The sequence below is a fragment of the Phycicoccus ginsengisoli genome (assembly GCF_054779295.1).
The window spans coordinates 1-57,671 of the sequence record NZ_BAAGYN010000012.1; the positions used below are offsets into that span (position 1 = coordinate 1).

Sequence of the window (57,671 nt, forward strand, 5' to 3'; positions counted from 1 at the left end):
CCTGCTCGATCGTGTCGCCATCCTGCAGGTGCCGCGCCGGGCTACCCGCCTGCGGCGACACCAGGTCGACGTACCGCTCCCCGAACAACGTCTTCGGCAGCAACCGCGCCGACACGTTCGCCGGGATGAGCCCGACCGTCGAGGGGTCGAGCGCCAGCACCAGCCGCGCGCCCTTGCCGGTCGTCTCGACCCTGCGCACCTCCCCCACGATCAACCCCCGCAGCTTGACGTCCGAGGACGTCTGGAGCTGCGAACCCACCCGGTCGGTGAGCAGGGTGACGGTCACGACGGGGGTGAAGCGCTTCTGGAAGGAGGCCACGGACAGGCCGACGAGCAGGAGCAGGACGACCACGAAGCCGACGCCGTACGCGCGGTTGCCCAGGCGCGACATCCAGCCGCGCGCGGGTCCCACGCCGTCCTCGGTGTGCTGGGACATCCGCTACCCCGCGATCCGGACGGTCGTGGTGGCGCCCCACACGGCGAGCGAGAAGAAGAAGTCCACGATGTTGATCGCCACGATGGAGGTGCGCACGGCCTTGCCCACGGCCACCCCGACCCCTGCCGGGCCGCCGGACGCGGTGTAGCCGTAGTAGCAGTGGATCAGGATGATCACGACTGCGAAGACCATCACCTTGAGGAAGGAGTACAGGACGTCGATCGGCGGCAGGAACAGGTGGAAGTAGTGGTCGTAGGTGCCCGCCGACTGGCCGAAGTAGTGGACGACGATGAAGCGGGTCGCGCCGTACGAGGAGAGCAGGCCCAGGACGTACAGCGGCACGACCGACACGAACCCGGCGATCATGCGGGTGGTCACCAGGAACGGCAGCGAGGGGATGCCCATGACCTCCAGCGCGTCGACCTCCTCGGAGATGCGCATGGCGCCGAGCTGGGCGGTGAAGCCGCAGCCGACCGTGGCGGCGAGGGCCAGCCCGGCCACGAGCGGGGCGATCTCACGGGTGTTGAGGTAGGCCGACACGAAGCCGGTGAACGCCCCCGTGCCGAGCTGGTTGAGCGAGGAGTACCCCTGCAGGCCGACCTGGCTGCCGGTGAAGAAGGCGAGGAAGGCGATGACGCCGACGGTGCCGCCGATGACGGAGAGCGCACCGGAGCCGAGGGAGACCTCGGCGAGCAGGCGGACGACCTCCTTCTTGTAGCGGCGCAGCGTCCGCGGGCTCCAGGCGAGGGAGCGCACGTAGAAGCGCATCTGCTCGCCCAGGCTGTCGAGCGCCCGCCCCGGGCGGCCCGCGATGTCCATGACCTTGCTCATCCGCGCACCTCCTTCAGATCTTCTGGGGGACGACTTGGAAGTAGACGGCGCTGGCGACGAAGTTCACGACGAACAGGAACATGAAGGTGATGACCACGCTCTGGTTCACCGCGTCGCCGACTCCCTTGGGGCCGCCGCCCGCCGTCAGCCCCTTGTAGGAGGCCACGACCGCGGCGATGAAGCCGAAGATGAGCGCCTTGATCTCCGACGTCCACAGGTCGGCGAGCTGGGCCAGCGCCGTGAACGAGGCGATGTAGGCGCCCGGCGTGCCGCCCTGGATGATCACGTTGAAGAAGTAGCCGCCCGCGACGCCGACGACCGACACCAGCCCGTTGAGCAGCAGGGCCACGAGCATCGCGGCGAGCACCCGTGGGACGACGAGCCGCTGGATGGGGCTGATGCCCAGCACCTCCATGGCGTCGATCTCCTCGCGGATCTTGCGCGAGCCGAGGTCGGCGCAGATGGCGGAGCCGCCGGCGCCGGCGATGAGCAGGGCCGTGACGATGGGCGACGCCTCACGGATGACGGCGAGGACCGAGGCCGCGCCGGTGAAGGACTGGGCACCGAGCTGGCGGGTGAGGGTGCCGAGCTGCAGGGCGATGACCGCGCCGAACGGGATGGACACCAGCGCCGTGGGGACGATGGTCACCGAGGCGATGAACCAGCACTGCTGGATGAACTCCTTGGTCTGGAACGGCCGCCGCGGCAGTGCCCGGACGACGTCGAGGACCAGCGCGAAGAGCGACCCGCTCTGGCGCAGCGCTCCGGTCACCGGGTTGCTCATGCGACCGGCTCCTCCGCGACGGGGTGGGCCGCCGCGTGCCGGCCCGTGTTCCCTTCGTCCGTCACGTCGTGGGCCCGGCTGGTCGTCGCACCGGCCGGGGACAGGCCTGCGTGGTGGGACTCGAACGACCCGGGCGGGGGCGTGATGCCGTTGGCGCGGCACCACTCGCCCGCGGGACGCTCACCGCGGCGCGGCGAGCCGTCGCTAGTGCGCAGCTGCAGCGGGATCGGCGGCAGGGGCGGCAGCTCCCGGCCCGACTCGGCGGCCAGCTCGTCGGCATCCTTCTCCTCGGACATGCCGATGGGCCCGATCGTCTGGGCGTTGAGGAACTGGCGCACGACCGGCTCCTCCGAGCTGAGCAGCATCTCCCGCGGCCCGAACATCGCCAGGTGCTTGTGGTAGAGCAGGCCGATGTTGTCCGGCACCGTCCGCGTGGAGTTGATGTCGTGCGTGACGATGAGGAAGGTCGCATCGATCTGGGCGTTGAGGTCGATGAAGAGCTGGTTGATGTAGCTCGTGCGCACCGGGTCCAGGCCCGAGTCGGGCTCGTCGATGAGCAGGATCTCCGGGTCGAGCACCAGGGCCCGCGCCAGACCGGCGCGCTTGCGCATACCGCCGGAGATCTCACCCGGCAGCTTGTCCTCGGCGCCCTGGAGGCCGACCAGCTCCATCTTCTCCAGGACGATGTTCCGGATCTCGGACTCGGACTTCTTCGTGTGCTCGCGCAGCGGGAACGCCACGTTGTCGAAGAGGTTCATCGAGCCGAAGAGGGCGCCGTCCTGGAACAGCACGCCGAACAGCTTGCGCACCTCGTACAGGTCGTGCTCGCGCAGACGGGTCAGGTCCTGGCCCTGGATCCAGATCGAGCCGGCGTCCGGCTTGAGCAGGCCGACGAGGGTCTTGAGGAACACCGACTTGCCGGTGCCGGAGGGCCCGAGCATGACCGAGATCTCGCCGGCGGGGAGGGTGAGGCTGACGTCGTTCCAGATCAGCTGCGACCCGAAACGCTTCGTCAGGCCCTCGACCTTGATCTCTGTGCCCACGTCCCACCTCGTCGTGAAAGTGCATGCCCCGATGAGGGCCCCGGTTCGCAGGGCTCAACGAGACGCGGGCGCGGAGGTTACGGGGCCGGTATGCCGCGGCGGCGCGCGCCGACGGGGGACGGCATCGGGGCGGCGTGGGGACGGGACGTGGACGGCGGCCGGGACGACGAAAGGCGGGCCCGACCGTGTGGTCGGACCCGCCTTCGCGGAGTTCGTGCTCCCCGGAGGGAGCACGAGGTCACTTGAGGGTGACGGTGGCCCCGGCGCCCTCGAGGGCCTCCTTGGCCTTCTCGGCAGCAGCCTTGTCGACCTTCTCCAGGACGGGCTTGGGGGCGCCGTCCACGAGGTCCTTGGCCTCCTTCAGGCCGAGGGAGGTCAGCGCGCGGACCTCCTTGATGACCTGGATCTTCTTGTCGCCAGCAGCCTCGAGGACGACGTCGAACTCGTCCTGCTCCTCGGCGGCAGCGGCCTCGCCGCCACCGGCGGGGGCGCCGGCGGCCGCGACGGCAACCGGGGCCGCAGCGGTGACGTTGAAGGTGTCCTCGAACTGCTTCACGAACTCGGAGAGCTCGATGAGGGTCATCTCCTTGAAGGCCTCAAGGAGCTCGTCGGTGGAGAGCTTCGCCATGGTGGGCGTCCTTTCTTCTCTTACTTCGTATGCCGTGAGTGGCGGTTTGGTTGGTGAGCCGGCCCCGGGGGGTCAGCTCTCGTCGCCACCCTCGGCGACGTCTGCGGTGGCCTCGGCCGCGGGGGCCTCGGCGGGGGTCTCCGGAGCCTCGGCCGCGGGGGCCTCGGCAGCCTCGGTGCCAGCGGCGGCCACGGGGCCCTCCGCCTCGACCTTGGCCCGCAGCGCGTCGACGACCCGAGCGGTCTGCGACAGCGGCGCGGCGAAGAGGTAGACGGCCTGGCTGAGCGACGCCTGCAGGGCACCGGCCAGCTTGGCCAGGAGAACCTCGCGGGACTCGAGGTCCGCGAGCTTCGTGATCTCCTCGGGAGACAGGGCCTTGCCGTCGAGGACGCCGCCCTTGATCACGAGGAGGGGGTTCGCCTTGGCGAAGTCACGCAGGCCCTTGGCGGCCTCGACGGGGTCGCCATCGACGAACGCGATGGCGGACGGGCCGACGAGCTGGCCGTCGAAGGCCGTGACTCCGGCCTCCTTCGCGGCGAGCTCGGTGAGCGTGTTCTTCACGACGGCGAAGGTGGCGTTCCCGCGCAGCGAGTTCCGCAGGTCGGTGATCTGCTTCACCGACAGCCCGCGGTACTCGGTCAGCACGGCCGCGCCGGAGTTGCGGAACCTGTCCGACAGCTCGGCGATGGCGGCAGCCTTGTCAGCCTTTGCCATGGGGCCTCCCTTCCGTGGTGTGCGACCGCCCGGGGGCCTGCTCCCCCATGAAGAAAGCCCCGGCACAGGGCACGGGGCTCACGGCATACCGACGGATCGGCACTTCGGTGGTTCCGGCCTGCGCTGGCGCCCACCTCACGTGGGACCTTCGGTCTCCGTGCCGGGCACGGGGACAACCAAGCGGTCTCTGGTCAGGGCCCAGCGTACGCGGCGGGGGCGGCAGCGACCAAATCGCTGCCGCCCCCGCCGCCCGACAGGGCTGGCGCTCAGCCCGTGGGGAGCTTGAAGGTCCCCACCTGGTCGGCCGGCGGCGCGGTGATGGTGGACTTCTTCCCCCAGTCGGAGAAGGTGATCTTCAGCGTCTGGCCCTGCACCTGGGTGGTCATGAGGGTGGGGCGGTCCTGCTTGTCCAGCGTGTAGTGCGCGGTCACCGGCGCGACCGACGGGGCCGCGGTGGAGCCGCCCGTACCGCCCAGCAGCGTGGTGGGGTCGATGGTGACCTCGTACTCGGTCGTGTCGCCGGACGTGCCGACGACCTTGGCCTTGGTCCCCTGCAGCGCCTTGGCGAACTGTCGCGGGTCGTTGTCCTGCCCCGCGAGGCCGGCGAACATCTTGCTCACCGGGTCGTCCGCCTTGGGGTCGATCTTGACCCACGGCTTCTGCGAGCCGGGCAGCCCCTTCATGTAGATGACGCCGCCGAGCGAGACGACCTCGAGCTTCTCCCCCTGCAGCTCCATGGTCATCTGCTGCTCCATCGAGCTGTCCTTCATGACGAAGCTGCCGCTGGCCTTGCCCTGGCCACCGAAGTCCATCGCCATCGAACCGGATCCGGCCGCGACCATGGCGTCGGTCATCCGCTTGGCGAGCGCGGCGCCGTCGACGGTGTCGCCGGACTTCACCCCGGCCGGCGCCGAGCTCTTCGCCGCGCTCGAGGTGCCGGTCCCGGCGTCCGAGGCGCTGCCGCAGCCCGCGAGCCCCAGGGCGGCCGCCAGCACGGCAGCAGCGATGGTGGTCGTCTTCATGGAGGTCCCCCTCGGTCGGCCGCGTCGCGCGGCGCGGCTGGTTTCCGGGGGTTCGTCCCCCTGCCGGACCCACCCTACGGCGTCCGGCCCTGCCGCTCGGCCCAGGATGCCGCGAGCCCGCCACCTCGGCGGAGGTGGCGGGCTCGTGGTCGGCGTGGCGCGGGGCTCAGGCCTCCGCGGTCTCCTCGCTGAGCAGGTTGCGGGTGCGGGTGTAGTCCAGCGGGATGCCCGGGCCCATCGTGGTGCTCATCGTGGCCTTGAGGATGTAGCGGCCCTTGGAGGCGGACGGCTTGAGCCGCAGGACCTCCTCGAGTGCGGTCGCGTAGTTCTCGACCAGCGACTTCTCGTCGAACGAGGCCTTGCCGATGATGAAGTGGAGGTTCGCGTGCTTGTCGACGCGGAACTCGATCTTGCCGCCCTTGATGTCGGAGACGGCCTTGGCGGTGTCCATGGTGACGGTGCCGGTCTTCGGGTTCGGCATGAGGCCGCGCGGGCCGAGGACCTTTCCGAGGCGACCGACCTTGCCCATCATGTCCGGGGTCGCGACGACGGCGTCGAAGTCGAGCCAGCCGCCCGACACCTTCTCGATCATGTCGTCGGAACCGACGTAGTCGGCGCCGGCCTCACGGGCGGCCTCGGCCTTGTCGCCGTTGGCGAAGACCAGGACGCGGGCGGTCTTGCCCGTGCCGTGCGGCAGGTTGACGGTGCCACGGACCATCTGGTCGGCCTTGCGCGGGTCGACACCGAGGCGCATCGCGACCTCGACGGTCTCGTCGTACTTGGCCTTGGCGGCACCCTTGGCGAGACGGACGGCCTCGAGCGGGGCGTAGGACTTGGCGGCGTCGATGGTCTCTGCGGCCGCGCGGTAGGCCTTGCTGCGCTTCATGTTCTGCTCCTGTTGTCGGTACTGCGGTTGGAGTTGTGGTCAGCGGACCAGCGCTGGTCCTGCCACGGCCCCGGGATGCCCCTCATGCGGCACACCCGAGGGTGCCTCGTCAGAGGCTGGTGTCGATGCCCATGGAGCGGGCGGTGCCGGCGATGATCTTCATGGCCTGCTCGACGTCGTTGGCGTTGAGGTCTTCCATCTTCTGCTCGGCGATGGCGCGGACCTGGTCGGCGGACAGCGACGCGACCTTGGTCTTGTGCGGCTCGCCGGAGCCCTTCTGCACGCCCGCGGCCTTCTTGATCAGCTCAGCGGCCGGCGGCGTCTTGGTGACGAAGGTGAAGGAGCGGTCCTCGTAGACCGTGATCTCCACCGGGATGACGTTGCCGCGCTGGGACTCCGTCGCAGCGTTGTACGCCTTGACGAACTCCATGATGTTGACGCCGTGCTGACCGAGCGCCGGGCCGACCGGGGGAGCCGGGGTGGCCGCGCCGGCCTGGATCTGCAGCTTGATGAAGCCGGAGACCTTCTTCTTGGGAGGCATGTGTTTCCTTCTGGTGTGGTGGGCCGACGCCGTGGGCGATGACCCGGTTGCAGGCCCCGGGGTGCCGTGTGGTCACCCGGGGTGGTTGCCGTCCGGTCAGATCTTGGCGACCTGGTTGAACGACAGCTCGACCGGGGTCTCCCGGCCGAAGATGGAGACGAGCACCTTGAGCTTCTGGGTGTCGGGGTTGATCTCGGAGATCGTGGCCGGGAGGGTCTCGAACGGGCCCTCCATGACGGTGACGGACTCGCCGACCTCGAAGTCGACGACCGCGACCTCGCGGGGCTTGCCGGCGCCGGCACCCGTGCCCGTGCCGCCCGCGGCGGCCTGCTCGGCGCCGAGGTCGGACGGGGCCAGCATGGTGAAGACCTCGTCGAGGCTCAGCGGCACCGGCTGGTGGGCGTTGCCGACGAAGCCGGTGACGCCGGGGGTGTGGCGGACGGCGCCCCACGACTCGTCGGTGAGGTCCATCCGGACCAGGACGTACCCGGGCATCCGGACGCGGCGGACCAGCTTCTTCTGGCCGTTCTTGATCTCGGTGACCTCCTCCATCGGCACCTCGGCCTGGAAGATGTAGTCCTCCATGTTGAGGGAGGTCGTGCGGTTCTCGAGGTTGGCCTTCACGCGGTTCTCGTAGCCGGCGTAGGAGTGCACGACGTACCACTCGCCGTACTGGCTCGCGAGCATGTCCTTGAACTCCTGGACCGGGTCGCCGATCGGGGCGTCGACCGCCTCGGCGGCCTCGGGCTCCTCGGCCGGCTCGGCCGACTGCTCCTCGAGCGCGGCGTCGTCGGCGGGGGCCGCCTCGTCCTGCTCGTCGGTGGTCACGGGGGCGTCGTCAGCGGCCTCGGGCGCGGCAGCCTCGCCGGCGAGGCCCTCCTCGAGCTCGGCGGAGGCGTCGAGCGACGTCGGCTCCGTCTCGGGCTCGGCGTTCTCGGTGGTCCACTGGTCGGACACGCTGATGACCTACTTCCTTCTGGTGAACCCGGGCCGGGCCCGGGCGAGTGCGGCAGGGCGGGGACTAGCCGCCGAAGACCCACAGGACGAGCTTGGTGAAGCCGAAGTCGATCGACGCCACGAGTGCCATGATCACGGTCACGAACACGATCACGACGATCGTGTAGTTGACCAGCTCGGAGCGCGTCGGCCGGACGACCTTGCGCAGCTCGTCGAGGATCTGGCTGACGAACAGCGACACCGCCCGGAAGAACCGCGAGACGGGGTTGCCGCCGCCCTTGCCGCCCTGGCGGCTGGTACGACCAGAGCCGCGGGTGCCCGCGCTCACATCCGTCACGACGACTGCTCTCCCTGGGGTGTGCCGCGCCGCCGGGTGACGTCACGGGTCCTGCTGTGCGCAGGGCAGGAGGGACTCGAACCCCCAACCGCCGGTTTTGGAGACCGGTGCTCTACCAATTGAGCCACTGCCCTACGGGAGCCCCGGTGGGGCGGTGCTCCCGGTGGCCGACCACGACCGCATTCCGGGCACGCCGGAAGCATGGTCGAAGTCAACCGAGGAGCAAGCATACGTGAGGCTCGGGGCCGAACGCGAACTCGCCGGGTCGGGCCCCAGCGACAGGACGCAAGCGCCCAGCCGGCCCGGACCGGGCCCGGCGGTGACCGGCGTCCGGACGCCCCCGCGCGGCGTACGAGGGCTCTGGGACCATGGGGCACGTGACCGAGCAGAGCACCCCCACCGCCACCCCCCTCGCCGAGCTCCCCCAGGCCGAGCTCGAGGCGTTCGCGCAGGAGCAGCAGGCCGCCTACGACGCGCTCGTGGAGCGTGGCCTGAGCCTGGACCTCACGCGCGGCAAGCCGGCCAGCGCCCAGCTCGACCTCGCCGACGGGCTGCTGGCCCTCCCCCACGGGACGACCGACGCCGCAGGCGTCGACACCCGGAACTACGGGGGCCTTGAGGGCATCCGCGAGCTGCGCGAGATCTTCGCCGAGCTGCTGTGGGTCTCCCCCGAGCAGGTCGTGGCGGGCGGCAACTCGTCGCTGACGATGATGCGCGAGGTGCTCGTCGACCTGTGGCTGCACGGCGCAGTCGACGGCGAGCGCCCGTGGGGCCGGGAGGAGAAGGTCCGCTTCATCTGTCCCGTCCCCGGGTACGACCGGCACTTCACGCTGCTCGACTGGTTCGGGATCGAGATGCTGACGGTCGCCATGCACGAGGACGGACCGGACGCCGAGGCGATCGCCGAGCTCGCGGCCAAGGACCCCAGCATCAAGGGCATGTGGGTGGTCCCGACCTACGCCAACCCCACCGGCTCGGTCGTCACGCAGGAGGTCGCGGCCCGGCTGGCGTCGATGGAGACGGCCGCCCCGGACTTCAAGATCTTCTGGGACAACGCCTACGCCCTCCACCACCTCACCCGGGACGAGGCCAAGAGCGCCGACATCCTCAGCCTCGCGGCGGCCGCGGGGCACCCACACCGCCCGGTCATGTTCGCCTCGACCTCCAAGATCACGTATGCCGGCGCCGGCGTCGCCTTCCTCGCCGGGTCGGTGGAGACGGTGAAGTGGTACACGGGCCACCTCGGCAAGGGCGCGATCGGCCCCGACAAGGTGAACCAGCTTCGGCACGCCCAGTTCTTCGGCTCCCCCCAGGGCGTGCGCGACCACATGGTGAAGCACCGCGAGATCATCGCCCCCAAGTTCGCCGAGGTCGACCGGATCCTCACCGAGCGGCTCGGCGGACTCGGGGTGGCCGAGTGGACGCACCCCACGGGGGGCTACTTCGTCAGCCTCGACGTGCTCGACGGCACCGCCGCTCGGGTGGTGGAGCTGGCCAAGGCCGCGGGCATCGCGCTGACGCCGGCCGGGTCCTCCTTCCCCCACGGCGACGACCCGCGCGACCGGAACATCCGGCTCGCCCCGACCTTCCCGCCCCTGGAGCAGGTCACGGCTGCCATGGAGGCCGTCACCACCTGCGTGCTGCTCGCCAGCGCGGAGCGGCTGCGCGCGCAGGCCTGACCCGGGTCGCCACCGCCGAGGGGGTGGCGAACGGCTCCTCACCCGGTGGCGAAGGACCCTTCGCCACCCCTTGGGCGCGTGTCACGCGAGGGGACCTCTGCCGGTTGCGCGGTGGGGCCGGCTGGCGTTGGCTGGTCCCATGAGCGACCAGCCAGGCGTGGAGAGCATCGAGGACGACGCGACGGGCAGCTACAGCGTCGACGACGCGGTGGACTCGGGGTTCGGGCAGGACGAGCTGCTCGACACGAGCGAGGGCGACAACGAGCCCTGGTCGCCCCCGGACATGCAGCCGCGGGGCACGGAGTGGGGCACCACCGCCTCCGAGCAGGAGCAGGGCGAGTCGCTCGACCAGCGGATCATGCAGGAGGAGCCCGACCCGGCGAGCGCGTACGGCGCCCCGGACAACGAGTCCGGGCTCGACGAGGACCCGCGGGACCGCGTCGGTGGCGACGACCCCGACTCGATCGCGGCCGAGGACGACTTCATCGGAGACTCCGAGGTCGGTGACCTGGCCGCCGGCGAACTCGTGGCCCCGGACGAGGGCGTGCGCGAGGACACCGAGAAGGACCTCGACGCCTCCGAGGCGGGCCTGGCCGAGGGCCCGGAGGAGTCGGCGGTCCACGTCGTCGAGGACTGACGGGCACGAGGGCTGACGGGCGCCGGGCCCGGCGCCCCGGCGGGGCCGGGCCGGACGGTACCCCACCGCGCCGATCCTGTGAATCCGCGCGAGGACGATCTGTGCCGGTCCCTGCGTTCCTAGACTTCCTGCCACGCCGGCCGCTCCGGGCGCGGCGGCGACGCGCGGAGGGGGATCGGGTGTACCTCAGCGAGCGCCCGCGCCCCGCGCCGGACGACCCCGAGGCCGACGGGTCCCCGGAGCCCCGGAGCCGGCATGCCGAATCGGCGACGGCCGCCGAGACGGCCCCCGACACGGCCGGCGCGACCGGTCCCGCCCCTCCCGGCCGTCGGCGAGGGGTCGGCGGCACCGTCGTGCTGCTCGGCTTCGTCAGCCTGCTCACGGACATCTCGTCGGAGTCGGTGTCGGCGGTCCTGCCGCTCTACCTCACGGCGGTGCTCGGGCTGTCGCCGCTGGCCTACGGCTTCGTCGACGGGCTGTACCAAGGCGTCAGCGCGCTCGTGCGCATCCTCGGTGGCTGGCTCTCGGACCGGGCCGACCGGCCCAAGTGGGTCGCCTTCGCCGGCTACGGCCTGTCCGCAGCGACGAAGGGCCTCCTGCTCCTCGCCCAGGGCCTGGGGGCGGTGACCACGGTGATCACCCTCGACCGGCTGGGCAAGGGGCTGCGCACCGCACCCCGGGACGCGATCATCGCGGCCTCGACCCCGGAGCACTCCCTGGGCCGCGCCTTCGGGGTGCACCGGGCCCTGGACACGACCGGGGCCGTGATCGGGCCGCTGCTGGCGTTCTCGATCCTGTGGCTCGTGCCCGGCGACTACCGCGGGGTCTTCCTCGCCTCGCTCGCGGCGGCCGTCCTGGGCCTGGCCCTGCTCGGCCTCATGGTGCCCGACCTGCGACCGCGACGGGGTGTCGCCGGCGTCGGCCGGGGCCCGGGGACCGCCGTGCCGTCGTGGCGCACGCTGCGGGACCCCCGGTTCGGCCGCGTCGTCCTCGTCTCGGCGCTGCTGGGGGTGCTCACCATCAGCGACGGCTTCCTCTACCTGTCGCTGCAGCACCGTGACCACTTCGCCGCCACGTGGTTCCCCCTGCTGTTCGTCGGCACGAACGTCGCCTACCTCGCCCTGGCGGTGCCGTTCGGGCGCCTGTCCGACCGGTTCGGCCGGGCCCGGGTCCTCGTGGCGGGCCACCTGCTCCTCGTGGGCGCCTACCTGTGCGCCGCGGCACCGGCCGGCGGGCTCGGGCTGACCCTCGCCTGCCTGCTCCTGCTCGGGTCGTTCTACGCAGCCACGGACGGCGTCCTCGCCGCCCTGACCTCCCAGCTCGTGCCCGCCGGTGCCCGGGCCCGCGGGATCGCCACCGCCCAGACCGTGCAGGCCCTCGCCCGGCTCTCGTCCTCCCTGGTCTTCGGCGCGCTCTGGACCGGGCTGGGCCGCGGCCCCGCCGTCGTGACAGTGGCCGTCGCGCTGGTGGTCGCCGTCGGCGCGTGCGGCTGGCTGCTGCGCGGGCTGCGTCCCGGCACCGCCCCGCCCGGGGCCGCGGCGTGAGCACCCGGGGCCGGCTCGCCACCCTCGTGGCGCTCGCGCTCGTCCTCGTCGGGGGCACGGCGGCATACCTCGTGCGCTCGCACGACGCCCGGCAGGAGGCGGTGCGCACCGCGCCCGCCCAGGCCACCGTCGCGGTGGCGACGGTGCAGTCCGGGCCGCGGATCGTCTTCCGCAACACCGCGATCGGCCCTGACTACGGACGGGTCGCCATGGTGCCGCTCGCCGCACCGGGTGGCGCCCGCGCGTTCACCGGCGCGAGCTGCGACCGGGTGTTCGCCGCCTCGGGACACACCCTGTGCCTGGCGTCCGACCCCGGCGTCGTCACCACGTACACCGCCCGGGCGTGGGCCGACGCCGGCGGCCCGAAGGTCGACCTGCCGCTGACCGGCACGCCCAGCCGGGCGCGGCTGTCGGACGACGCGAAGCTCGCCGCCACCACGAGCTTCGTCTCCGGCGACTCCTACGCAGCCAAGGCGTTCTCCACCCGGACGGTCGTCACGACCCTCGCGACGGGGGCGTCGGTCGACCTGGAGACGTTCCGGCTCGTCCACCGGGGCCGGACGGTCACGCCGTCGGACCGCAACTACTGGGGCGTGACGTTCGCCCCCGACGACGACCACTTCTACGTGACGGTGCAGTTCGGCGGGAAGACCTGGCTCGCGTCCGGGCGGCTCTCGACCCGGACCGTCACGACACTGCGCCAGGACGCCGAGTGCCCCTCCCTCTCGCCCGACGGCACGAAGGTCGCCTACAAGAAGCGGGGGGACCGCGGCCCCGGCGACTGGCGGCTCGCGGTGATGGACCTCGCGACGGGGCGCGAGACCGCCCTCGCGGAGCAGCACTCCGTCGACGACCAGGTGGAGTGGCTCGACGACGCGACCATCCTCTACGGGCTGCCGGGCGAGGGGACGGCCGCTGCCGAGAGCAACGTGTGGGCGGTGCCGGCCGACGGCACCGGCGCGCCCCGGCTGCTCATCGCGAAGGCGTGGTCCCCCGCCGTCGTGCGGTGAGGGAGTGCAAGACTGCACGGCATGTCGCGCCCGGTCCTCGAGCTGCCCAAGGCGCACCTCCACCTGCACTTCACCGGGTCGATGCGGGTGCAGACCGTCCACGCGCTGGCCGCCAAGCACGGCATCCGGCTGCCCGACGCGCTGACGACGGACTACCCGCCGCGGCTGAGCGCCCGCGACGAACGGGGCTGGTTCCGGTTCCAGCGGCTCTACGACGCGGCGCGCGCCTGCGTCCGTGACGAGTCGGACCTGCGCCGGATCGTCCGCGAGGCGGCCGAGGACGACGCCGCCGAGGGGTCGCGCTGGCTGGAGATCCAGGTGGACCCCACGTCGTACGCACCGTTCGTCGGGGGGATCACGCCGGCGCTGGAGATCGTGCTCGACGAGGCCCGGCTGGCGTCCACGGCCGGTCCCACCGGGGTGGCCGTGATCGTGGCGGCCAGCCGCATCCGCCACCCCCTCGACGCCCGCACGCTGGCCCGCCTGGCCGCCCGGTATGCCGGGGAGGGCCCGGGCGAGGTCGTGGGCTTCGGCCTCAGCAACGACGAGCGACGGGGGGTCACGCAGGAGTTCGCGCCGGCCTTCGCCATCGCCCGCCGCGCGGGGCTGGCGCTGGTGCCGCACGCCGGCGAGCTGCTCGGCCCCACGGCGGTCGAGACGACCCTCGAGTCCATCCGGCCGGACCGGATCGGTCACGGCGTGCGGTCGGTGGAGGACCCCCGGGTGCTGGACCTCGTGGCCGACTCCGGCGTCGCGCTCGAGGTGTGCCCCCGCAGCAACGTCGCGCTGGGCGTCTACGGCCGGGACCGGGACGTGCCGCTGCGCACGATCGTCGAGCGCGGCATCCCGGTGGCCCTGGGGGCGGACGACCCGCTGCTGTTCGGCTCGCGGCTGGCCGCGCAGTACGACACCGCCCGCGAGGCGCTGGGGTTCTCCGACGAGGAGCTCGCCGAGCTGGCCCGCGGCTCGCTGCGGGCGTCGAGGGCGCCGGAGGACGTCCGCAAGCAGGCGTTCGAGGCGGTCGACGCCTGGCTGGCGGGCTGACCCGCTGACCGGTCGCCGGTGCGGTGACCGCGGCTTCCGCCCGCCGGCGCCGGCCCCGTGTCAGAGGTCGTGGCCGACGAAGACCGGCTCGTTGACGAGCGTGACGCCGAACGCCGCCTGCACGCCGTCACGCAGCTCCCGGGCCAGCGCCGCCACCTCCCGAGCGGTGGCGCCGCCACGGTTGGTGATCGCGAGCGTGTGCTTGGTGGACAGGGCCGCGGGGCCCGGCAGGCGGTAGCCCTTGCCGAAGCCGGCGTGCTCGATCAGCCAGGCGGCAGACGTCTTGACGTGGCCGTCGGCGTCGGGGAAGCGGGGCGGCGTCGGGCCGTCGGGGCCCAGCCGCTCGGCCGCCCGTCGCTCGAGGTCCGCGAACCGCTGCGCGGACAGGATCGGGTTCGTGAAGAACGAGCCGCACGACCACGTGTCGTGGTCGTCGGCGTCGAGGACCATCCCTCGGCGCCGGCGCTGGGCGAGGACCGCCTCGCGGACGTCGGGGAGCGGCACCCGGTCGCCCACCTCGACGTCGAGCTGGCGCGCGAGGTCGGCGTATGCCACGGGGCGGCTCAGCTCGCCTGGCACCAGCTGGAACAGGACGTCGAGGACGACGTAGCGGTCGGTCGCCTTGAAGAGGGAGTGCCGGTAGGTGAACCCGCAGTCGGCGTTGGCGACGGTGCGGACCGCCTGCTCGCGGCGGTCCCAGACCCGGACCGAGGCGATCGTCTGGGCGACCTCCTGCCCGTAGGCGCCGACGTTCTGCACCGGGGTCGCGCCCGTGCCACCGGGGATGCCGGAGAGCGCCTCGATGCCGGCCCACCCCTCGGCGACGGCTCGGGCGACGAGGTCGTCCCAGGGCACGCCGGCCGCAACCCGCACCATGACCCCGCCGCACAGGTCGGCCGACTCGACGGTGATCCCGTCCGTGGCGACCCGCAGCACGGTGCCGGGGAAGCCCTCGTCGGCGACGACGACGTTGGAGCCGCCGGTGAGGACGAGCAGCGGCTCGTCGGCGTCGTCGACCTCGCGCGCGGTGTCGACGACCTCGTCGATGGTCTCGGCGGTGACCAGCCGCGCGGCCGGACCGCCGACGCGCATCGTGGTCAGGGGCGCGATGGGGGCGTCGTGCTCCTCGCGCATCAGGCGAGCGCCACCACCGCGAGGCACCGGCCCAGCGCCTTGGTGCCCTCGGCGGTGACCGTCAGCTCGACCGTGGCGCGACGGGTCTCCTCGTCGAGGGACTTCACCGTGCCCGCCACGACGAGGTCGGCGCCGTCGCGCGGGACGACCACCATGGAGGTGAACCGGGTGCCGAACTCGACCACCCGGCCGCCGTCGCCCACCCAGTCCTCGAGCACGGCGCCGGCGGCGCCCATGGTCCACATGCCGTGGGCGATGACGTCGGGCAGGCCGACGGAGCGGGCGAAGTCCTCGTCCTGGTGGATCGGGTTCTGGTCGCCGGAGGCGTTGGCGTAGGCCACGAGCGTGTCGCGGCCGACGTGCACCGTGGTGGGGCCGAAGGTCTCACCGGCGCTGACCTCCTCGAAGCTGCGGACGGCCACGGTCACTCCCCTCCCCGGACGACGATGGTCGAGGTCGACGTGCACAGCGCCTCGCCGTCCTGCGTCGAGAGCTCGGTGCGGGTCGTCACCATCGAGTGGCCGCCGGCCTGGCGGATCGAGTCGACCGTCAGCGTCCCCAGGACCTGGTCGCCCGCGGTGATGGGGCGGTGGTGGACGAACTTCTGCTCGCCGTGGACGACGCGGCTGTAGTCGATGCCAGCCTCGGGGTCCGCGACGTACTGCCGGTCGACCTGCTGGGCGATGCTCACCGCGAAGGTGGGCGGCGCGATGACGTCGCGGTAGCCCGCGGCGCGCGCGGCCTCGGCCGAGGAGTGCACCGGGTCGTGCGACCCGACCGCCTCGGCGAAGGCCGTGAGCATCGCCGCGTCGACGGCATACGGGCCACTGGGCGGGTACGTGCGCCCCACGAAGTCTGCGTTCACGGCCATGGCGCCCACTCTAGGGGCGGGGCGTCGCCGGGACCGACCCAGCCCACAGGCGCGGGCGTACTGCTGCGGGACCGGGCGCCGCCGCCCCGGGGACGAGGAAGCCGCCCTGCGGACGGGTAGGTCCGGGGCGGCTTCTCGGGGTGCGCCTGTCGGCGCGCTGCTCAGCGGGTCTCGCGGTGCAGGGTGTGCTTGCCGTCGCGCGGGCAGAACTTCTTCATCTCCAGGCGGTCGGGGTTGTTCCGACGGTTCTTCTTGGTGATGTAGTTGCGCTCCTTGCAGTCCACGCACGCCAGGGTGATCTTGGGGCGGACGTCTGCGCTCTTGCTAGCCACGGGGCAACCTGCTCTCGAAACTGACGGTGGAAAGAACTCGCGGGCCGCGCACACGGTCACGCGGCGACACATCAAGATACGCGACCTCGGGCCGAAACCTGAAATCGCCGTTGTAGCGGGAGCGGGGCTCGATCCCGCGACCTCACGATTATGAGTCGTGCGCTCTAACCAGCTGAGCTACCCCGCCTCGGGGTTCGACGCCCTGCGGCGCCGGACCAGAGCCCCCTGTCGGAATCGAACCGACGACCTTTTCCTTACCATGGAAACGCTCTGCCGACTGAGCTAAGGGGGCCTGCCCGTCCTGCGCAGGAGGTCTGCGCGGAAGTGCGACGGTGAGACTACAGGGTCAGCCCACCGGGAGTGAAATCGACTGCGACCGCCCCCTGCTCGTCCCGCGCGGTCCCTCCGGTGCGGCGGCGCGACCCTGTTGCCACCGGCTCCGGAGACGTCACCGGAAGGCCGAGACCCCGGTCAGCGCCTCACCCACGACGAGCGTGTGCATCTCGACGGTACCCTCGTAGGTCAGCACGGACTCGAGGTTGTTCATGTGCCGGATGACGGGGTACTCGAGGCTGATGCCGTTCGCCCCAAGGATGGTCCGGGCCGTGCGGCAGATCTCGAGGGACTCGCGGATGTTGTTGAGCTTGCCGAGGCTGACCTGGGTCGGGGTGATGGTGCCGGCGTCCTTGCGGCGGCCGAGGTGGAGCGCGAGCAGCTGCCCCTTGACCAGCTCCAGCGCCATGTCGGCGAGCTTCTGCTGGGTCAGCTGGAAGCCGGCGATGGGCCGGCCGAACTGCTCACGCTCGATGGCGTAGCGGCGGGCCGCGTCGAGGGAGGAGCGGGCCGCGCCGAGGGCACCCCAGACGATGCCGTAGCGCGCCTCGTTGAGACAGGACAGCGGCCCCTTGAGCCCGCGCACCTCGGGCAGCACCGCGTCGGCAGGGAGCCGAACGCCGTCGAGCACCAGCTCGGAGGTGACCGAGGCACGCAGCGACATCTTGTGCTTGATCAGCGGGGCGGAGAAGCCGGGGGTGTCGGTCGGCACGACGAAGCCGCGGATGCCCTCGTCGGTCTGGGCCCACACCACCGCGACGTCGGCGATGGAGCCGTTCGTGATCCACATCTTGGAGCCGTCGAGCACCCAGTCGTCGCCGTCGCGCCGCGCGCGGGTGCGCATCGAGCCGGGGTCGGAGCCGTGGTCGGGCTCGGTGAGCCCGAAGCAGCCGATCGCCTCGCCTGCGGCCATGCGCGGCAGCCACTGCTGCTTCTGCTCCTCGTTCCCCCAGCGGTGGATGGCGAACATCGCCAGCGACCCCTGCACCGAGACGAGGGAGCGCACCCCGGAGTCGGAGGCCTCCAGCTCGAGGCAGGCCAGGCCGTAGTCGACCGAGCTCAGGCCGGCGCAGCCGTACCCCTCGAGGTGCATGCCGAGCAGGCCGAGGGAGCCGAACTCCCGCGCCAGGCCGCGGATGTCGTCGATCTCGCCGCGCTCGAACCAGTCGGCGACGTGGGGGTCGACGAGCTTGTCGCACAGCTGGCGGACCGAGGCCCGGACGGCCTTCTCGTCGTCGGTCAGCAGGTCGTCGATGCCTGCGAGGTCCATCGGGTCGAGCGGGGTGCGCTTGCTCTGGGGGGTGCTCACGGTGTCTCTCCTTCGGTGTGCCCGGCACCTGGTTCGGTCCGCTGCGCCGTCCGGACGGCCGCGCCTCGGCGGCCGCCGGCCGGCTGGGCGAGCCAGGCCCGGATCTCGTCATTGTGCTGCCCCAGGGCCGGCGGGGCACCCATGGGGCGGGTGGTGGTGCGGGAGTAGGTGGCGGGGTGGCGGACCTGCCGCGGGTGGTCGGGCCCCACGTCGACGGTCGGCCCGAGGTCGAGCGACTCGGCCAGCCGGAACGCCGACCCGAGGTCGCCGACGACGCCGACGGGCACCCCGCTGTCGCCGATGCGCTTCACCCAGGCGTCGGCGTCGTCCGCACGCAGGGCGTCCTCGAGGGCGGTCACCAGGGCGTCGCGGTGCGCCACGCGGTCGGGGTTGCGGCCGAACCGGGGGTCGTCGGCCAGCTCGGGCACACCGAGCGCCTCGGCGAGGCGGCGGAACTGCCCGTCGTTGCCGCACGCCACGGCGACCGAGCCGTCGCGGCAGCGCAGCGTCTCGTACGGCGCGATCGAGGGGTGGCGGTTCCCCATCCGGGTGGGGCTGTCGCCGGTCGCGAGGTAGGCGCCGGCCTGGTTGGCCAGGGCGCCCAGGAGGCTGGTGAGCAGGTTGACCTCGACGTGCTGCCCCTGCCCGGTGCGGGCCCGCTCGGCCAGCGCGGCAAGAACCCCGACGACGGCGTCCTTGCCCGTGAGCACGTCGACGAGGGCCACGCCGACCTTGGTGGGCTCGCCGTCCCGGTCACCGGTGATGCTCATCAGGCCGCCGACCGCCTGGACCAGGAAGTCGTAGCCCGGCAGGTCGGCCCCCGCACCGCTGCCGAAACCGGTGACCGAGCAGTAGACGAGGCCGGGGTTGTCGCGGCTGACCTCGGCGTAGCCCAGGCCGAGCCGGTCGAGGGCGCCGCTGCGGTGGTTCTCGACCAGGACGTCGGCGCGACGGGCCAGCTCGCGGGCCAGCGCGAGGTCGGCCTGGTCCTTGAGGTCGAGCTCGATGCTGCGCTTGGACCGGTTCACGGACTCGAAGTAGGACGAGGAGGTCGGCGTCCAGGGAGGCCCCCAGTGCCGGGTGTCGTCACCGAGCCCCGGCCGCTCCACCTTGACCACCTCGGCACCGAGGTCGGCAAGCGTCGCCGTGGCGTACGGCCCGGCGAGCACCCGGCTGAAGTCGGCGACGAGCAGGCCGTCGAGCGGGGCGGTCACGAGGGCACCTGGAACGGGGCGGTCATGAGGGCACCTGGAGCCGGCCGTCGACCCGGCGCGGCAGGTGCCACGGGTTGTCGGCCCGCAGGGCCGGCGGCAGCGCGGCGTCCGGCACCGACTGGTAGGCCACCGGCCGGGTGAAGCGGTCGAGCGCCGCCGCCCCGACCGAGGTCGCCCCGGGGACGCTCGTGGCGGGCCACGGCCCACCGTGCTGCTGTGCCCAGGTCCACGCCACGCCGGTCGGCCAGTCGTCGACGGCGACCCGGCCGACCAGCGGAGCCAGCAGCGCCACGGCGGCAGGGAGGTCGGGGTCGCCGTCGCCGTCGTCGTTGCCGGGCCCGGCCGTCATGACGCTCGCGGCGAGGGCGCCCTGCAGCTGGCCGACGACCGCACGCAGCTCGTGCTCGTCGGCGTACTCCGCGACCACGGCCACGGGCCCGAAGCACTCCTCGAGCAGGCGACTCCCCCGCACGAGGGCGGCGGCCGGCACGGACAGGACCGTGGCGGGTGCGGCCCAGCCCCCGTCGGCCATCGGCACCTGCGCCACGACCCGGGCTCCCGCCGCCACCAGCTCCTCCACGCCGGTCGCTGCCGCACGAGCGATGCCGTCGGTGAGCAGCCAGCCCCGGGGTGCCGCGGCCTCCAGGGCCCGACCCACGGCTTCCGCCGCGCGCGAGCCGGCGGGGACGAGCAGCAGGCCGGGCTTGGTGCAGAACTGGCCGCTGCCCAACGTGAAGGAGCCGACGAAGCCGCCGGCCACCTCGTCCACGCGGGCCGCGCCGGCGGCCGTCAGCACCACCGGGTTGACCGTGCCCATCTCGGCGAAGACCGGGATGACCACGTCGCGCTCGTTGGCCAGCCGCCAGAGGGCCAGGCCGCCCTGCTGCGAGCCGGTGAAGGCGACGGCGGCGATGTGCCGGGAGGTCACCAGGCTGGTGCCGGCGGTGAAGCCGGCCACCAGCCCGAAGGCACCCGGTGGGGCGCCCACCTCAGCCAGCGCCTCGGTCGCCAGCCTGCCGAGCTCCTCCGAGAGCAGCGGATGGGCCGGGTGGGCCTTGGCGACGACGGGGCAGCCGGCGGCGAGCGCCGAGGCCGTGTCGTTGCCGAGGACGCCGAAGGCGAACGGGAAGTTGCTGGCACCGAAGACCGCGACCGGGCCGAGCGGCTGTTGCAGTCGCCCCAGCCACGGCGTGGTGGCCGTGGCGTGGTCGATCGTGGCCTCCAGCCACGACCCCTCCTGCGCCACGTCGGCGTAGAAGCGCAGCTGCGCGGCCACGCGGGCCACCTCCCCCGTGAGCCGCGGCTCGCCGAGCGCGGTCTCCCGGTCGGCGAGCGCCACCAGTCGCGCCGCCGTGTCAGGGGCCTCCAGCGCGTCGGCGAGCGTGCGCAGCCAGCCCGCGCGCTCGCCGGGACCGGTCGCGGCCAGGGTGGGTGCGGCATCCGCCGCCCGAGCCAGCGCCGCCTCGACCTCGTCGGCCGCGGTGCCGGACACCTGGCCCAGCGCCTTCCCCGTGCGGGGGTCATGGCTGACGTCGGCACTGACCACCGGTGCGGTGTCCGGACTCATGCCAGGTCCCGCACTCCGCGCTCGAGCACCTCGAGGGCGTCGTCGAGCAGCTCCGCCTCGATGACCAGGGGCGGCAGCAACCGGATGACGTTGCCGAAGGTGCCGCAGACCAGCAGCAGGACTCCCTCGGCGTGGCAGTGGGCCGCCACGGCGCGGGCCGCGGCCGGGTCGGGGTCGGTCGTGCCCGGGCGCACGAGCTCCAGCGCCAGCATGGCGCCGCGCCCGCGGGCCTCTCCGACGGCCGGTGACTCGTCGGCGAGCCGCTGCAGCCGGGGCAGCGCCCGGGCCTCGATGGCCCGGGCCCGCTCGACCAGGCCCTCCTCCTCGATGACCGCGATGGCGGCCAGCGCGGCAGCGCAGGCCACCGGGTTCCCTGCGTACGTGCCGCCGAGGCCTCCGGGGTCGACGGCGTCCATGAGCTCGGCCCGGCCGGTGACCGCCGACAGCGGCATGCCGGCGCCAAGGGCCTTGGCGGAGGTGACGAGGTCGGGCACCAGACCCTCGTGCTCGGAGGCGAACATCGCTCCGGTGCGGCCGAACCCGGTCTGGATCTCGTCGGCCACGAAGACGATCCCGTGCTTGCGGGCGAACCGCGCCACCCCGGGCAGGAAGCCGGGCGCCGGCACGATGAAGCCGCCCTCGCCCTGCACCGGCTCGGCCACGATCGCGGCGACGTTCTCGGCCCCGATCTGGGTGAGCACCAGCTCCTCGAGCCGGGCCAGGGCCTCCTCGGCGCAGCGCTCCGGACCACCGGGCCAGCGGTAGGGGTAGGCCGAGGGCGCCCGGTAGACCTCGGGGGCGAACGGGCCGAACCCCGCCTTGTAGGGCACGTGCTTGGCCGTCATCGACATCGTCATGAGGGTGCGCCCGTGGTACGCGTGGTCGAGCACCACCACGGCCGGGCGGCCGGTCGCTGCCCGCGCGATCTTGACGGCGTTCTCGACGGCCTCGGCACCGGTCGTGTAGAGCGCCGTGCGCTTCTCGTGGTCGCCGGGGGTCAGCCGGTTGAGCGCGCGAGCGACGTCGACGAAGCCCTCGTACTCGGTGACCATGAAGCAGGTGTGCGTGAACCGGGCCGCCTGCTCGGCCACCGCAGCGGCCACCCGGGGGTGCGAGGCGCCGACGCTGGTGACCGCGATGCCGGAGGCGAGGTCGATGAGCTGGTTGCCGTCGACGTCGACCAGGATCGCGCCCTCGGCCCGCTCCACGAACACGGGCAGGGTGGTGCCGAAGCCACGGGCGACCTCGTGCCCCCGAGCGGCGTGCAGCTCGGTGGACCGGGGGCCGGGCACGGGGGTCTGGAGCAGCCGCCGTTGGGCGACCTCGCCGGAGCGGGTCGTCTCGCCGGGGCCGGGCAGGGAGGTGAGGGTGTCGGTCATCGCTCAGGCCTCGATGTTCGCCATGACGTGCTTGACACGGGTGTAGTCCTCCAGGCCGTAGAGCGAGAGGTCCTTGCCGTAGCCGGAGTGCTTGAAACCTCCGTGCGGCATCTCGGCCACGAGCGGGATGTGGGTGTTGATCCAGACGCACCCGAAGTCCAGCGCCCGCGACAGGCGCATCGCCCGGCCGAAGTCCGAGGTCCACACCGACGAGGCCAGGGCGTACTGCACCCCGTTGGCCTTGGCGAGCGCGTCCTGCTCGTCGTCGAACGACTGCACGGTGATCACCGGGCCGAAGACCTCCTGCTGCACCAGCGCGTCGTCCTGGCGCAGGCCGGTGACGACCGTGGGCTCGACGTAGAAGCCGCGGTCGCCCTGCCGGGCACCGCCGGCCGCGACGTCAGCGTGGGACGGCACCTCGGCGAGGAAGCCGAGCACCCGCTCGAGCTGGTGGGCGTTGTTGACCGGTGGCACCAGGGCGTCCTCGTCGTGGCGGCCGTTCGCGTAGGACGTGGTGGTGGTCCTCGCCTGCTCGGCCAGCAGGGCGACGAACTCGTCGTGCACCTTCCGGTGCACGAGGATGCGGGTGGCCGCGGTGCAGTCCTGGCCGGCGTTGAAGTAGCCGGCCACCGCGATGCCCTCGGCGGCCGCCCGGAGGTCGGCGTCGTCGAACACGATCACCGGTGCCTTGCCCCCGAGCTCGAGGTGGACCCGCTTGAGGTCACGGCTCGCGCTCTCGGCGACCTGCATCCCGGCCCGCACGGAACCGGTGATCGAGACCATGGCCGGCGCCCGGTGGCCGACGACGAGGCTCCCCGTCGTCCGGTCACCGGTGACGACGTTGAGCACGCCCGGCGGCAGGTGCTCGGCGGCGATCTCGGCCAGCATCAGCGTCGAGACCGGGGTGGTGTCGCTGGGCTTGAGCACGACGGTGTTGCCTGCGGCGATGGCGGGGGCGAGCTTCCAGACCGCCATCATCATCGGGTAGTTCCACGGCGCGACCTGTCCGACGACACCCACCGGCTCGCGGCGGATCCACGAGGTGTGGCCCTTCAGGTACTCACCGGCCGAGCGGCCCTCGAGCACGCGGGCAGCGCCCGCGAAGAAGCGCAGCTGGTCGACCATCGGCGGGATCTCCTCCGAGTGCGTCAGCGGCACGAGCTTGCCCGTGTTGCGGCTCTCGGCCTCGACCAGCTCGTCGGCCCGGGCCTCGACCGCGTCGGCGATGCGCAGCAGCGCCTGCTGGCGCTCCGAGGGCGTGGTGTCGCGCCAGCCCTCGAAGGCGCGCTCCGCGGCGGCATACGCGCGGTCGACGTCCTCCTCACCGGACAGCGGCGCGCGGGCGTAGACCTCCCCGGTGGAGGGGTCGGTGACGTCGGTCCACCGGTCGTGGGCGGGTGCGACGGGCTCGCCGCCGACGACGTTGTGCAGGGTCGTCACGGTGGCCGTGCTGGCCTGCGACGGGGTCGTGTTCGACACGGGTGGTCTCCTCAGACGTGGTCGGGCTGGCGGGCGGTGTCGGCCTGGCGGACGGCGTCGCCATGCGGGGTGTCCTTGCGCAGGTAGGGCTTGGCGATGGTCATGTAGACCAGCCCGACGCCGACGACCACGAGGGCCGAGAGGACGACGATCCAGTTGTCGTACCAGGGCACGTCGGGGGTGCGTGGCCACGCCATGTTGACCGCGGCGAGCACCTGGTAGGTGAATGCGGCGACGGTGACGGGCAGGCCCCAGCGACCGAGGGTGAACTTGCCCGAGGGCACCCAGCCCTTGACGCGGGCGCGCAGGGCGGCGAGGACGACCATCATGAAGCCGAGGTAGATCCCCAGGGCCGCGAAGGACACGATCTTGGTGAGTGCGTCGGCCGAGGCCTTCGACCCGATGATGATGACGGCCGGCACCGCAGCCGCGAGCAGCAGGGCGTAGGGCGGCACGGCCCGGCGGCCGGAGAAGCGCGACAGCAGGTGGCTGGCCGGCATCATGTGGTCGCGGGCGTAGGCGTAGATGAGGCGGCTGGCGGCAGCCTGCAGGCTCAGCGCGCAGGAGAAGAACGAGATCAGCACGACCGCCAGGACGAGCCGGAACCCGACGGTGCCGAACGCGTCCTGCAGCACGGTGGTCACGGGGTCGGCGTCCTTGCCCGAGATGACCGCGGCGAAGTCGGGCACCGCCAGCACCAGCGCCAGCGTGATGAAGAACGAGGCGAAGCAGCCGACGTAGATCGTCATCCGCATGGACTTGGGGATCTGCACCCGCGGGTTCTTCACCTCCTCGGCGACGTCACCGCAGGCCTCGAAGCCGTAGTAGAGGTAGACGCCGATGAGGGCCGCGGCGAGGAAGGCCGGCAGGTAGGAGCCGCTGCTGGCAACGTCGTGGGTGTCGAAGAGGACGCCGAGGCCGTGGTGCCGCTCGGTGAGCAGCAGCCAGCCCCCGACGACGAGGGCCCCGGCGAGCTCGGCGGCGAAGCCGAAGAAGGCGACCCTGGCGAGCAGCCCGGTGCCACCGAAGTTGAGCACCGTCACGATGGCGATGAGGGCGAGCGCACACAGGATCGTGACGTTCGTCGACGGCTCGATGCCGAGCACCATCGCCACGAACGGGCCCGCACCGTAGGAGACGCTGGCGATGGTGACGACGAGGGCGATCATGTAGACCCACCCCGCCATCCACGCCCAACGCCTGCCCCACAGCCGCCGCGCCCACGGGTAGATCCCGCCGGAGACGGGGAACTGCGAGACCACCTCGCCGAAGACCAGGGCCACCAGCAGCTGCCCCACGGCGGCGAGCACGACGGCCCAGATCATCGGTGGGCCGCCCGTGGCGAGGGCGAAGGCGAACAGGGAGTACACCCCGACCACCGGCGACAGGTAGGTGAAGCCCAGGGAGAAGTTGCCCCACAGGCTCATGTCGCGCTTGTAGTCGGAGGTGTAGCCGAGCGAGGCGAGGTGCGCGTCCTCGTCGTCGTGATGCACGGCGGTGTGCTCCACGGTCATGGGCCGGTCCTTTCGGTGAGCGGTCGCCGACGCGGCGAGCCGACCCGGCAAGGCTAGGAACCGGCACCTCGGCGGTACATCGACACTTCGTCCATCCTGATGGCTCTATGCTGTACTTCTCGTCCATGCCCATGATGACGTCGGCAGACCGGTCGACGCTCACCGAGTCGATGCCCTCGAGAGGACTCGTATGCCGGTCCAGCTCGGTTGGCTGCTCGCGCAGGAGGAGCTCGCTCTCCGGCTCGTCTGCGGCTCCGTCGACGGGGTGGAGGTCGGCTGGGCGCACGCCATCGAGCTGCAGGACCCCAGCCCCTGGCTCGCGGGGGGCGAGCTCGTGCTCACCACCGGCCTGCGACTGCCGCGCACGCAGGCCGAGCAGGCGGCGTACGTCGAACGGCTCCGCGCCGTGGGGATCGCGGCCCTGGCCTTCGGGGTGGGGGTGCGCTTCACCGCCATCCCGGCCGGGGTGCGCCACCGGTGCGAGGAGGTCGGCCTGCCGCTGCTCGAGGTGCCACTGCCGACGCCCTTCATCGCCGTCTCGCAGGCGGTGGCCCACCGCCTGGCCGAGGACCAGCAGCAGGCGCTGCACCGGGTCGTGGGCTTCCAGCAGGCGCTGACCCGCCGCGCGCTCAGGGAGGGGGCGGGTGGGCTGGTGGGGGTCCTCGCGGGTGAGCTGGACCGACCGGTCGCACTGCTCGAGGAGCACGGCCAGGTGCTGGCGGCCTCCCACCACGCGCGTCCACTGGCCGACTCGCTCGCCGACTCGCTGGCGGCGTCGCTGCGGTCGGCCCCGTCCCGTCGGACCGCCACCGGCATGCACCGGGTGGAGGTCCCGGCGGGGACCGTCGACCTCCACGCCCTGGTCGGCCGCACCGCTCAACGCGGCTGGCTCGCCGTCGCCGCGGACCCGCCACCGTCGGCCGACGAACGGCTCATGGTGAACCACGCGGTGGCCGTGGCGACGTTGCAGCTCGACCAGCCCCGGGCCATCGAGGAGGCCCGCGAGTCCGTGGGGGCGACGGTGCTCCGCCTGCTGCTCGAGCACGCCCCGGCGGAGGACCGGCTGGTGCGGCTGCTGCGGCACCTGGGCTTCACGGACCGCGCCGAGGTCCGGGTCGTCGTGGTGCCGACCCGACGGGAGGACGAGGTCGGCGCGCTGCTGCAGGCACGGCTCGCGGCACTCGCAGCGCCGCACGCGCTCGTGCGGAACGACGGCACCGTGGTCGTCCTGGTGGGCGCCGGCGACACCGAGGAGCTCCTCACGGTCCTGCGTCGGGTGCTCGCCGACCTCGGGGAGCACGCCTCGGCCGTCGGCGTCAGCGGGCCGGTGCCGCCGGCCCTGGCGGCCGACGCCCTGGTGCAGGCGCGGGAGGCCGGCCGGTCGGCGCGGCAGGAACGGGCGCCCGTGGGCTGGTACGACCGGATGGCGCTCGGCGCGGTGCTCGCCGACCCCGCGGTGCGCGGCCGCCTGCGCGCGCTCACCCGCGCCGCGCTCGCTCCGCTCACCGCGGACGGCAGGACCGCCGAGGGCGACCTGGTGCGCTCGCTGCGGGTGTTCCTCGAGCACAACGGCTCGTGGGAGACGGCCGCGCGCGCCCTGGGAGTGCACCGGCACACCTTGCGCAACCGGATGACCAGGGTCGAGCAGCTCACCGGGCTCAGCCTCGACGTCGCGCACCACCGGGTCGTGCTCTACCTGGCCCTCGCCACGACCGACGAGCAGGAACAGGCGGGGCCCTGACCGGGCCGGGCGTCAGGGCTTGGGGTGGGCGAGCTCGCTGATCCGGGCGATGGCGTACGCGTAGCCGCTGGGGCCGCACCCGACGATGACGCCGGTGGACACGGCCGAGAGGTAGGAGTGGTGCCGGAACTCCTCGCGGGCGTGCACGTTGCTGAGGTGCACCTCGAAGACGGGGACCGAGACGGCCGCGAGCGCGTCGCGCAGCGCGATCGACGTGTGCGTGTACGCGCCGGCGTTGACCACGAAGCCGACGGCCTGGTGGCGCAGCTCGTGGATCGCGTCGACCAGCACGCCCTCGTGGTTGCTCTGCCGGAAGTCGACCGCCAGCCCGGCGAGGCTGGCCGCCTTGCGGCACAGGGCCTCGACGTCGGCGAGTGTGTCGTGGCCGTAGACCTCCGGCTCGCGCTCGCCGAGCAGGTTGAGGTTGGGGCCGTTGAGGACGACGACGGTCGGCTCGCTCATGGACGTGGCTCCTGTGCTGGCGGGGTGCGCCGTGGGTGCGGGACTCGCTGGTGCGGGTCACTGTGGCACGCCTCGGTCGCCCCTTCAGGGTAGGCCACAAGTTCGGCATGTCCGGTCGACCGGTGGATCAGCCGTTCGGTGACCGGCTCCGGTGTGGGGTGCTCCGCCGCGTCACGTCCCGGCCCCTGCACGCGAAACGGCAGTTGCTGACACGAGACTGGGGTTGCGAACCCTCGTTTCGTGCCAGCAACTGCCGTGTTGCGGGGAGTCAGCGCAGGACGCGCCGGATGAGCAGGACCGCCAGGATCGCGCCGACCACCGCGAGCACCGGCTTGGCGTAGGTCTTCACGAGCACCGGCAGGACCGTCGAGCCGAGGTCGAGAGCCTCCTGAGGCGCCGGCTGCCGGGCCGCCGCCCGTCCGGACCTCGAGGGCGCGGATGCCGGGGTGGCCGCCGACGGGGGCGCCGTCGAGGGCGCCGACGGGGGCGCCGACGTGGGCGCCGGCGTGGCCGGAGCCGCGGCGGCCTGTTCCTCGACCGTGGCGATGGACGGGGCGGGCCCGGGGGCGGCCTCCTCCGCCTCCTCCGCCGGCTCCGGGGCGCCGATGCGTCCCTCGATGCAGGCGACGAACTGCTGGAGCAGCTTGTCGGACACGTCCTGCATGACTCCACGGCCGAACTGCGCCGGCTTGCCCGTCACCGCGAGGTCGGTGACGACGTTCGCGGTCGTCCCTCCCCCGTCGGCGCCGGACAGCTGGATCGTGACGGTCGCCCCCGCGGTGCCGTTGCCGCGCTTGTCCTTGCCCTTGGCCTCGATCACCGCCCGGTGGTTGTCGTCGTCGCGCTCCACGAACGAACCGGCCCCGGCGTACTGCAGGGCGATCGGGCCGAGCTTGACCTTGACCGTCCCGGAGAAGCCGTCGTCGGTCACCTCGGTGATCGTCGCGCCGGGGAAGCAGCCCCCGACGGCCCGCAGGTCCATGAAGGTCGCCCAGGTCTCCTCGACCGAGGCCGGCACGGTGAACGTGTGGGTCAGCTCCACGCGCTCACGCCCCCGCTGCCGCGAGCACGGCCCGGCGGGTGAGCACCGTCGCGAGGTGTCGGCGGTAGTCGCCGTCGCCGTTGAGGTCCGACGGCGGGTTGGTGCCGTCGGCCGCCGCGGCGCACGCCTCGCGCACGGCGTCCTCGGTGGCGGCCCTGCCCACCAGTGCCTGCTCGACGGCGGTGGCGCGCAGCGGGGTGGAGCCCATGTTGGTCAGCCCGATCCGCGCCTCGGCGATGCTGCCGCCGTCGACCCGGACCGTCGCCGCCACGGCGACGATCGACCACTGGTGCGCCACCCGGACGAACTTCTCGTACCGGCTGCCCCAGCCCGTGTGCTTGGGGACGCGGATCGCCGTGAGCAGCTCCCCCTCCCCGACCGCGGTCTCGAACAGGTCGCGGAAGAAGTCGCCCGCCCCGACGGTGCGCTCCCCGCCCCGGCCCGCGACGACCAGCTCGGCGTCGAGCGCGAGGACCGGGGCCCCGACGTCGCCTGCCGGGTCGGCGTGCACGAGGGCACCGCCCACGGTGCCGCGGTGCCGGATCTGCGGGTCGGCCACCTCCTTCACCGCCGCGTGCAGCACTCCCGCGTGCTCGCGCACGAGGTCGGAGGCGAGCAGGTCGGCATACGTCGTCATGGCGCCGATGACGATGGTGTCGCCATCCTCGCGGATGCCGCGCAGCTCCTCGACCCGGCCGAGGTCGATGACCTTGTCCGGCGCGTTGAGCCGCATCCGCAGGATCGGCAGCAGGCTCTGGCCGCCGGCGAGGACCTTGGCGTCGTCGCCGGCCTCGGCGAGCGCCGCGAGGGCGTCGACGACCGAGGTCGGGGCGACGTACTCGAACTGGGCGGGGATCACTGGCCGGCTCCTTCCGTCGAGGCGCTGCTACTGGGGTCAGCCGGCGCCTGGTTCGGCGACCCGTCGTCGAAGTGCGGCTGGGCGTCGGCCGTGGTGCCGCTCGCCTGCTCCCCACCGGCCGACCGGATCGCCCGCCACACCCGCTCGGGCGTGCACGGCATCTGGATGTCGTCCACCCCCATCGGCCGGAGGGCGTCGACGACCGCGTTGACCACCGCCGGCGTCGAGGCGATGGTGCCGGCCTCGCCGACCCCCTTGGTGCCGAGCGTGTTGGTCGTGGACGGCGAGGTGGTGTTGTCGGTGACGAAGCTGATCGTGTCGGCGGCGGTGGGCAGCGTGTAGTCGACGAACGAGCCCGTGACGAGGGTGCCGTTGTCGTCGAACACCGCCTCCTCCCACAGGGCCTGCGCGATGCCCTGGACGAGGCCACCGTGCACCTGGCCCTCCACGATGAGCGGGTTGACGACCTGGCCGACGTCGTCGACGCAGACGTACTTGCGCATCCGGACCTGCCCGGTCTCGGTGTCGACCTCGACCGCGCACAGGTGCGTGCCGTGCGGGAACGAGAAGTTGTCCGGGTCGAAGGTCGCCGAGGCGTCGATGCCCGACTCGAAGTCGTCGGGCAGGTTGTGCGAGGTGAACTGGGCGGTCGCGACCTCGGTGATCCCGATGCCCTTGTCCGTCCCCCGCACGGTGAACCTGCCGCCCGAGAACTCCAGGTCGTCGACGCTGGCCTCGAGCAGGTGCGCCGCCACCACCTTGGCGAGCTCGACCACCTTGTCGGCGGCCCGGACGACGGCCTCCCCGCCGACCACCAGCGAGCGCGAGCCGTAGGTGTCCAGGCCCCGAGGGGCGATCTGGGTGTCGCCGTGCAGCACCTCGACGTCCTCGAAGGGCACCCCGAGCCGGTCGGCCGCGATCTGGCTCCACGCCGTCTCGTGCCCCTGGCCGTGCGGCGAGGTGCCGGTGATGACCTCGACCTTGCCCGTGGGCAGCATCCGCACGGTGGCGCTCTCCCACCCGCCGGCGCCGTAGTTGAGGGAGCCGAGCACCCGGGAGGGCGCCAGCCCGCACATCTCGGTGAAGGTGGACACCCCGATGCCGAGCTGGACCGGGTCCTTGCGGTCGCGCCGCTCCTGCTGCTCGCGCCGCAGGGCGTCGTAGTCGAACAGCTCCCTGGCCCGGGCCGTCGCCGCCTCGTAGTTCCCCGAGTCGTAGGTCATGCCCGCGACCGTGGTGAAGGGGAACTCCTCGTGGGTGATCCAGTTCTTCTCGCGGACCTCCAGGGGGTCCGCGCCGAGCTCGGCCGCGAGCTCGTCCATCATCCGCTCCACCCCGAAGGTCGCCTCCGGCCGGCCGGCGCCGCGGTACGCGTCGACCCACGTCTTGTTCGTGAGCAGCGTCTGCACCTCGAACCGGTAGGCCGGGAACTTGTAGATGGAGTTGAACATCCAGGCGCCGAGGACGGGGACGCCGCCGCCGACGATGGCGACGTACGCGCCCAGGTCGGCGAGCAGCTCCACCTTGAAGCCGGTGACCGTGCCGTCCTTGGTGGCCGAGAGGGTCAGCTTCTGCCACTGGTCGCGCCCGTGGTGGCCCGAGACCAGCGACTCCGAGCGGGTCTCGGTGTACTTCACCGGCTTGCCCAGGCGCCGGGCGGCGGCGAGCGTGACGAACTCCTCGGGAGTGGTCTGCAGCTTGCCGCCGAAGCCACCACCCACGTCCGGGGCGATGACCCGGATCTTGGCCTCCGACAGCCCCGTGGTGGCGGCGATGAGGAAGCGCAGGATGTGCGGGACCTGGGTGGCCGACCACATGGTGACCTGCTCCCCGGTCGGGTCGACCACGGTGGACCGCGGTTCCATGAAGGCCGGGATGAGTCGCTGCTGGCGGAACTCGCGCTCGATCACGATCCCGTCCGTGCGCGCCTTCTCGATGGCCTCGTCGACGTCCGCGCCGGTCCCCGCCTCCGCGGAGTCCAGGCGCCAGAAGGCCGACTTGTTGGTGCCGAGGTCGGGGTGGGCGAGCACCTCGTCCGTGAGGGCCTGCTTCATGTCGAGCACCGCAGGCAGCTCGTCGTAGTCGACGTCGACCAGCTCGGCCGCGTCACGGGCCTGCGCGGCGGTGCGCGCCACGACCGCGGCGACGATCTCCCCGGCGCAGGCCACCCGCTCGATCGCCATCGGCAGGTGCGTCGGCGTCTTCTGGTCGGTGGTGATCGGCCACGCGTTGGCGTTGACGCCCTGGATGTCGGCGATGTCGGCGCCGGTGATGACGGCCACGACCCCGGGCGCGGCCTTGGCCGCCGAGGTGTCGATCGCGCCGATGGTGGCGTGCGCGAAGGGGCTGCGCACCATCGCCAGGTGGAGCATCCCCGGCAGCACGATGTTGTCGGTCCAGCGGGTGCGACCGGTGATGAGGCGCTGGTCCTCCTTGCGCAGGCGGGCCCTGCCCACCTCGCCCGTGGCAGTGTCCGGGCGGTCGTGGACGGCGGTCACGACTGCGCCCCTGCGGTCGCACCCTCGCCGGCCGCCTGCTGCACGGCCTTGACGATGTTGTGGTACCCCGTGCACCGGCACAGGTTGCCCTCGAGGCCCACCCGGATCTCCTCCTCGGAGGGGTTGGGGTTGTCGTTCAGGACGTCGATGGCCTGCATGATCATGCCCGGGGTGCAGTAGCCGCACTGGAGGGCGTGGCACTCGTGGAAGGCCTTCTGCACCGGGTGCAGCTCGCCCCCGCTGGAGATGCCCTCGATCGTGGTGACCTCGTGCCCGTCGGCCTGGACGGCCAGGACGTTGCACGACTTCACGCTGTGGCCGTCGAGGTGGACGGTGCAGGCGCCGCAGTTGCTGGTGTCGCAGCCCACGACCGTGCCGGTCTTGCCGAGCGTCTCTCGGAGGTAGTGGACGAGGAGCATTCGCGGCTCCACCTCGTCGGAGTAGTCGACGCCGTCGACCGTCACGTTGATGCGGGTCATTCGATCACCTCTCTGTGTTCGAAAACGCTGCGCGGGTGCGCCCTGCACGACCCCGGCTCCTCGGATCCTCACCCGAGCGGGCCGCGGTACACAACCATCACTGCGGATGGTTCGTCGGGTGGGGCTCTCCTCCCCCGAGCCCCGAGGGGAGCGCGTGAGCCGGCTCGGGGGCCAGCTCCGCGCCGTGGTGGTGGATGGGCCCGTCACGGTGCGCGAGCCGCTCTCCGTGGCCGCCCCAGCGCAGCGCGACGATCTCGGCGGCGATGCTGACGGCCGTCTCCTCGGGCGTGCGGGCGCCGAGGTCGAGGCCGATGGGGCTCGACAGCCGGGCCAGCTCGGCCTCGCCGAGGCCGGCCTCGCGCAGCCGCGCGAGGCGGTCCTCGTGGGTCCGCCGCGACCCCATCGCCCCGATGTACGCCACGTGCGGCAGCCGCAGCGCGATCTCCAGCACCGGGACGTCGAACTTGGGGTCGTGGGTGAGCACGCAGACGACGGTCCGCCCGTCGAGCCGGCCGGCGTCGCGCTCGGCCTCGAGGTAGCGGTGCGGCCACTGGACGACCACCTCGTCGGCGTCGGGGAACCGCGTCCGCGTCGCGAACACCGGCCGGGCGTCGCACACCGTCACGCGGTAGCCGAGGAAGTGGCCCTGCCGGGCGACGGCTGCGGCGAAGTCGATCGCGCCGAAGACCAGCATCCGCGGGCGCGGCGCGTACGACGCGACGAACACCCGCATGCCCTCGCCGCGGCGCTCGCCGTCCGGCCCGTAGGTCAGGGTCTCGGTGCGGCCGGCCGCGAGCAGCCCCCGGGCGTCGTCGGCCACCGCGTCGTCGGCGCGCGCGCTGCCGAGCGAGCCCTCGACCGACCGCGACCCCTCCGACCCGCGCGAGTCCTCCCCCGACTGCGAGTCCTCCCCCGACGCAGGGCCCTCTCCGGCGTCCCCCGCCTCCTCGGGACGGACCACGAGCCGTCGCCCGACCCGCGCCGGGTCGGGGTGCTCGATGACCGTGGCCACGGCCACGGGTCGCCCGGCCTCGACGTCGGCCGCGACCTCCTCGAGCTGGGGGAAGTTGGCCCGGTCCACCGCCTCGACGAAGACGTCGAGGATCCCCCCGCAGGTGAGGCCGACGGCATACGCGTCGTCGTCGCTCACGCCGTAGCGCTGCAGCTGCGGCACCCCCTCGGCGACCACGGCCTGGGCGAGCTCGTAGACGGCACCCTCGACGCACCCTCCGGAGACCGAGCCCACGGCCTCCCCTCCGGGGCCGACCAGCATCGCCGCACCCGGCTGCCGGGGCGCCGAGCGCCACGTGCCGACGACGGTGCCGACCCCGACGGTCGCGCCGGCCCGCCACCACTGCAACAGCTCGGTCAGGACGTCACGCACGCGCGACCACCTCCAGCAGCTCCTCGAAGGTCGCCATCGAGTGCCCGGCGACGAAGTCGTCGACGTGCGGCAAGGCCGCCAGGACCCCCTGCTGGACCGGCTGGTAGCCGGCCTTGCCCCGGTGCGGGTTGACCCAGACGACGCGGTGGGCGACCGCCCGCAGCCGCCGCATCTGCTCGCCCAGGGCGGCCGGGTCCGAGCGCTCCCAGCCGTCGCTGAAGAGCACGACGACCGCACCGCGCGCCATACCGCGCCGGCCCCACCGGTCCAGGAAGGCCCCGACGCCCTCGGCGAGCCGGGTGCCGCCCGCCCAGTCGGGCACCGCGTCGCCGCAGGCGGCGAGCGCGCGGTCCGGGTCGCGCTGGCGCAGCGCGCGAGTGACGTGGGTCAGGCGGGTCCCGAGGGTGAACACCTCGACGGGCAGGCCGGAGGCGGCGTACGCGTGGGCGAGCCGCAGGAGCGAGTCGGCGTAGCCGCTCATCGAGCCGGACACGTCGACGAGCAGCACGACCCGGCGTGGGCGGGTGCCGCGGTGGCGCCAGGCGATCGGGCCGGGCTCGCCCATCCGGCGCAGCTGCTCGCGCAGGGTGCGGTGCGCGTCGACCGAGCCCCGGCGCGCGCTCGTGTACCGGTGCGCGCGCCGCCGCGGCGCGCGGGGGCGCAGGTGCGCGAAGAGGTCGGCGAGCCGGGCCCGTTCGCCGGGGCTCAGGGCCGCCACGTCCCGCTGGCGCAGCACCTCGGTGTCGCTGGCGGTCGCCCGCAGGACGTCGTCCTCCTCCGCGGGGGCACCGCTGCCGTCGTCCGAGGACTCCAACGAGGCCTGGGGCACCGTCACCGGCTGGGACTGCCGCGGCCGCGTCCCGGCGCGCTCCAGGCCGAACCACGCGGCATACACCTGGTCGTAGCGCTCGAGGTCGGTCGGCGAGCCGCACAGGGTCGCCCGCCCGGCCCAGTACGCACCGCGGTCCGACCCGGCGCCGACCTCGGCGACCGCCTCGAGGTAGGTGCGCTCGCGGTCGGCGGTCACGGCGACCCCGGCGGCGCGCAGGGCCCGGGCGAACCCCAGCAGGATCGCGTCGGGCCGGTGGCCGCCGGCCGGGGGCTCGACCGGGAGCGGGGCCACGGGCTGGGGCGTCACCGTCGGCACCTCGTCACCGCGACAGGATCCGGTCGAGCGCGGCCCGGACGCGCTCGGCGTCCTCGCGGTACTTCACGGCGGCGCCGAGGCTGACCGCGGCGGTCTCGAGGTCGAGCTCAGCGGCGCCCAGCTCCTGCAGGGCGCGGGCCCAGTCGAGGGTCTCGGCGACGCCCGGCGGCTTGACCAGGCCGCCGTCGTCGCGCAGCCGGTGCACGGCCACGACCACCTGGGCCGCCAGGGCCTGCGACACCTCGGGGGCCCGGCTGCGGACGATCTCGAGCTCGCGCTCCAGGCCGGGGTGGTCGATCCAGTGGTAGAGGCAGCGGCGCTTGAGCGCGTCGTGCAGCTCGCGGGTGCGGTTGGAGGTGAGGACGACCACGGGCGGGGTCGCCGCCGTGATGGTGCCGAGCTCGGGGATGGTGACCTGCCAGGTGGACAGCACCTCGAGCAGGAACGCCTCGAACTCGTCGTCGGCCCGGTCGACCTCGTCGACGAGCAGCACCGCCGGGGCGTCGCGCAGGGCTCGCAGGACCGGCCGGTCGAGCAGGAACCGCTGGTCGAACAGCTGCTCCTCGACCGCGGCGACGTCACGCGCCGAGTCCGCCGCCACCGCCTCGACCGCACGCAGGTGCAGGATCTGGCGGGGGAAGTCCCAGTCGTAGAGCGCCTGGCTGGCGTCGATCCCCTCGTAGCACTGGAGCCGGATCAGCGGCAGGTCGAGGGCGGTCGCGAGCGCCTCGGCGAGCGCGGTCTTGCCGGTGCCCGGCTCACCCTCGAGCAGCAGGGGCCGCTGCAGCCGCAGCCCGAGCCAGGCGACCGTGGCCAGCGCGTCGTCCGCGAGGTAGCCGGTGGTGGCGAGCCCGGCGCGGAGGTCCCCCGTGGTCGCGAAGGCCTCCCGTGGCTCCATGGGCACAGCATCACAAACTGCGGGCCGCGAAGGAAGGGCTGCGGTCGGGCGGCTGCGACGGACGGCGGCTCAGGCGGGGTGGGCGGGCGGATCCGCGTCCTGCCGCGCCGCCAGGTCGGCGGGGGTGTCGGTGTCGCGGCCGGTCGCGAGGTCACCGCACTCGACGACGACGTGGTCGTGGGTGGCGAGGTACTCACGGGCGCCACGGTCGCCGCTCGCCGTGGCCACGACGCCGGTCCAGTGGTCGCGCCCGATCACCACGGGGTGCCCGGGCACCCCGCGGTATGCCGCGCGGCCCAGCACGCGCGGCCCGTCGCCGACCGCTGTGAGCACCCGGCGCACGACCGCCGCCTCCACGTCGGGCAGGTCGACGAGGAGCAGGCACACGGCCTCCGCCTCCGTCGGCTCGAGCGCGGCGAGGCCGGCCCGCAGCGAGGCGGACTGCCCCGCGGCCCAGTCGGCCGCCTCCACGACCAGGTCGGCCGCGGCAGCCCTCGGCCGGACCAGCTCCGCCTGGGCGCCGACCACCACGACGACCGGTGCACAGCCCCCTGCCCGGAGCACCTCCACCCCGCGCTCGACGAAGGAGCGCCCCCCGGGCTCGCGCAGCAGGGCCTTGGCGACACCCATCCGCCGCCCACCCCCCGCTGCGAGCAACAGCCCGGCAGGGCTCACCACGTCCGGCTCCGGCGCACGGGCCCACCCTGCCAGACCGGCGACCCGGTGACCCCGGAGCTGCGTCGCGGGGGCGGCGCCGGCCTCCCCGCCGCGGCTCAGCCCCCGAGGGCCGCCTCGAGCGCGGCGACGATGCGCGGGCGGAGCTCCTGGGCGGAGATGACGGCGTCGACCGACCCGACCTGCACGGCCCGGTGGATGCTGTGCACCGAGTCGAACTCCGCCGCCACCTGGCCGAGCTTCTCGGAGCGCACCGACGCGCGGACCTCGGCCAGCTCGGTGGCCAGCTCCGCACGACGCGCACCCGTGGCCGCGCCGACGGCCGCCTCGAGCTCGGTCACGCGGGGGTCGGCCGCCGTGCGGGCGTCGACGTCGCGCGAGAACACCACCGCGGCCGCGGGGGCGCCGCCGATGACGGAGGCGAACGAGCCCTCCACGGCGAGCACGGTCATCCGGGGGTTGAGCGCCTTGGAGAACACGACGAACGCGCCACCGTGGTAGCGGCTCACGACGCAGAACACGATCGGCCCGTCGAAGTTGACGATCGCCCGGCCGATTTCGGCGCCGTACTCGAGCTGGAGCTGGCGCATGGACTCGGGCGACCCGTCGAAGCCGGACAGGTTGGCGAGCACGACGACGGGGCGGTTGCCCGACGCCGCGTTGATCGCGCGGGCCGTCTTCTTCGACGACCGCGGGAACAGCGTGCCCGCGGTGTAGGTGTCGGGGCCGTCGGTGGGCGGGAAGCCGCGACGGGCGACGTTCTTGGACTCGATCCCGATGAGGCACACCGGGATCCCGCCGAGGTGGGCGTCCTGGACGACCGAGGTCTCGGCGTCGGCCATGCCGGCCCAGCGCTCGAGGGTCGGGTGGTCCTGGTCGGCGACGGCTGCCATGAGCGCGCGGATGTCGAACGCCTTCTTGCGGTCGGGGTTGGTCGCCGTCGAGAAGATGTCCCCGATGGTCGTGAACCCCGAGTCCGGGAGGTCGTGCGGGTAGGTCGTGACGTCGCGGTCCACCGGGTCGGAGGTCCTCGCCCGGCGGGGGCCGTCCTCGCCCGGGTGGACGTAGGTGTGGTCGTAGTGCGCCAGCAGGACGTCGCGGGCGCCGGCGAGGTCGGGGGCCCAGTACTGCGCCTGCCCGTTCGGGCCCATGACCCGGTCGTAGCCGCCGATGCCGTGGTTGTCCTCGGCGCTCACCCCGCCGGAGAAGTCGAGCGACTGCTTCCCGGTGAGCACCATGGCGCTGTCGGGAGTCATGACCAGGATGCCCTTGGTGTGCATGAGCATCGTCGCCTCGGCGTTCCAGTACGGCTGGGCGCCGACGTTGATGCCGGCGACGACGATGTTGATCTCGCCGCCGTCCTGGGTGAACTCCACGATCCGCTTGAGCGCACGGGCCACCCAGTCCATGTTCTCGGTGCCGGAGTCCATCGAGATGCGCGCACCGGCCGACAGGGCGAACCACTCCACCGGCACCCCCATCTCCTGGGCGAGGTTGAGCGCCGCGATGATGCGGGTGCACTCGGCCTCGGACACCGCCCCGAGCGCCTTGAGCGGGTCGCCGCAGAGCAGCACCCGGTTGACTCCCTCGGGGTAGCGCTCGGTCGGGGTGCTGATGACGCCCGCGATGATGCCCGCCTTGTTGAGGCCGTACGGCCGGTCGACCGGGACCAGCGAGCCCCGGTCGTCGAGGTCGTACTCGGTGGCGGTGCCGCCCGGTCCGGCGATCATGGCCTGGAGCTCGTAGGGGTAGACCACCCCGCGGCGCCGGGCCCGCACGACCTTCTGGGCGTAGTCGTCCAGCGGCTTGAGCCGCTCGGTCGGCGGCGCCTCCACGGACGTCACGACACCGGACCCGGGCTGGTAGTGGAACCGGGCGGCCAGCGGGGCGCTGGCGCCGTCGGGGGTGGCGATGCGGCCCTGGACGAGGACCTCCTCGATGCCGGCCCCGGCGGTGAGGGGGGAGATCTTCGCCTGCAGCGCGGTCAGCTGGTCGAGGTCGGCCTCGACCGGCGGCCAGATCTGCACCCACACGTGGTTCATGTCGAGCCGGGCACCGGCCGCCCCACGGGCCGACCGGGCGCGGCGGATCGCCTCGAGGCAGTTGGCGATCGCGCGCTCGGCGTGCGGGAGGGCGGTGACCCGGCCCTGCTCGTCGCGCACCACGACGAGCTGGCGCACCTGGGCGAGGGCCACGAGCCGCCGGTCGTCGGGGTTGCCGGGGGCCACGCACTCGTACAGCAGGACGTCCGCGGGCGCCTCGAGCCTGGTGACGTCGAAGTCGCGCAGCCGCCAGAGGTTGAGCCGCCGGCCCACCATGGGGTGCACGCCACGGACCAGCCGGTCCTCGACCATCGACCCGTCCTCGGGCCGGAAGGTGAAATACGCCACCGGCCTCCCGCCCCCGGGGCACACCGCCAGCGCGACCCGGCGCACCTCGGCCGAGAACGGGACGGCGGCCAGGACCGCGGCGAGCTGCGCCGACGCCTCCTCGGGCGACTCCGGCTCGTCCGGCCACGCCAGGTAGAGGTCGACGACGGCCTCGTGCCCGGGGGGCCGGTCCGCCAGCTGCGCGGCCACACCCTCGACGAGGGCGCCACCGGGCACCAGCTCGTCCACGCGGCCCACGGTCGTCACCAACCGGGTCGGCCGGTCGTCGAGCGTGTAGTCGGCCACGGCGTACGGCCGCTCCTGCACCTGCACCTCACGCAGGCCGGTGAGGTCGTGCTCGCGGTAGTGCCGCTTGACCAGCACCGCGAGCATCGGCTCGCGGCGGGGGACGCCGTGCTCGAGGCGGTCGGAGAGGAACTGCACGATCTGCTCGGGGATGGCGGCGAGCTCGTCCATGCGCTTCGCGCGTTCGGGGCCCTCGGGCATGGCCTCGAGGGCGGCGACCTCGTCGGCCACCCCGCCGAGCACGCTGGCGCGGTCGGCGTCCACGAGCGGCTGGTCGAACCAGCGGAACCGGACGCTGCGCGCCAGGTCGCCGATCACCGGGAAGCGCAGCTGGGTCGCCACGACGAGCCGGTCGAGGACCTCGCGGGCGGCGGCGTCGAGCGGCGGCTCGGGGCACGGCTCGGCGATCCAGCGCTGGAGCAGCGCGGTGCCGAGCGCCACTTCGGGCGCGGAGCGCTGCTGCGCGAGGAAGACGCGGAAGACGGCCTGCTCGAGCTCCGGCGTGCGGTCGAGGCCGTCGACGGCATAGTGCCGCAGCACCTGCGACAGCTTGTGCCGGAAGTGCTCGGGCAGCGCGCCGCGCTCGACGTCGAGGCTCTGCAGGTAGGTGTGGAAGTGCTCGCGCGGGCTGTGCACGAGGTGCTCGACGTGGTCGTCCTGGCCGGCGGGCCGGTTGCGGCTCAGCTCGGCGAGGTCGGCGAGGACCTCGAGCACCGCGACCTCCCGGCCCACCTGGGACTCACCGCGGGCGGTGAGCTGGTCGCGGGCGGCGAGGTATGCCGCGACCGCGTCGCCGCGGGGGTCCACGTCGTAGCCGAGCAGCATGGCGCACAGGTCGGCGCGGCTGCGGCGCACCGCCACGTGCGGGTCGCCCTCCGAGCCGTCGCCGTCGGGCAGGTCGAGGTCGACGGCCTGGCCCACCGACCCGGCGGCCTCGGCCTCGGCGCCGTCGTCGACCGGCTCGAGCCGCACGAGCGGCGCCCCGGTCTCGACCTGGCTGCCGGACGAGACCAGCAGCTCCTTGACCCGCGCGGCGAACGGCGCGGACAGGACGGTCTCCATCTTCATCGACTCGAGCACGAGGACGGGCGCACCCTGCGCCACCTCGCCACCGACCGGCACCGGCGTCGCGACCACGAGGGCGGGCGCGGGCGAGCGCAGGACGCCGCCCTCGTCCCGGCTGACCCGGTGGGTGACGCCGTCGACCTCGACGAGCTGGACGGGGCCGTGGGTGGCGGTGGTGAGCCGGTGCAGGCGGCCGCCCACGGTGATCCGGCTGGTGTACTCGTCGAGCCGGTCGAGGTCGGCGGTGACCGTCTGCTCGCTGCCGGGGCCGGCGACCGTGACGCGGAACCGGTGCGGCCCGGTGCGCCAGACGGTGACCTTGTAGGCGTTGCCGCGCAGCTTGAGGTCGATGGCGCGGCCGGTGCGGTGCTGCACCTGCGGTCGCCCACCCCGGGCGGTCTCGAGCAGGCGGGTGCGCTCGACCCCCTCCTCGTCCTCGTACGCCTCGATGCCCGCCGTGACCAGGGCGACCCCGGAGTGGCGGTGGGAGACGAGCCTGCCCTCGCCGCGGACGCGGTCGATCCAGCCGGTGTCGGCGGTGCCGTCGACCACCTCGGGCTGGTCGAGCAGGTCGAGGATGAAGGACTTGTTCGTCGCGCCGCCCTCGATGACGACCGTGGTCTCGGCCATCGCGCGCCGGAGCCGGGCCAGCGCCTCGTCGCGGTCTGCGCCGACGGCGATGATCTTCGCGATCATCGAGTCGAAGTCGGCCGGGATCGAGTCCCCCTCCCCCACACCGGTGTCCACCCGGATCCCCGGGCCCGCCGGGAGGGTCAGCAGGGCGATGCGGCCCGGCGACGGGGCGAAGTCGCGGTCGGGGTCCTCGGCGTTGAGCCGGGCCTCCACAGCGTGCCCGACCTCGACCGGGCGCTCGCCCGAGAGCCGGCCACCGGACGCGACGTGGATCTGCAGCTTGACCAGGTCGGTGTCGGTCGTCGCCTCGGTGATGGGGTGCTCCACCTGCAGGCGGGTGTTGACCTCGAGGAAAGCGAAGAACCTCTCCCCCGGGTGGTACAGGAACTCGACGGTGCCGGCCCCGGCATACCCGACCGCGACGGCGAGCCGCTCGGCGGCGGTCTTGACCTCCGCCACCTGCTCGGGGCCGAGGACCGGCGAGGACGACTCCTCGATCACCTTCTGGTTGCGGCGCTGCACCGAGCAGTCGCGCACGCCGAGCGCCCAGGCCGTCCCCTGGCCGTCGGCGATGACCTGCACCTCGACGTGCCGGGCCCCGGTGACGAGCTTCTCGAGGAAGACGACCCCGGAGCCGAAGGCCCGCTGCGCCTCGTCGCGGGTGCGCTCGTAGGCGTCGGTGAGGTCGGCGTCGGAGTCGACGCGGCGGATGCCGCGCCCCCCGCCACCTGCCGTCGCCTTGAGCATGAGGGGGTAGCCGATGCGCGCGGCCGCGGCCTTGGCGTCCTCGAGGGTGTCGACGCCGCCGCGGCTCCAGGGAGCCACCGGGACCCCGACCTCCTCGGCGATCAGCTTGGACCCGATCTTGTCGCCGAGCTTGCGCATGGCCTCCGGGCTCGGGCCGATGAAGGTCACGCCGATCCGCTCGCACAGCGCCGCGAAGTCGGGGTGCTCGGCGACGAAGCCCCAGCCGACCCACGCCGCGTCGGCGCCGGTCTCGCGCAGCGCCCGCTCGAGCACGGCGTAGTCGAGGTAGGGCCGGTTCGCGGCCAGGCCGAGGTCGTACGCGGCGTCCGCCTCGCGCACGAACATCGCCCTGCGCTCGCCCTCGGTGTGCAGGGCCACGGTCTCGATGCGGTGGCCGCCGTCGCCCGCCTGCGCGTTGAGGTCGCGCACCGCGTGGATGAGCCGCATGGCGGCCTCGCCGCGGTTGACGATGGCGATGCGCGAGAACATCGGGCGGGGCCTCCCAGGAGCAGGTGACGGACGGCGCGACCGGGCGCCCGCAGGCGTGGGTCACCGCCCGAGCCTGCCACCCCGGGACGGTGACTCGCGAGTAATGCGCGGTGCGGGTGTGGGCGTGCCCGTGGGGTCAGCCGGCGGGCAGGCTCGTCCGATCGGACGGATCTGCCCCCAGCGGGTCCGCCGAGTGGCCACCAGCCCTTAGGGTGTGGCGACCGCGGCGCAGGGGCGTCGCCGACGGAGGAGCAGCAGGGCGTGGCACGAAGCAGTCGTCGGTGGGTCGCGCTCTGCACGGCCTCGCTCGTCATGGCCGGCGCGAGCCTGGCGGCAGCGCTCCCCTCGTGGTCCGCACCCGTGGTCACAGCCACGACGGGCGACGCGTTCACTGTCGAGTCCGACGACGGCAGCCTCACGATGACGCCCGGGGGCGACCGGGTGCTCTGGTTCTCCCAGCAGGGCGGGTCCCTCGTGTTCTCCGGTCAGCAGCGATACACCGGCGGGGTCACGAAGCAGTGGTGGGACCTCACCCTGACGCCCCCGGCGGGGAGCCGTTTCGAAGCCGGCCGCACCTACACGATCGACCCCCAGTCGCCCGACGGCTCCGCCGGCCTCTTCCTCGGCGGCAACGGGTCGAGCTGTTCGGGCCCGGCCGCCGTCACGGTGGGCGCGGTGACCTACGACGACGCGGGGTCGCTGTCGAGCCTCGCCGCGGACTACGAGCTCACCTGCCCAGCACCGGTCGACCGGCACTACACCGGGGTCGTCCGCTGGCGCAGCGCTCAGCCGTGGACCTCGGTCGAGGTGGACCCGGTGCCCGCCTCGACCCTCGTCGTGGACGAGGCCCAGACCCGGACCGTCACCCTGCGCAACCTCGGCACCGCGGACCTGCACCCCTCCGCCGTCGCTCTCTCCGGAACCGCCGCGGACGACTGGAGCGTGACCCGCGACGGCTGTGAGGGGCTGCTCGCGGCCGCGTCGCAGTGCGATCTCGTCCTCGGTCTGCGGCCCACCACGGCTGCACCGTCCAGGTCGGCCGACCTGGTGGTCACCGACGACTCGGTCCGCGGGCAGCACCACGTGCAGCTCACGACCCAGGTCCTTCCCGTCAGCCCACCGCTGGACCTGCGGGCCGCCGGCACCCTCGACGGGGTCGTCCTGACGTGGACCCCGGGTCCCGGTCGCCCCGCCGCCGGGTACGTCGTCGAACGCGACGCCCGACTGGGCAGCGGGGTCCAGGTGGCGGAGCTCCCCGCGGGGACGACGACGTACACCTACCCGTACGCCGACAGCTCAGACGTCTGGTACCGCGTGCTTGCCGTGCCAGCGGGCGCCGGCGAGTACCAAGGGTCGGCTCCCGTGGTCGCCCGTCGCGGCCGGAGCGACCTGGTCGTGGCCGGCTCCGCCGGAGGGTCCGCCCTGGTGGCCGTCGCGGCACCGGGCAGCGCGGTGCGCGCCCCGGTCGACCGACCCGCGTCCGCCGTCCAGGGACTCGCCGTCAGCCCGCGTGGTGACGTGGCCTACTCGACCGCTGACGGCCGCGTGGTCGGGCAGGGCGAGTGCCGGTCGTGCGGGGACCCCCTCGGTGCCCGCGACCCGGCGTGGTCGCCGGACAGCCGACAGGTCTCGTGGGCGCGGCCGGACGGGACCGTCGTGGTGCACACCCTCTGGGGCGTCGTGGAGCCGGACCGCGTGCTGCCCGTGGCGTCCGCGAGGGAGCCGGCCTGGCTGCCGGACGGCTCGGCGCTCGTCGTGGCCGACACCCGTCCCGGGCTGCCGCTGCGGCGGGTCGGGTTCAGCGGCACCCCGGTCGCGCTGACCGGGACCGAGGGAGGGCGTCACCCAGCCGTGAGCCCGCGGGGTGACCGCCTCGCGTGGCTCGCCGGGACCGGCGCGGACACCCGCCTGCAGCTGCGCGGCCTCGCCGGTGGTGCCACGACCACCCTGCTCAGCGGCGACCTCCGACACGTGTCGTGGACCCCGGACGGCTCGGCAGTGGTCGCGGTCCGCCGCGCTGCACCGGGCTCGGAGGTGGTGCAGGTCGCGACCGCGACGTCGGCCGTCACGGTGCTCTGGTCCACACCGGACTCCGTGGACTCCGCCTTCCTCCGGGTACAGGACGACGCGTCGCCGACGATCGGGGCGTCGGTCGCGCCGTGGACGTCGGGCACCGTCTCCGTGCCCATCCGCGTCGTGGACGACACGATCCCGCTCGGCGGGATGGTCGTCACCTGTGCGCTCGACGGGGCCCCGGCCACGCCGTGCCCGTCCGGCTGGGCGGGGCGGGTCGCCGCCGGGAGGCACACGCTCACCATCCGCGCCAACGACCTGCTGCTCCCGGAGGCCACTCGACAGCTGGTGTTCACCGCGGACACGTCGGCGCCCACCGTGACGATGGCGGCCACCGCCACGGCGACGACGACGTCGACCGCCACGTTCCGCTGGACGGCCAAGGAGGCCGGCGCGGGTGTCGCCACCTACGACGTGCGCTACCGCTCCGCGAGCAGCAAGGCCTCCGGCTTCTCCTCGTACCAGTACCCGTCGGGCTGGCAGCGGCGCACGACCGCGTCCCTGACGTTCGGGCTCGCCGCCGGCACCGAGTACTGCGTGTCGGCGCGAGCCCGCGACAAGGTCGGGAACCTTGGGGCCTGGAGCCGCGAGACGTGCACCGCCCGGGTGCTGGACGACCGGTCCCTGGCCGCGAGCGCCGGGTGGGCGCGGGCCCGTACGAGCGCCGCCCTGGGCAGCACCCAGACCACGACCTCCCGGTACCGGGCGTCCCTCTCCGTCACCGGGGTGCACGTCCGGCGCGTGGCCGTCGTGGTCCGGACCTGCCCCTCGTGCGGCTCCGTGGACGTGTTCGTCGGCTCCCTGAGGATCGGCACGGTGTCGACCTACTCCTCGACGACCCGGTACCGCGTGGTCAAGTACCTGCCGCTGCAGTCGGCGACCAGGACGGGGACGTTCGTGCTGCGCACCACGTCGAGCCGGCCGGTCGCGGTCGACGCCGTCCTCCTGCGCCGCAGCTGATGCGCTGCTCCTGAGACGACGCTCGGCTGCGGGGCGCGGTGTGCCCACCTAGGGTGGACGCCATGGCACGGGCCGGCTCGATCCTCTGGTTGCGCAGGGACCTGCGCCGCGGCGACCTGCCCGCCCTGTCGGCGGCGGCGACGGCAGCCGGGGGCTCCTCGGTGCTGGTCCTCTACGTCCTCGACCCCGCCCTGTGGCGGGGCGCGGGCGACGCCCGGCGCGCGTGGCTGGCCGCGACCCTGGAGGCGACCGACGAGGCGTACGAAGGGCGGCTGTGCCTGCTGCACGGCGACCCGCGGACCGTGCTGCCCAAGGTCGTGCACGACACCGGAGCCGGCTCGGTGCACGTGTCGCGGGAGACGACTCCGGCCGGCCGCCGCCGCGACCGGGCGGTGCGCGAGAGGCTCGAGCACGCCGGCGTCGAGTGGGTCGAGACCGGCACCCCGTACGCCGTGGGACCCGGCTCGGTCGTCAACGGCAGCGGGTCGGAGTACAAGGTCTTCACCCCCTTCTCCAGGGCGTGGCGCGAGCACGGGTGGCCCGACCCCGCCACCGAGCCGCGCGAGCTGACCCTCGCCCGTGTCGCGTCCGACGACGAGGCGTGGAAGCAGGTCCGGGCGGCCCTGCGCAGCAAGGACCTGCCCGAGATGCCGGACGCCGGGGAGCAGGCCGCCCTGCACCGGTGGCACGACTTCCTCGACGACGGTCTCGCCGACTACGGCGATCGCCGCGACCGGGCCGACCTGCCCGGCGTCTCCCGGATGTCGGCCTACCTCAAGATCGGCGCGATCCACCCGCGGACGATGCTGCACGACCTGTCCGGCCGGCGCGGGAAGGGCGCGGAGACGTACCGCACCGAGCTGTGCTGGCGCGAGTTCTACGCCGACGTGCTGTGGCGCCACCCCGAGTCCGCCTGGGCCGACCTGCGCCCGGCCCTGCAGGGCATGGCGTACGAGTCGCACGAGGACCTCGTCGAGGCGTGGCGGCAGGGCCGGACCGGCTACCCCGTGGTCGACGCGGCGATGCGCCAGCTGCTCACCGAGGGCTGGATGCACAACCGGATGCGGATGGTGACGGCCAGCTTCCTCACCAAGGACCTGCACGTGTGGTGGCCGGTGGGTGCCCGGCACTTCCTCGACCACCTCATCGACGGCGACATCGCCTCGAACAACCACGGCTGGCAGTGGGTCGCCGGCACGGGCACCGACGCCTCCCCGTACTTCCGCGTGTTCAACCCGGTCACCCAGGGCCAGCGGTACGACCCCGACGGCGACTACGTCCGCCGCTACGTGCCCGAGCTCGCGCACCTCCCCGGCAAGGCGGTGCACGAGCCGTGGAAGGCCGACGACGGCTACGGGCACGGCTACCCCGAGCGGGTCGTCGACCACGCGGAGGAGCGGCTCGAGGCGCTGCGCCGCTACGAGGCCACCCGGGCGTGACGTCGTGATCAACCCGGTGGCGGAGATCCGCGAGTTCGTCCGGGCCGCGCTCGTCCAGCCCGTGCCCCGCGACCACACCGAGACCGACGCCGCGTTCCACCGGCGCCGGGTCGTCGCGGTGGTCACGCTCGTCGTGGGGACGGTGGTGCTCGCCCTCGCGCTGCGTATCGAGCCGGGCAACGTGCTCTTCTACCCCGCGTCGTTCGGGCTCGCCGTCGTCTGGGCGGTCGGCGCCCTGCTGTCCGGCCCCCTCCACCTCGGGCACGCCCGCACCCGCGCCGGCGGGTCCGACGCCCGGCCGGTCGTGCAGTCCCTCGCCCTCGGTGCCCTGCTGCTGGGCGTCTTCCTGGCGGGCGGCCTCCTGGTGGCCCGCGTCCCGTTCCTGCGCGACCCGGTGAACCAGCTGCTCGACCACGCCCGGCTCGGCTCGCTCGCCCTCGTCGCGGTCATCACCGCGGTCAACGGCATCGCCGAGGAGCTCTACTTCCGAGGGGCCCTCTACGCCGCGGTCGGCCGCAAGCACGCCGTCCTCGTCACCACGGTCGTCTACGCCCTGACCACGGTCGGCGCCGGCATCCCCCTGCTCGTCCTCGCCGCGGCCGCGCTCGGCCTGATCGTGGCCCTCCAGCGCCGGGTCACCGGCGGGGTGCTGGGCCCGATGATCACCCACCTCACCTGGTCGCTGGGGATGCTCTTCCTGCTCCCCCACGTCCTGTCGACAGGAGCCCCATGACCACCGTCCTCGTCACCGGAGCCACCGGCTACATCGGCGGGCAGCTCGTGCCCGTGCTGCTCGACCGGGGCCACCACGTGCGCGTGCTGACCCGCTCTCGCAAGGGTTTCGCCGGCCGCCCGTGGGCCGACCGGGTGGAGGTCGCCGAGGGCGACGCCTCCCGCGGCGAGGACGTGCGGCGCGCGCTCGAAGGGGTCGACGTCGCGTACTACCTGCTGCACTCGATGGACGGCGGCGGTTCGTTCATCGAGCGTGACCGGTCGATGGCGCAGACCTTCGCCGATGCTGCCGGGGAGGCGGGTGTGGGCCGCGTCGTCTACCTCGGCGGCCTGCACCCCGAGGGCGAGCTGTCCGACCACCTCGCCTCGCGGGTCGAGGTCGGCGAGACGTTCCTGCGCGGACCGGTCCCGGCGGTAGTGCTGCAGGCAGGCATCGTGCTCGGCAACGGGTCGGCGTCGTTCGACATGCTGCGCCACCTCACCGAGCGCCTGCCGGCCATGGTCGCCCCGCGCTGGGTCGGCAACCGGATCCAGCCGATCGCCGTGGCCGACGTCGTGCACTACCTCGCGGGGGCGGTCGACCTCCCCGAGGGCACCAACCGTGCCTTCGACCTCGGCGGCCCCGAGGTCATGACGTATGCCGAGATGATGCGGCGCTACGCCTCGGTGGTGGGGCTGCGACCCCGGCACGTTGTGAGCGTGCCGGTGCTCACGCCCCGGCTGGCCGGGCTGTGGGTCGACGTGGTCACCCCCATCCCGGGGGGCATCGCCCGGCCCCTCGTCGGGAGCCTCGTGCACGACGCCGTGTGCCGCGAGGACGACATCCTCGAGGTCCTCGGACCGCCCCCAGGTGGTCGGACCGGGTTCGACGAGGCCGTCCTCGCCGCTGTCGCCGACGTCGACCCGCACCGCTGGAGGCGGACCCTGGCCCGGACGTCCGCCGTCGTCGGGGCGGCTGCCGTGGTCGGCTCGCTGCTGACGGACCCGACGTCGCGCTGGTACAGCAGGCTGGACAAGCCGGCCTGGCAGCCGCCGCCCGCGGCGTTCCCCGTGGTCTGGACGACGCTCTACGCGACGACCGCCGTGGTCACCGCCAGGGCCAGCTCCGAGCTCGCCGAGCGCGGCGACGCCGAGGCGGCGCGGGACCTCGAGCGCGCCCTGGCCGTCAACATGGTCCTCAACGCGGGCTGGTCGGGCCTGTTCTTCCGGGCCCACCGCCTCGGCCTGGCCACCGCCGGCGCGGCGGCCCTCGCCGCCAGCGGCGCCGACCTCGCCCGCCGCGTCGGCGCCACCGGACGGGGCAAGGCGGCAGGCATCGGCGCGTATGCCGCGTGGTGCGGCTTCGCCACCGTGCTCACCGCCGCCATCGCGCGCCGCAACCCCCGGGCCGGGCGATGACCTCCTTCGACGCGCGCAAGGTCTCCAAGGCCGTGGTGCCCTACACCCGCCAGCAGGTCTGGGAGGTGCTGTCCGACCCCTCGGCCGTGGCGCGGCTCACGCCGATGGTCCGCGGCATCGAGGGTGACGGCGAGATCTGGCGCTGGCGACTGGCCCCGATCGAGGTGCTGGGCAAGGACATCGGGCTGGCCTTCACCGAGCGGATGGAGTTCCGCGAGCCCGAGCGGATCGGCTTCACCCACGAGCCCGCCGGGCACGAACGGGCCGGCGTCAACGGCACCTACACGCTCACGACTGCCGGCACCGGCACCCGGCTGGCCATCGACCTCGCGGTCGAGGTGGACCTGCCGTTCCCGCGGCTCGCCCGGCCCGCGGTGACGACGTCGATGCAGGCCGTGCTGACCGCGATGGGCGCCGGGTTCGCCCGCCAGCTCGACCGGCACCTGTCGGGGTCCTAGGCCGGCGGCCGGGCCCAGGCAGGGTCGGTCGGCAGCGGCCCAAGGGGGTCGAGGCCCTGAGACGCGGGCTCCTGCGAAACGGGCCCCTGCGACGCGTTGGCGGCGGCCGTCCCCGCCGGTGGCGCCGCGAGCGCCCGGGCCATGGCCTGCGCCACCGGCACCGGGCGGGACCCCGCGGGAAGGAGGTCGCGCACGTAGTCGTCGTCGCGGCACACCATGTCGTGCCGCAGGCTGGCGACGAGGGACCGGACCGTCGAGGCGGGGACGTCGGTGAACAGGGGGGCGACGCGCGCCACCAGCGCGGTCGGCAGCAGCGCCGGGACCTGGAGCGCGCGCCCGCCCGCCACCCGCGCGTACAGCCGCAGCAGCGCGGCATACGACATCCGCTCACCGCTGCCGACGTCGTAGGTGCGCCCCTTGCCGGGCGCGGTGAGGGCGCCCACGAGGGCCGCGACGACGTCACTCACGGCGACCGGCTCCACCGTGCTGCGCATCCACGACGGCACGACCTGCACGGGCAGGCGCCGGCTCAGCTGCCGCATGATCTCGAACGACGTGGACCCGGCACCCACGACCATCGCGGCCCGCAGCCCCCAGGTCGGCACCCCGCTGTCGCCGAACACCTGCTCCACCTCGAGCCGGGAGCGCAGGTGCGGCGACAGCTCCGCCTCAGGGACGTCGGGGACGAGGCCGCCGAGGTAGACGATGCGCCCGGTCCGGGCCCGGACCGACGCGTGCGCTGCGTTGTAGGCGCCCTCGCGGTCGGCGGTGGAGAAGTCCGGGCCGGCCAGGCCGTGCACGAGGTACACGAGGGCGTCGGAGCCCTTCACGGCCGCACGCGCGGACGCGCGGTCGGCGACGTCGAGGCCCGCCACCTGCACCCGGGGCGCCCACGGGAACCGCTGCGCCCGGGCGGCGTCGGTGAAGGTGGCGGTCACGTCGTGCCCGGCGGCGAGCAGCGCCGGGACGAGCCGGCTGCCGATGTACCCGCCCGCGCCCATGACGGTCACGCGCACGTGGGCTCCTCGACGGTCGGCATGGGCACGCGCTCAACCTAACCCGGACGGCCCGGCTGCACCGGCCCAGAGGTGCTGGAGGTGCTGGGCATTCGTTCGCGGCACGGACCAAAATGCTACGGTCGCGCCATGACCGCCGGCACCGACCCCACGGCGTCGCGGGCACCCGCCGCGACCGCGGGTGGACGGTTCGACCAGGGCCAGATGCGCCGCGCCAACACCGCCCTGATCCTGCGGCACCTGCGCGCGCACGGCGGCCGGTCGCGGGCCCGGCTGGCCACCGAGACCGGCCTGTCCAAGGCCACCATGTCGAGCCTGATCGGCGACCTGGTGGACCGGGGCCTGGTGCGTGAAGGGGAACTGGAGCGCGCCGGCTCCGTGGGCCGTCCCGGGCTCACCGTGTCGCTCGACGGGCGCGACGTGGTCGGGGTGGGGCTCGAGGTCAACGTCGACTACGTCGCGGCCACGGCCGTCGACCTGCGGGGGACGGTCGTGCACGAGCAGCTCCTGCCGCTCGACGTGCCGCGCCTGGAGCCCGGAGCCGCCCTCGCCGCGGTCGTCGACGTCCTGGCGCCCCTGCTCACCCGGCTGGGCGGGTCCGGCCAGGTCGTCGTCGCCGTCACCATCGCGGCACCGGGCATCATCGACTACGAGCGTGGGTCGGTGCGGTTCGCGCCCAACCTCGGCTGGCGCGACGTCGTCGTCGTGGACGCCCTCGCCGGCGCGCTCGGCCCGGCGGCTCCCCCGGTGCGGATCGAGAACGACGCGAAGCTGGCTGCCGTCGCGGAGTACCACGACCTGCGCGACCAGCAGGTCGAGGACCTGCTCTTCCTCACCGGCGACGTCGGGGTGGGTGCGGGGATCGTCGCCGGCGGGCACCTGGTCCGGGGGTGGTCGGGCTTCGCCGGTGAGGTGGGCCACCTCCCCCTCGACCCGGAAGGGCGACCGTGCACCTGCGGGCGCACCGGCTGCTGGGAGACCGCGGTGGGGCTGGCCGCCTTCCTGGGGCTCGCCGCGCCGGACGGCGACCCGGTGCACGACCCCACCCTCCCGCTCGAGCACCGCCTCGCGGACCTGCAGGCGCGAGCGGCCGGCGGTGACCGGCGCGTGCTCGCCGCCCTCGACACCGTGACCGAGCGCCTCGCGACCGGGCTCGGCATCCTCGTCGACGTCCTCAACCCCAGGGTGATCGTGCTGGGCGGCTACTTCGCCGCCTTCGGCGACCACATCCTGGGCCCCCTCGGCGACGCCCTGCGGGCCCGCCAGATGGACCGCGGCAGCGTCGTGGAGCTGCGGGTCTCGAGCCTGGGGTTCACCTCGGCGGCCCGCGGTGGCGCCCTCGACGCCGTCGAGCAGGTCTTCGCCGACTACCTCGTCATCCCGCCCCGCGCCCCGGCCGGCTGAGGCCGCACCGGCTGCCCGAGCGCCTGCCCGAGCGGCTGCCCCGGCCGCGTGGACCCGCGGTCGCCGAGCACCCGCCCCGGGGCCCGGCGACCGCGGGAGTCAGGGGGTGCAGGCCGTGTCGTCCGGGCGCGGTGCGGGGGCCCAGCCGGTGACCGGGGTGGGCGACGTGCCGTACACCCGCATCTCGGCGGCAGCCGCGAACGGCTGGCCGTTGAGGGCGTTGAGCGCGTCGAACCGCACGTACCTCGCCTGCACCGCCGGGAACGAGACCACCTGCACCTCGGGCACGTCCTTGAGAGTGCCGCTCGCCACCCGGGTCCACGACGCGCCGTCCTGCGAGACGGAGACGGTGTAGTCCTTGACCCGGCCGTTGGGACCACCGCCCTGCCGGTCCTGGTAGCCGAAGCCGTCGACCGTGGAGGTTGCGTCGAGGGCGAGCCGGACCCAGTGCGGGTAGTCGGTCACCGTCGGGTCGTACTGCGTGTGCCAGATCGTCCCGAGGTCGCCGTCGAGGACGTTGGCCACCGGACCCTCCGACGGTCCGGCGTTCTTCTCCTCCGAGTCGGCCGTCGCGGTCATCGACTCCGTCGGCACCATCGCCCGCGTCGCCACCGTGAGGGTCGAGGAGGTCGACACCGACTTGGTCGTGCAGCGGTGGAAGTAGGTGGCGGTCGGCCTGAGGTCCGCGCTGGTGCCGGCCGCCGCGGCGGGCGGGGTGAGGAGCCAGGTCGTGCGGACGGTCTGGCCCGGGTCGACGCCGGCGAACAGGTTGCCGCCCTGCTCCGCCACCTGGACGGTCCAGCCGTCCGGCAGGGCGCCCAGGCTCATCGCCACGTTGGTGACCCGCTCGGAGTCGTTGTTGGTGAACGACGTCGTGTACCGGTTCGCCGTCCCCGGGCTGAGGCTGGCCGAGGCGGGGGCCGAGACGGTCCCGCAGGCGGCGCCCCCGGCAGCCGGGCCGTGGTCGGTGACGGTGAAGTCGTCGAGGACGAAGTCCGCGCCGCCGCTCGACCCGGTGCGGCGCAGGCCGACCCAGGCGTCGCCGCAGCCGGCCGTGAAGGTGCGGTCGTACGAGGCCGTGTCCAGCGCCTGCGGCATCGGCTCGACGGTGAGGTCCTTCGACCTCACCGCACCACCGGCGACGGTGTCGGCACCGGTCACCCAGGCGAACTGCGAGGCCAGGCTGTTCTGGTAGCGGAACCGCACGGTGTACGAGTGGCCGGCCACGAACGGGACCGTTGCCGGGACGGTGCGGTAGACCAGCCCGGAGTTCTCCTCGTGCGACTTCAGCGAGTGGTTGCCCGAGACGACGTCGTCGGTGCCCTTGCCGGCCAGCGACCCCGCGTTGAACGGGGCGTGCGTGTTCTTCCACCCCTTCTGGCTGTACGGGTCGTGCAGCTGGCTGATGCTCGTGCGCGGGTCAGTGGCGCCGCCGGCGTCACCCTTGACGAAGGGGCCCCACGCGGGCTGGCTGCCCTCGAAGTTCTCCGCGGCGACGATGTCACCGCCCGCGCGGGAGGGCTGGGTGGAGTCGCCCGACACGGGCGTGGGGACGGCGACCGTCGTGACCCGCACGAGGCGGACGTCGTCCAGCGCCACCCGGGCGCTCCCGGCGACGGCGCGCAGCTGGACCGCGACGTTCCCGGTGGCGGGTGCGGTGAAGTCGACCGCGGCCCGCTGCGACCACGTGCCCTTCTTGGCGTCGGCGGCCATGGTGTTTCGCACCGGCGTGGTGTCGAAGGCGTTGACCGCCTTGGTGTCCTTGCCGCTCAGCCGCAGCGTCACGGGGCGACGCTCGCCGGGGCCGATCTCGACGTCGGCGCTGAGCTGGTAGCGAGCGCCCGGCGTCAGCCCCTGGACGCCCTGGGAGACCCCCGAGTCCTTGCTCCCGAGGACCGCGACGTTGTCGCCGGTGGCGGTGCGCTCGACGTGGGCTCCGCCCGAGGGGTCCCACGCGGTCAGGTTGCCGGCGTTGAAGCCCGGGTCGTGCAGGAGGGTGCCGGTGCCGTACACCGGTGCGGGACGGGTCGTGCCGGTCAGCGGGGCGAGGACGTAGGGCGTTGCCTTGTCACCGGTGAGGGTCACCCGGCCGTCCTTCGGCGTCACGTCGGTGGCCTTGACCCGGCCCTGGTCGGTGAGGGCGTAGAGCCCGAACTTGGTGACGTCGGCGAACTGCGGTGTCAGGGTGAAGGTCCGCGACCCGCCGTCGGCGTTGTAGTAGTACATCTTCGTCGCTCGGCTCGGCGAGCTCGTCGTGCTGTTGTCGGCGGTCTCGCCCCAGGGCAGCAGGTAGGTCCCGCCGTCCAGCACGGTCGTGTCGCCCATCCGGACCTGGCGGCGGCCGTCGACCATGGCGACCGAGACCCCGCCGGTCAGGGCGGCGGAGCGGCCCTTGTCCCAGCGCAGCAGGTCGTAGTGCTGGAGGAACTTGGTCGGGAGGTTCGAGGTCCAGATCGTGGAGTAGAAGGTGTCCCAGCTGTTCTGGCCGGTCCAGCCCTCGAACTCCTTGATCTGCGAGCCGCCCAGCAGCGGGTCGGTGTTCCAGACGTCGCGGTCGGAGTTGGCGATGAACCGGACGATGTCGGAGTTGATCCCCTTGTTGGTGGCCCCGCCGTAGTTCTTGTCGTTGCTCCAGTGCGACCAGATCGAGTCCCCCTCGAACTTGTAGGCCCACTCGGTCGCCACCTCGAAGCCCATGGCGTGCAGCTCGTCCGCGAGCTCGTCGGCCAGCCAGCCGCTGGAGTAGTACACGTCGATGTACAGGCCCTTCAGCCCCGGGACGTCCTTGCGCAGCTCGGCGAACCGGTCGAGGACCGCACCGGTGCCGAGGTCCCGGCGCTGGTCGATGCCGTAGCTCTGGTTGAGCCAGTTCCAGCCCAGGCCCCGACCGGCGACGAGCGCGTCGCTGAACGCCTCGCCTGCGGGTACGCCTCGGTCGCGTTCACGTGGACGGCGAGGTCGGCGTTGTACTTCGCACCCTCACGCACGAGGGTGTTGAGGTCGCCCACGCCACCGGCCCGCGTGTTGACGTCGCCGCCGTAGTCCGTGTTGGCGGAGTCGTGGCCCTCGTTGCCGTACCCCTTCTCCAGCACCCACTGGCCCAGGTCGTCCGTGGTGGCCGAGATCCGCTTGACGTTGTCGAGCGTCTTGAGGAACGGGTTGGTGGCCTGGCTGGCGAAGTTGAACGGGATGTGGGCGACCACCCGGTCCGGCACCCGCTCGGAGCCCTCGGGGTGGGTCATGACGTCCCGGTAGGCGATCGCGGCGTCCTGCCACGTCACGGCACCGTCGTCGTTGCGGTCGGCTGCGAGGACCACCGTCGCCTGCGGCAGCGCGTGGAACCGGACGCGCGGGTCGGTGGCGCCGGCCGCGGCATACGTCCACGTGCCGACCGAGAGGCTGGCGCGCCGGGTGCCGTTGCCGGCGTCGGTGACCCGGCTCAGCAGGCGGGTGTTGCCGTTGTCGTTGTTGCCCTGCGCCGAGTCCTCGGTGGCGTTGGTCAGCAGGCCCGCCGACAGCTCGGTGCCGCTGACGAAGCCGTAGGGCGTGCCCACCGCAGCCTTGTCCACCGGGGCGTCCCCCGTCACCCGCACGAACCGGTCGGCCGTGGTGGTCGAGTCGGCCGAGATCCGCGTGCGGGCCAGGGTCGCCGCCGGGTCGGTGGAGTCGACGGAGACCAGCGACTGGTCGGGGATCGACAGCTCGTCGACGGTGGGAGCGGCGCTGCCGCCGATGCGCGTGACCGCGAAGACGACCGTGCCCCGGTCGGTGGCGGTGATCGTGGAGTCGATGCTCAGGTCCGGCAGGTCCTCGAAGGTCGAGTGGTATGCGGCGTGGTCGCCCTCGACGGTCACCGTGGTCGTCGCCGTGTGCGCGGTGCCGTTGATGGTGAAGCGGCTCAGTCGCTCGGCCTGGCCGGTGAGCCTCCGTCCCCCGACGTCGTACGACACGACCTGGGGGAACTCACGGCCGACCTGGACGGTCAGCCCCTTGCCGTTGGTGATGCTCGCGGTCGTGGCCGGGTCCGAGGGCGGCTCCGGTGCCGCGACCGTGGTGGCGCCGGACGCCGCGGCGGGGGTGGCCGCCGCGGCCGGGGCCGTGGTGCCCGGGACGACCACGGCGAGCGCGCCGACCGTGGCGAGCAGGGCGAGGCGGTGCGGCATGGAGCAGGACGGACGCATGGAGGTCTCCCGGTCAATGATTCGTTTACCGGCCTAAATATTGTGGTCCGGACAAACCACGTCAAGGGGGGCATCCGCGATGCGGTCGCTCGACCGGACCCCACCGCCGTGGCACGGCGCGGCCCGGCTCGGCTCGGCACGGGCTCCGTCGGTGGGGCGGCCTACGCTCCTGCCGTGGCCGAGCCGGAGTCCAAGGGGGTGCTCTTCCCGCAGGAGCTGCCCACGATGGCGCGCTACCACCCGCGTCCAGGGGCCGAGCACCTCGTGCGGCACTTCTGGGTCCCCGAGTGGGCCCTGCCCGAGGGGGTGGTGTCGCGCCAGGTGGTCCTGGGCTACCCGGCCTCGAGCCTGGTGGTGCAGCCCGGGGGCGTGACGCTCTCCGGCCCGCGTCGCCGCGTGAGCCACCAGGACCTGCACGGGGTCGGCTGGGCCGTGGGCGCGCAGCTGCGCCCGGCGGGCGTCGCCGCCCTGGGGGTCGACCCCGCCTCGGTCGTCGACCGCGAGGTGCCGTGGACGGCAGCTGGGCTGCACGCTCGTGTGGCCGGTGCCATGGCCGACGCCGCGGCCGAGTCCCCGGACCGCCACCAGCGGGCGGTCGAGGCGGTGACGGCCTGGCTCCTCGGCCTGCCCGCGCCCGGACCGGAGGCCTTGGAGGCCAACGCGATCGCCGAGGCGGTCGAGCGCGACCCCGGCATCACCACGCTCGCCGCGCTCGCCGACGCCGTCCACCTGAGCCGGCGGACGGTCCAGCGCCGCACCGCGGCCTACGTCGGGATGAGCCCGATCGCCATGATCCGGCGGCACCGGCTCCAGGAGGCCGCGACCCGCATCCGCCGGCGTCCCGAGACGCCGCTGGTCACGGTGGCGCACGACATCGGGTATGCCGACCAGGCCCACTTCACCCGCGACTTCCGGGCCGTCGTGGGCACGCCACCCGGGGACTACCGGGCCAGGCACCTGCGGCAGCCGCAGCCCGGGCCCTGACCGACGCCGGGCCCAGCACCACCGTGCCGGACCCTCAGGTGGTGCGGGTGACCTTCGACAGGCCGCGCGGGGCGTCGGGGTCGTGGTGGCGGGCGACCGCCATCGCGTGCGCGACCCGCTGCAGGGGGATGATCTCCAGCAGCGGGCTGAGGTCCTCCCGGACGCGGGGCACCGGCACCACGGCACTCGCGGGCCCGAGCGAGCCGTCCCCCACCAGGGTCACGTCGGCCCCGCGGTCCGCGAGGCGGGCCAGGACCGGCTGCATCGCCGCGCCCGCGGTCCCGTGGGGCGTCACGGCGACGACGGGCCGGTCCTCGTCGACCATGGCCAGCGGGCCGTGCAGCAGGTCGGCCCCGGAGAACGCGTGGGCTGCGAGGTAGGAGGTCTCCATCAGCTTGAGGGCCGCCTCGCGCGCCGTCGGGTAGGCGTACCCGCGACCGGTCACGACGATCTTGTCGACGAACCGGAAGCGGGCCGCCACGTCCGCGGCGGCGGCCTCGGCCACGACCTCGGCGGCGAGGGCAGGCAGGCCTGCGGCAGCCCTTGCGTCGCCGCCGCAGAGCGACTCGACCAGGAGCCAGAGCGACAGCAGCGTGGCGGTGTAGGTCTTGGTCGCGGCGACGGCCCGCTCCACCCCGGCGCGGATGTCCAGCTGGAGGGTGGCAGCCCCTGCGAGCGGCGAGTCGGGGGCGTTGGTGACGGCCAGGGTGAGCGCGCCCGCGCGCCCGGCGGCCGTGGTCGACTCGACGAGGTCCGGGGACCCGCCGGACTGGCTCACGGCGACCCACAGGACGTCACGGAGGTCGGGCTGCGCCCCGTAGGCGGTGAAGGTCGAGGGCGAGGCGAGGCCGCAGGGCAGCCCGAGCCGGATCTCGACGAGGTACTTGAGGTAGAGCGCGGCGTGGTCGCTCGTGCCGCGAGCCGCGATGAGGACGAAGCGGGGGTCCGCCGCCCGGATCCGGGCCGCCACGGCGGCGACGTCCCTGCCGCCGGCCGCGCCCGTGAGC

47 protein-coding genes, 3 tRNA genes and 1 pseudogene (1 of these 51 running past the window's edge) are annotated in these 57,671 nt (G+C 73.5%); 13 read left to right on the forward strand and 38 right to left on the reverse strand.

Going from position 1 to position 57,671, the window contains the following annotated elements; translation table 11 throughout:
* The 12 genes from ACYVDO_RS17430 to ACYVDO_RS17485 all read right to left on the reverse strand — a co-directional run.
* The coding region (locus tag ACYVDO_RS17430) for an MlaD family protein (RefSeq protein WP_460938232.1) at positions 1-436 on the reverse strand (436 nt) is incomplete at its 3' end.
* A gap of 3 nt (positions 437-439) precedes the next feature.
* Entirely contained in the window at positions 440-1,267 is an 828-nt protein-coding gene (locus ACYVDO_RS17435; protein WP_460938235.1) for an MlaE family ABC transporter permease, read from the reverse strand.
* 13 nt (positions 1,268-1,280) lie between these two features.
* A complete protein-coding gene (locus tag ACYVDO_RS17440) occupies positions 1,281-2,051 on the reverse strand; it encodes an MlaE family ABC transporter permease (RefSeq protein WP_460938237.1) in 771 nt (256 codons plus the stop codon).
* Positions 2,048-3,094, reverse strand: coding sequence for an ABC transporter ATP-binding protein (locus ACYVDO_RS17445; protein ID WP_460938239.1), 1,047 nt, complete (start codon positions 3,092-3,094; stop codon positions 2,048-2,050). The genes ACYVDO_RS17440 and ACYVDO_RS17445 overlap by 4 nt, the downstream gene beginning before the upstream one ends.
* A gap of 238 nt (positions 3,095-3,332) precedes the next feature.
* Positions 3,333-3,722 (reverse strand): 50S ribosomal protein L7/L12, encoded by a 390-nt coding sequence (gene rplL, locus ACYVDO_RS17450; protein WP_091763241.1) that lies wholly within the window; start codon positions 3,720-3,722, stop codon positions 3,333-3,335.
* 72 nt (positions 3,723-3,794) lie between these two features.
* On the reverse strand, positions 3,795-4,436 hold the full coding sequence (rplJ, locus tag ACYVDO_RS17455) for a 50S ribosomal protein L10 (protein ID WP_460938242.1): 642 nt from the start codon (positions 4,434-4,436) through the stop codon (positions 3,795-3,797).
* 266 nt (positions 4,437-4,702) lie between these two features.
* Complete coding sequence (locus ACYVDO_RS17460; protein WP_460938244.1) at positions 4,703-5,458, reverse strand: hypothetical protein; 756 nt, start codon at positions 5,456-5,458, stop codon at positions 4,703-4,705.
* A gap of 166 nt (positions 5,459-5,624) precedes the next feature.
* Entirely contained in the window at positions 5,625-6,344 is a 720-nt protein-coding gene (gene rplA, locus ACYVDO_RS17465) for a 50S ribosomal protein L1 (RefSeq protein WP_460938246.1), read from the reverse strand.
* Between the two features lie 109 nt (positions 6,345-6,453).
* Positions 6,454-6,885, reverse strand: a complete 432-nt coding sequence (gene rplK / locus ACYVDO_RS17470) for a 50S ribosomal protein L11 (RefSeq protein WP_460938248.1) — start codon at positions 6,883-6,885, stop codon at positions 6,454-6,456.
* Between the two features lie 96 nt (positions 6,886-6,981).
* Positions 6,982-7,842 (reverse strand): transcription termination/antitermination protein NusG, encoded by an 861-nt coding sequence (gene nusG, locus ACYVDO_RS17475; RefSeq protein WP_460938250.1) that lies wholly within the window; start codon positions 7,840-7,842, stop codon positions 6,982-6,984.
* Positions 7,843-7,906: 64 nt separating this feature from the next.
* Positions 7,907-8,179: a preprotein translocase subunit SecE gene (gene secE / locus ACYVDO_RS17480; protein WP_460938252.1), complete on the reverse strand. Its 273-nt coding sequence runs from the start codon at positions 8,177-8,179 to the stop codon at positions 7,907-7,909.
* A 61-nt stretch (positions 8,180-8,240) separates the two neighbouring features.
* Positions 8,241-8,313: transfer RNA gene (locus ACYVDO_RS17485), tRNA-Trp, on the reverse strand.
* 234 nt (positions 8,314-8,547) lie between these two features.
* Here ACYVDO_RS17485 and ACYVDO_RS17490 point away from each other — a divergent pair.
* The 5 genes from ACYVDO_RS17490 (at position 8,548) to ACYVDO_RS17510 (ending at position 14,093) form a co-directional block, all read left to right on the forward strand.
* Complete coding sequence (locus tag ACYVDO_RS17490; RefSeq protein ID WP_460938254.1) at positions 8,548-9,858, forward strand: PLP-dependent aminotransferase family protein; 1,311 nt, start codon at positions 8,548-8,550, stop codon at positions 9,856-9,858.
* A gap of 139 nt (positions 9,859-9,997) precedes the next feature.
* Positions 9,998-10,495, forward strand: a complete 498-nt coding sequence (locus ACYVDO_RS17495; protein WP_460938257.1) for a DUF5709 domain-containing protein — start codon at positions 9,998-10,000, stop codon at positions 10,493-10,495.
* 179 nt (positions 10,496-10,674) lie between these two features.
* Positions 10,675-12,039, forward strand: coding sequence for an MFS transporter (locus ACYVDO_RS17500; RefSeq protein WP_460938259.1), 1,365 nt, complete (start codon positions 10,675-10,677; stop codon positions 12,037-12,039).
* A complete protein-coding gene (locus tag ACYVDO_RS17505) occupies positions 12,036-13,049 on the forward strand; it encodes a TolB family protein (protein WP_460938261.1) in 1,014 nt (337 codons plus the stop codon). Before ACYVDO_RS17500 ends, ACYVDO_RS17505 begins: the two co-directional genes overlap by 4 nt.
* A 21-nt stretch (positions 13,050-13,070) precedes the next feature.
* On the forward strand, positions 13,071-14,093 hold the full coding sequence (locus tag ACYVDO_RS17510) for an adenosine deaminase (RefSeq protein ID WP_460938263.1): 1,023 nt from the start codon (positions 13,071-13,073) through the stop codon (positions 14,091-14,093).
* A gap of 60 nt (positions 14,094-14,153) precedes the next feature.
* Here ACYVDO_RS17510 and ACYVDO_RS17515 read toward each other — a convergent pair whose 3' ends face one another.
* From ACYVDO_RS17515 to ACYVDO_RS17570, 12 genes are all read right to left on the reverse strand, one after another.
* Positions 14,154-15,227 (reverse strand): UDP-N-acetylmuramate dehydrogenase, encoded by a 1,074-nt coding sequence (locus ACYVDO_RS17515; RefSeq protein WP_460938265.1) that lies wholly within the window; start codon positions 15,225-15,227, stop codon positions 14,154-14,156.
* The gene (locus ACYVDO_RS17520) at positions 15,227-15,655 is read right to left on the reverse strand and encodes a MaoC/PaaZ C-terminal domain-containing protein (protein ID WP_460938267.1); all 429 of its coding nucleotides are present in this window, start codon (positions 15,653-15,655) and stop codon (positions 15,227-15,229) included. Before ACYVDO_RS17520 ends, ACYVDO_RS17515 begins: the two co-directional genes overlap by 1 nt.
* Positions 15,652-16,098, reverse strand: a complete 447-nt coding sequence (locus tag ACYVDO_RS17525) for an FAS1-like dehydratase domain-containing protein (RefSeq protein ID WP_460938269.1) — start codon at positions 16,096-16,098, stop codon at positions 15,652-15,654. Before ACYVDO_RS17525 ends, ACYVDO_RS17520 begins: the two co-directional genes overlap by 4 nt.
* Positions 16,099-16,259: 161 nt before the next feature.
* On the reverse strand, positions 16,260-16,430 hold the full coding sequence (rpmG, locus tag ACYVDO_RS17530) for a 50S ribosomal protein L33 (RefSeq protein WP_310154042.1): 171 nt from the start codon (positions 16,428-16,430) through the stop codon (positions 16,260-16,262).
* 113 nt (positions 16,431-16,543) lie between these two features.
* A tRNA-Met gene (locus ACYVDO_RS17535) sits at positions 16,544-16,617 on the reverse strand.
* 32 nt (positions 16,618-16,649) lie between these two features.
* A tRNA-Thr gene (locus ACYVDO_RS17540) sits at positions 16,650-16,722 on the reverse strand.
* Positions 16,723-16,878: 156 nt separating this feature from the next.
* Positions 16,879-18,033 (reverse strand): acyl-CoA dehydrogenase family protein, encoded by a 1,155-nt coding sequence (locus ACYVDO_RS17545; RefSeq protein ID WP_460938451.1) that lies wholly within the window; start codon positions 18,031-18,033, stop codon positions 16,879-16,881.
* A gap of 35 nt (positions 18,034-18,068) precedes the next feature.
* Positions 18,069-19,286 (reverse strand): CaiB/BaiF CoA transferase family protein, encoded by a 1,218-nt coding sequence (locus ACYVDO_RS17550; protein WP_460938272.1) that lies wholly within the window; start codon positions 19,284-19,286, stop codon positions 18,069-18,071.
* A 22-nt stretch (positions 19,287-19,308) separates the two neighbouring features.
* The gene (locus ACYVDO_RS17555) at positions 19,309-20,853 is read right to left on the reverse strand and encodes an aldehyde dehydrogenase family protein (protein WP_460938274.1); all 1,545 of its coding nucleotides are present in this window, start codon (positions 20,851-20,853) and stop codon (positions 19,309-19,311) included.
* Complete coding sequence (gene gabT / locus ACYVDO_RS17560; protein WP_460938276.1) at positions 20,850-22,232, reverse strand: 4-aminobutyrate--2-oxoglutarate transaminase; 1,383 nt, start codon at positions 22,230-22,232, stop codon at positions 20,850-20,852. The genes ACYVDO_RS17555 and gabT overlap by 4 nt, the downstream gene beginning before the upstream one ends.
* Before the next feature lie 3 nt (positions 22,233-22,235).
* The gene (locus tag ACYVDO_RS17565) at positions 22,236-23,711 is read right to left on the reverse strand and encodes a gamma-aminobutyraldehyde dehydrogenase (protein WP_460938278.1); all 1,476 of its coding nucleotides are present in this window, start codon (positions 23,709-23,711) and stop codon (positions 22,236-22,238) included.
* An 11-nt stretch (positions 23,712-23,722) separates the two neighbouring features.
* Positions 23,723-25,225 carry an APC family permease gene (locus tag ACYVDO_RS17570; RefSeq protein ID WP_460938280.1) on the reverse strand — a complete coding sequence of 501 codons (1,503 nt, stop codon included), beginning with the start codon at positions 25,223-25,225 and terminating at the stop codon, positions 23,723-23,725.
* Positions 25,226-25,415: 190 nt separating this feature from the next.
* On the opposite strand from ACYVDO_RS17570, the gene ACYVDO_RS17575 reads away from it, so the two are divergent.
* Entirely contained in the window at positions 25,416-26,966 is a 1,551-nt protein-coding gene (locus ACYVDO_RS17575) for a PucR family transcriptional regulator (protein ID WP_460938282.1), read from the forward strand.
* Between the two features lie 12 nt (positions 26,967-26,978).
* Here ACYVDO_RS17575 and aroQ read toward each other — a convergent pair whose 3' ends face one another.
* The 10 genes from aroQ to ACYVDO_RS17625 all read right to left on the reverse strand — a co-directional run bounded on the left by aroQ (position 26,979) and on the right by ACYVDO_RS17625 (position 42,019).
* A complete protein-coding gene (gene aroQ / locus ACYVDO_RS17580) occupies positions 26,979-27,428 on the reverse strand; it encodes a type II 3-dehydroquinate dehydratase (RefSeq protein WP_460938284.1) in 450 nt (149 codons plus the stop codon).
* A 268-nt stretch (positions 27,429-27,696) separates the two neighbouring features.
* A complete protein-coding gene (locus ACYVDO_RS17585; protein ID WP_460938286.1) occupies positions 27,697-28,470 on the reverse strand; it encodes an SRPBCC family protein in 774 nt (257 codons plus the stop codon).
* A 4-nt stretch (positions 28,471-28,474) separates the two neighbouring features.
* The gene (locus ACYVDO_RS17590) at positions 28,475-29,329 is read right to left on the reverse strand and encodes an FAD binding domain-containing protein (RefSeq protein WP_460938288.1); all 855 of its coding nucleotides are present in this window, start codon (positions 29,327-29,329) and stop codon (positions 28,475-28,477) included.
* Positions 29,326-31,827: a xanthine dehydrogenase family protein molybdopterin-binding subunit gene (locus tag ACYVDO_RS17595; RefSeq protein WP_460938290.1), complete on the reverse strand. Its 2,502-nt coding sequence runs from the start codon at positions 31,825-31,827 to the stop codon at positions 29,326-29,328. The genes ACYVDO_RS17590 and ACYVDO_RS17595 overlap by 4 nt, the downstream gene beginning before the upstream one ends.
* Complete coding sequence (locus ACYVDO_RS17600; protein WP_460938292.1) at positions 31,824-32,306, reverse strand: (2Fe-2S)-binding protein; 483 nt, start codon at positions 32,304-32,306, stop codon at positions 31,824-31,826. The genes ACYVDO_RS17595 and ACYVDO_RS17600 overlap by 4 nt, the downstream gene beginning before the upstream one ends.
* 97 nt (positions 32,307-32,403) lie before the next feature.
* Positions 32,404-33,690 carry an XdhC family protein gene (locus ACYVDO_RS17605; RefSeq protein ID WP_460938294.1) on the reverse strand — a complete coding sequence of 429 codons (1,287 nt, stop codon included), beginning with the start codon at positions 33,688-33,690 and terminating at the stop codon, positions 32,404-32,406.
* Positions 33,683-34,828 carry a vWA domain-containing protein gene (locus ACYVDO_RS17610; RefSeq protein ID WP_460938296.1) on the reverse strand — a complete coding sequence of 382 codons (1,146 nt, stop codon included), beginning with the start codon at positions 34,826-34,828 and terminating at the stop codon, positions 33,683-33,685. Before ACYVDO_RS17610 ends, ACYVDO_RS17605 begins: the two co-directional genes overlap by 8 nt.
* A gap of 13 nt (positions 34,829-34,841) precedes the next feature.
* The gene (locus ACYVDO_RS17615) at positions 34,842-35,735 is read right to left on the reverse strand and encodes an AAA family ATPase (protein ID WP_460938298.1); all 894 of its coding nucleotides are present in this window, start codon (positions 35,733-35,735) and stop codon (positions 34,842-34,844) included.
* Positions 35,736-35,804: 69 nt separating this feature from the next.
* Positions 35,805-36,413 (reverse strand): nucleotidyltransferase family protein, encoded by a 609-nt coding sequence (locus tag ACYVDO_RS17620; RefSeq protein ID WP_460938300.1) that lies wholly within the window; start codon positions 36,411-36,413, stop codon positions 35,805-35,807.
* A gap of 95 nt (positions 36,414-36,508) precedes the next feature.
* Positions 36,509-42,019, reverse strand: coding sequence for an ATP-binding protein (locus ACYVDO_RS17625; protein WP_460938302.1), 5,511 nt, complete (start codon positions 42,017-42,019; stop codon positions 36,509-36,511).
* A 261-nt stretch (positions 42,020-42,280) separates the two neighbouring features.
* On the opposite strand from ACYVDO_RS17625, the gene ACYVDO_RS17630 reads away from it, so the two are divergent.
* From ACYVDO_RS17630 to ACYVDO_RS17650, 5 genes are all read left to right on the forward strand, one after another.
* Positions 42,281-45,052: a fibronectin type III domain-containing protein gene (locus ACYVDO_RS17630; RefSeq protein ID WP_460938304.1), complete on the forward strand. Its 2,772-nt coding sequence runs from the start codon at positions 42,281-42,283 to the stop codon at positions 45,050-45,052.
* 62 nt (positions 45,053-45,114) lie between these two features.
* Entirely contained in the window at positions 45,115-46,491 is a 1,377-nt protein-coding gene (locus tag ACYVDO_RS17635) for a cryptochrome/photolyase family protein (RefSeq protein WP_460938306.1), read from the forward strand.
* A 4-nt stretch (positions 46,492-46,495) separates the two neighbouring features.
* Positions 46,496-47,224, forward strand: coding sequence for a CPBP family intramembrane glutamic endopeptidase (locus tag ACYVDO_RS17640; RefSeq protein WP_460938308.1), 729 nt, complete (start codon positions 46,496-46,498; stop codon positions 47,222-47,224).
* A complete protein-coding gene (locus ACYVDO_RS17645; RefSeq protein ID WP_460938310.1) occupies positions 47,221-48,621 on the forward strand; it encodes a tryptophan-rich sensory protein in 1,401 nt (466 codons plus the stop codon). The genes ACYVDO_RS17640 and ACYVDO_RS17645 overlap by 4 nt, the downstream gene beginning before the upstream one ends.
* Complete coding sequence (locus tag ACYVDO_RS17650; protein ID WP_460938312.1) at positions 48,618-49,079, forward strand: SRPBCC family protein; 462 nt, start codon at positions 48,618-48,620, stop codon at positions 49,077-49,079. Before ACYVDO_RS17645 ends, ACYVDO_RS17650 begins: the two co-directional genes overlap by 4 nt.
* Here ACYVDO_RS17650 and ACYVDO_RS17655 read toward each other — a convergent pair.
* Positions 49,076-50,095: an NAD(P)H-binding protein gene (locus ACYVDO_RS17655; RefSeq protein WP_460938314.1), complete on the reverse strand. Its 1,020-nt coding sequence runs from the start codon at positions 50,093-50,095 to the stop codon at positions 49,076-49,078. The genes ACYVDO_RS17650 and ACYVDO_RS17655 overlap by 4 nt on opposite strands.
* Before the next feature lie 129 nt (positions 50,096-50,224).
* Between ACYVDO_RS17655 and ACYVDO_RS17660 the strand changes: the two genes are divergently transcribed.
* The gene (locus ACYVDO_RS17660) at positions 50,225-51,499 is read left to right on the forward strand and encodes an ROK family transcriptional regulator (RefSeq protein ID WP_460938316.1); all 1,275 of its coding nucleotides are present in this window, start codon (positions 50,225-50,227) and stop codon (positions 51,497-51,499) included.
* Positions 51,500-51,598: 99 nt separating this feature from the next.
* Here the strand turns inward: ACYVDO_RS17660 and ACYVDO_RS17665 are convergent, their stop codons facing one another.
* Both ACYVDO_RS17665 and ACYVDO_RS17670 read right to left on the reverse strand, forming a co-directional pair.
* Complete coding sequence (locus tag ACYVDO_RS17665; protein WP_460938453.1) at positions 51,599-53,584, reverse strand: discoidin domain-containing protein; 1,986 nt, start codon at positions 53,582-53,584, stop codon at positions 51,599-51,601.
* A gap of 20 nt (positions 53,585-53,604) precedes the next feature.
* A pseudogene (locus ACYVDO_RS17670) lies at positions 53,605-55,680 on the reverse strand (endo-alpha-N-acetylgalactosaminidase family protein); the annotation flags it as partial.
* Between the two features lie 174 nt (positions 55,681-55,854).
* Between ACYVDO_RS17670 and ACYVDO_RS17675 the strand changes: the two are divergent.
* Positions 55,855-56,664, forward strand: a complete 810-nt coding sequence (locus tag ACYVDO_RS17675; RefSeq protein WP_460938318.1) for an AraC family transcriptional regulator — start codon at positions 55,855-55,857, stop codon at positions 56,662-56,664.
* Positions 56,665-56,698: 34 nt separating this feature from the next.
* On the opposite strand, the gene ACYVDO_RS17680 is transcribed toward ACYVDO_RS17675, so the two are convergent.
* Positions 56,699-57,671 carry the 3' portion of an SIS domain-containing protein gene (locus tag ACYVDO_RS17680; RefSeq protein ID WP_460938320.1) on the reverse strand. Its footprint extends 92 nt past the window's final position, so 973 of the gene's 1,065 nt are visible here — the last part of the coding sequence; its start codon lies off the right edge, out of view; its stop codon occupies positions 56,699-56,701.

Excerpts from the sequence above, each read along its gene's own strand:
- ACYVDO_RS17435 (WP_460938235.1), bottom strand. The coding sequence starts at position 1,267 with ATGAGCAAGGTCATGGACATCGCGGGCCGCCCGGGGCGGGCGCTCGAC.
- rplA (WP_460938246.1), bottom strand. The coding sequence starts at position 6,344 with ATGAAGCGCAGCAAGGCCTACCGCGCGGCCGCAGAGACCATCGACGCC.
- gabT (WP_460938276.1), bottom strand. The coding sequence starts at position 22,232 with ATGACCGACACCCTCACCTCCCTGCCCGGCCCCGGCGAGACGACCCGC.
- ACYVDO_RS17440 (WP_460938237.1), bottom strand. The coding sequence starts at position 2,051 with ATGAGCAACCCGGTGACCGGAGCGCTGCGCCAGAGCGGGTCGCTCTTC.
- ACYVDO_RS17510 (WP_460938263.1), top strand. The coding sequence starts at position 13,071 with ATGTCGCGCCCGGTCCTCGAGCTGCCCAAGGCGCACCTCCACCTGCAC.
- ACYVDO_RS17645 (WP_460938310.1), top strand. The coding sequence starts at position 47,221 with ATGACCACCGTCCTCGTCACCGGAGCCACCGGCTACATCGGCGGGCAG.
- ACYVDO_RS17650 (WP_460938312.1), top strand. The coding sequence starts at position 48,618 with ATGACCTCCTTCGACGCGCGCAAGGTCTCCAAGGCCGTGGTGCCCTAC.
- ACYVDO_RS17600 (WP_460938292.1), bottom strand. The coding sequence starts at position 32,306 with ATGACCCGCATCAACGTGACGGTCGACGGCGTCGACTACTCCGACGAG.
- aroQ (WP_460938284.1), bottom strand. The coding sequence starts at position 27,428 with ATGAGCGAGCCGACCGTCGTCGTCCTCAACGGCCCCAACCTCAACCTG.
- rplK (WP_460938248.1), bottom strand. The coding sequence starts at position 6,885 with ATGCCTCCCAAGAAGAAGGTCTCCGGCTTCATCAAGCTGCAGATCCAG.
- ACYVDO_RS17635 (WP_460938306.1), top strand. The coding sequence starts at position 45,115 with ATGGCACGGGCCGGCTCGATCCTCTGGTTGCGCAGGGACCTGCGCCGC.
- ACYVDO_RS17495 (WP_460938257.1), top strand. The coding sequence starts at position 9,998 with ATGAGCGACCAGCCAGGCGTGGAGAGCATCGAGGACGACGCGACGGGC.
- ACYVDO_RS17615 (WP_460938298.1), bottom strand. The coding sequence starts at position 35,735 with ATGGAGCCACGGGAGGCCTTCGCGACCACGGGGGACCTCCGCGCCGGG.
- ACYVDO_RS17625 (WP_460938302.1), bottom strand. The coding sequence starts at position 42,019 with ATGTTCTCGCGCATCGCCATCGTCAACCGCGGCGAGGCCGCCATGCGG.
- ACYVDO_RS17515 (WP_460938265.1), bottom strand. The coding sequence starts at position 15,227 with ATGCGCGAGGAGCACGACGCCCCCATCGCGCCCCTGACCACGATGCGC.
- ACYVDO_RS17525 (WP_460938269.1), bottom strand. The coding sequence starts at position 16,098 with ATGGCCGTGAACGCAGACTTCGTGGGGCGCACGTACCCGCCCAGTGGC.
- ACYVDO_RS17575 (WP_460938282.1), top strand. The coding sequence starts at position 25,416 with ATGCCGGTCCAGCTCGGTTGGCTGCTCGCGCAGGAGGAGCTCGCTCTC.
- ACYVDO_RS17460 (WP_460938244.1), bottom strand. The coding sequence starts at position 5,458 with ATGAAGACGACCACCATCGCTGCTGCCGTGCTGGCGGCCGCCCTGGGG.
- ACYVDO_RS17660 (WP_460938316.1), top strand. The coding sequence starts at position 50,225 with ATGACCGCCGGCACCGACCCCACGGCGTCGCGGGCACCCGCCGCGACC.
- ACYVDO_RS17490 (WP_460938254.1), top strand. The coding sequence starts at position 8,548 with ATGGGGCACGTGACCGAGCAGAGCACCCCCACCGCCACCCCCCTCGCC.
- rplJ (WP_460938242.1), bottom strand. The coding sequence starts at position 4,436 with ATGGCAAAGGCTGACAAGGCTGCCGCCATCGCCGAGCTGTCGGACAGG.
- ACYVDO_RS17570 (WP_460938280.1), bottom strand. The coding sequence starts at position 25,225 with ATGACCGTGGAGCACACCGCCGTGCATCACGACGACGAGGACGCGCAC.
- rplL (WP_091763241.1), bottom strand. The coding sequence starts at position 3,722 with ATGGCGAAGCTCTCCACCGACGAGCTCCTTGAGGCCTTCAAGGAGATG.
- ACYVDO_RS17555 (WP_460938274.1), bottom strand. The coding sequence starts at position 20,853 with ATGAGTCCGGACACCGCACCGGTGGTCAGTGCCGACGTCAGCCATGAC.
- ACYVDO_RS17545 (WP_460938451.1), bottom strand. The coding sequence starts at position 18,033 with ATGGACCTCGCAGGCATCGACGACCTGCTGACCGACGACGAGAAGGCC.